Raw genomic sequence first — 43727 nt, 5'->3', positions numbered from 1 at the left:
AGCGAGCATCTGGAGGGGAAATCAACCACAACTCACTACCTGGTAAATAGCAACAAAGTATGTGAAAACAGCCTTATAAAAAAACATCGATCATTTTTGCCTTCCTTAATCAACTAAACCAGCTAATAGGAAGTCAATATCTTTCTCTAAAATAAAAAACAACGTATGGTGAGTTCGCTCAAAGGGGGATCATCACAAACAAAATGTCCATTGACGAAGCAAGACATGGTTATCCCATGATATAATTATCATAGAAAACCGCTTACAGAAATGAAATTAAAAATCAGAAAATTCATTCTCTTGAGGAGACGATGAAAGTTGACAGTGGACAATAAAAATTCAATAAGTAAAGAACAAACTATTTTTAATCATATTGGAAATAAAATCAAAATGGAAGATAGAGAAATTAATATAATTGCTAAATTAGAAGAACCTCTTCTGGTGGTTTTAGGAAATGTATTGAGTGACGAAGAATGTGATGAACTTATTAGACTGTCAAAAGACAAAATGCATCGTTCTAAAATTGGAGTTACACCCGAGGTAAATGAGATAAGAACTAGTAGTAGTATGTTTTTTCAAGAAAATGAAAATGACATCATTTCCAAAATTGAAAAAAGAATATCGTCTATCATGAATATACCCATTGAACATGGGGATGGTATTCAAATTCTTAAATATATTCCAGGTCAAGAGTATAAAGCTCATTTTGATTTTTTTACATCTGCAAGTAAAGCAACAAAAAACAATAGAATCAGCACAATCGTCATGTACCTAAATGATGTAGAGCATGGAGGAGAAACTTTTTTTCCTAAACTGAATTTTTCAGTATCACCTCAAAAAGGAATGGCAGTGTATTTTGAATATTTCTATAACGATCAAAACCTTAACGACCTGACTTTACATGGTGGAGCTCCAGTTATTACTGGAGAAAAATGGGTTGCAACACAATGGATGAGAAGGAAAAAATAGTCTCCAAATGTCAGATGGTTTAAAAATGATAGATGTAATTCACTTCCTGCTCCCACATAACTGTCTCCTTCAAACCTTTATATCTGTATTAATGGATGAAGAATGAAGTTCGAGAAAAAACAGAAAATAGACATCTTTTTTTCTCATCGAGTTCCTTAATGAACTAATACACCTATTAGTTCATAAGGGATTTTCCTGATAAAATATGGCCACAAGGTGAAATCAAATAAATGACCAATAGCCTAATTAAGACTTGCCCATGGACCTTTCAAAACTTCGTCTTACCTCTTCTGCTATTAAATGCTTTAAGGCATTTCAAAGTAAGCTCCCTCCAGTGAAATGTTTGTTTGGCAATCCGGATATCCAAGTTCTTGAATTAGGAATACAGCTTAAGATTTAACTTTTTAGTGTCCAAAATATTGACTCAAATCCAGTTACCCCTTAAAAAAGGTTGATTGATTTAGTGTTAACAATCCAACATTGATCCTCCATGATCGTGTCATTCCGCCGCAGCCGTTAATTATTTTTTCTTATTCGTCAGATCATCGATATTCTTATCCCCTTCATCCTTGATATCGTCATAAACCTGATTTCCACTATTAGTGACTTCGTCATACAAACGCCTCCCGGTATTACGAGCATAATCCCATGCGAAATTCTTACGATCAGTAATCTGTTTCCAGACCTCACCGTGAGGGATAGCATTTCCATATTTAATTTCTAGATACTTAAGGGCTGCTAGCAGATTATAATATTCTTTGTTCACTAGAATTTGCATATCTGTTTCTGTATTATTAATAGCTCCCTGCTTCTGTTCTTTTTGTGTATTTGCCTGTCCTTCTCCTTTTTCTTTCCACATCGTCCACTCGCCTTGTAATTTGGCATACGCATTATTGAGATAATTCTTTAGTGATTCGTCATTATCTACAGAAGTGAACTCTCCACCACCAGATGTAGCAACTTGTCGAAGCAATTTCTGTCCTTCGTTATCCACATTAAAGCCAATAATATTTACAACTGTTTTCACTTTGGATTGGTTGAGTTCTTTGGCAATCTGCACTGGATTACCTCCACATGTTTCAATTCCATCACTAACTACATATACGACCGAATCGGTTGTCTCCGGATTAATATCTTGTTTTACAGATTTCAGAGCATTAGCAATTGGCGTCCATCCGGCTGGTTTTATATCTTGAAGTACCGTTTTTATTTGATTTGTCTGCTCACCTTGACCATGAAAGATTTCTTCTGTACTGTTACAGGATACTTTTTTATCTTTATGACTTCCTGTTCCTTTATGTCCATAAACCCGCAAAGATACCTCTGCATTTTTTGGTAATTTATCTAAGAAGATTTGAATAGCTTCTTTGGCAGAGTCCATTTTTGATTTGCCATTGATCTGCGCTTTCATGCTGCCACTGGCATCAAGTAGGATCGAAATGTGTAACTTCTTACTTGTGGGTAATGTGATTTTACCATTAGGTCGCTCATTATTCACTTTAACTTCTGTTTCAAAATTATTGAAAGTGGTCACATAAGGTCGATAATCTTCAGCTAATAGGAGGAGGAGTTCTTCCTTATATTGATCAGCTGTCAAATCACTTGATAATTGATCCAGAGCTTCCTGAACCTTCTGTTCATCATAGTTAGAACCAGCATAACGTCCTGGAGGTTTCATTAATATTTGTTCATCTGTTAAGGAAGTCTGATGTTTACTTTGATCTGAATCTGATGGGTCCTGAATGTTTGAAATATTCTTTTCCGGTTCATTACTACAACCAGCAAGGAATAAGGCTAACGTTACCAATATTAAGATAGACCTTCGAATCATCAACTCGCCTCCGATTAATAATCTTCTTATATAATCAAATTATTATCTACCAAGCCAAAGTTCATTTGATAACCACGGCTTCTGAGAATATACATGTTAATCAGGCTGATACGAGCAGACTAAATTTGCCGATTTCCATTCGTATTGAAGCTTCAATTCGTTTCCTCTGCGGTTGACGACCATAATGAATGGCTCCGCTTTGGGCTCGTGCAATATAACCCGAATATCGTTTCCTTCTTTCTCGTATTCCCCGAACCATATTTGGGTAAAATTTCCCGTTGTTTCATGAACGGATAAAGGTTCCCTATCGGTAGTAGGATTTTCAAAAAATTTCATCCCGGAAAAGCAAGCTGTCGATTGGGAACCGGCGACAAGTTTCCAGTCCCCCTCTAGTTTCAACTCTGCGGTTTCCGTTTTTTTTGCATCATTGCAACCAACCAGCAAGGAAACGGCAAATAGTACAGCAATCGTTCCTACAACTGTACTTTTCATAAATAGCCCTCCACCCTTCACTGCATATTAATCTCATTGAGCAATGAAGTAATTATTATGAAAACCTCTATATTGGAAATATGGTGCAGTGTATTGTTGGCGTAACTTTTATGAGCGATTATGGTATTGCATAACCCGATATAAACGACCACACCCTCGCGCCGAAACGCGTTGGGGCAACATAAGTTTGTGATATCACAGCTTTCCTATAAATACAACTACGTCTTTACATGCATGGGGTATTTTTCCTTAGGCCCTTCTACTCTTTCAAATAATTTGGCATGCTGTTCCTCTAGGTGTCGATGCGCCCACTCATAATTGAGCAAGTTCGGCAAGAATACTTGGTAAATCTTGCTCTTCATCAAAACCTGACGAAAAAAGATCTACCTAGGATGGCAGTATCCAAAATTCTTTGAAAAAGGATTCCGTAGCAACTGAAAGAAAGAAGGGTTTTTCAAAATCGTTTTGTGGATCAAGGATCATTACACTAATAGCCAACTGTTATTCAACTCCGAAGACCGCACTGAAAGCTACTGTTTTGATTTAACGGTATTGTCTCGATCAATAACGCCTAAAAGTTATTCTTTGATTTCATTATTGAGCCACTGTCTACCTTCTTCTCCTTTAAGAATTATAGGGTGTTCTGGAGTACCTATATTAACACTTTTAATGAAAGCCTCCTCTAGTCCTCGAATCCCCCCTAACTTAGCCCCCTTTAGTAATACCCCTTCAAACGTAGATAATCTTACATCAGCATTCAGTAATGACGCTTCACGAAAATCTGCCTCATCAAAAAGACCACCTACTAAATTTGCGTTTGATAAATCAGCTTTAACAAAAACTGTCTCAATGCATTCACTATCAGCAAATCTTGAGGCTTTAATATTTGCATTTGTAAAATCTGCATATGAAACGTTAGACTTACAAAAATCTGAACCTTCTAAATTAGCGAATTTAAAAGTTGATGAACATAATAAAGATGAAGACATATCTTTAAGATTTAAGTTCATACCATCAAAAAGACAAGCTGTAAGGTATGCTTGATCTAACGGATATTTTGATAAATCTAAATTTCGGAAGTCTATTTCATCTAAGCCGAGTTTTTCACCTTTCTTACCAATGGTCTCTATCCAAAGGCGGTGTGATTCAAGTTGAACAATAATTTCCTCAACATTTAATATTGTCATGCCCTTCATACCCTCCTAAACTATGGATACCAAATAATTCTATCAGCTATTTCTGCTTCTTTTATTGCCTCTTTTAACTGATCAATATGTTCAGGAATTAGTTTTCTCGTATCCACTATTACATTGTAGTTTTTATCAAGTTCCTTATTGATCCCTTTCATTCCATTATTTACTGTAAAGGCTCCCTTTTTCGGTGATGTATGCCCATTTGGATAAGATTGAAAGCTTTTAACATCCCATTTTACACCATTAGTTGTGTCAATAAATTCTGCTCCACCATCAGCCTGAGGATCTCGAATTATTCTACCTAGTTTGCCCTGTTTCTCCAATTCCAAGCCTATCTCTCTTTCTTTCACACCCTGATCTCTAATTTTACCTCCATGTGAAGGATCACCTGCTAAATCATCCAATTCCTTTTGATTTCTACCACCAGTATACTCCGTTCCCTCATCAGCTTTATCCTTATTCGGCGTATCGTCATCCGGCTTCTTGGGATCGTCCGTATGCTTGCCAGGGCTTTCGCCGTCACTTTTCGGAGGTTTCGGTTTAATCGGAACGTCGACATCCGGCTTCTGGGACCCAAGCTTATCCAAAAGCTTGCGCACATAGCGGTGCCCTTTCTTCCCAACCCATCTTAGTGCACTGCCGAACGGGATTCGGCTTAGTACAATGCCGAGCGCGACGGAAAACGCATTTTCGGGAGTCAGCAACTTCTTCGGATCGCGGATATAACCGGCAGTCTCATGTCCGCTCCCGGCGATTCCCGCCCCCGTCATCGCGATGCCAAAAGCCGGCCAGAATCCGACGAACAGCAATGACAAGGCAAGGGCACCAAGCACTATCACCCCTTGTTCATACCAATCCAACCCATCCCACCAATTTTGCAGCGAATCGAACATGCAGGCGAAACATGCCGTTTCCCCACCGCCCGCATGAGCCCCGATGCCTGCGAACAGACCGGCCACAAGCAGAATCATCGCGAGTCCGGTTAGCGCCTGGTAAAGAGCCTTTACCCGAGCCTGGACAGGCTCCTGTCTACCGGCGGCTTCTTCATTTCCATAAAGTAAATGATATCCAAGCTCCCTGCGCTCCCGGTAAAAGCCTAGCCAATATATGAATTTCCCCCGGTCCAGACAAAAAGAGCGGATCATATTCCACAGCTCGGTAAACGGATTAAGAAGCGGCTCGTTCGGCAGCAACGGAAGGCAGTTCCGTATTTTGTTCAGTGACCAGTAATCGGCAATGAGCGATGCGGCCAGCATCAGCAGGAAGGCCGGCTGAGTTTTATAACCGCTGCCGGTCCACTCATGAAGCCGGAACACCCAACCCGGCAGCTTGTGTTGGCCGTTATAAGCCGCGTGATCCAAGATGGACCACAGCAAAAGGATTGCCGGGAACAGAAAAACCCATTTCGTCAGTCTTGTTCGAAGCCGATAAGCAATTCCGCACGCAAGTGTGATCATGGCTGTATGTACGGGATGACCGACGGTCATTAGCGTCGGGAACAGACTTTCTTCGAAACGCCCGGGAAACAGTGAGAATATATCCCAATGGATCGTTTCGCCGCCCAGCATTGTAAAGCTATAGCCAAACTTTTTCTCAAGAATGCCGGAACTTAGCCACCTTCGGGAAAGCTCCTCCATCAGTTGGAAGCCGACACCGGTTGCCGCCCCGATGAGCGTGAAATCGCTTAAACTCAAGGCGGAAGCTCGACGTGAGAAAAACAGAAATATACCTAGAGGAAGGAGCTTCCACAATTCTTCGAAAATTGGCGTGATAACGGCAATGGACCAAGTGTCGGAAGTTTTTCCGCCGAAAAACGCATGGAGAGCATTGACCGTAAGCGTCGTGAACGGTACGACAAGGAAAACACCTAACAGAACGAACAGAACAACTTGCTTCCACGGCATCGTTTTGCTTCGGCACAGAAACCAAAATTGCAGCAGCACATAAAACGACCACAAATATTGAATCATCATGGTACGCGATTCTTTAACGAAAAACAAGCTCAACACAAACGCAAGCAAAGACAGCCAGGAAAAAATCGCATACGCCGTTTTAATAAACGGATATTTCGCAATCCATGATTGGCAAGTTCGATAGATGGCCTCAAGGAAATCCCGAATTTCGGTTCGAATGGACCAGAGCGTATTCACTACGGTCGCCTCCTTTGTAAGCCTACCTCGTGCGAACGGGACGTCTCCCTTGACGACGGTCCGGCCATGAGTAAATAAATGAATACATGAAAACGATGGTCACCGATCGATCGGAGGTTTATAGAGTAATACCCGCAACAAGTACTTACCTATTTATCGCGGGATACTAGTAATATAGACGTTTTTTGCAAAATATGGAAAATGTGTTGGTCGCAAATCTGGGTATTTTTGCACGAAGCCCAGAAAAGGTAAAATCGCTGCTATTGAAAGAAGAAAAATGCCGATTGCCGCATTAAGGAGAAAGCATCCTTCAAATCGCCTTCAAAATAATGGGGCCGCGAAAATAAATAAAAATAACGTGCCCGTTGCAAGTATAAATCCAATCAGACTTGTAATCACAAGCCATCTTTCCCTTCAAATAATTTGGTAGATGGTCGTACAACATCATTTCAATCAGGTTGCATAGGATTTGACATGAAAAATCTCCTTCTTTCCTCACCTCTTATTTATTTGATTAACCTATATTTTTATATTCGAAATTACTAAAAAGATACCTCTAAATTGAGTTTTATTAACAAACCTGTTCTTTATCTTAATAAAATGTTTTAAAAGCATCTAAATTTGCACATACATTTATTCAACTAAATGAATCGTCCACACTTATCTGGACAGAAGTTTTAAGGACAGATACACTTAACTCACTACGATAAGGGTGTACTCAAAATGACCAAGCGAAAACGCCGTACGTTCACTACTGAATTTAAACAACAGATCATTGAACACTACCAAAAACGGAACAAAGATAAATACTCGGTATCAGCAATGTGTGGCGTCCTGGAGCTTTCACGTAGCACCTAATACTAGGAAGCAAATGCCATTTTAGAAATTTTTGATAAAAACCGTAAGGCGTACGGAACACGTAAGATTAAGGTTGAATAAAAGAAAAGGCATTACGGTCTCCAGAAGGCGAATTGGCCGTATCATGAAAGAACAGGGGCTTATTTTTCTCTTTTATAGTTGCTCAGTCTAAACCGCAAAAGACCTCATGCAACGAATCAGGCCAGGCTAACGAATTAAATCGGGAATTTCTACAAGAAGAAGGGAAAAAATAGTGGTCAGTGATTTAACATATGTCAAAGTCAAAAATAACTGGCATTACATGATAAACAAAAAAGGGTCCGCATTTCTCTACATAATGAATGCTGACCCTAGTTTTTTAAGAAGATCCTCTGAATGGGAGTCCTTCTTTAAAGCATTTTATTGAAACTTCTCATAAAGTCTTTCATAACGGTGGATAATTTCCCTTTCGCTTCCTTCATCGAGCTTCCTTTAACACCGAAATAAAATTTAATTTTAGGTTCTGTTCCGGAAGGTCGTAAACATACCCATGTGCCATCTTCAAGAAAATATTTTAATACGTTCGATTTTGGGAGCTTGATGGCCTCTTCCCTATTTGATGCAAACATGTATTTTTTCCTGCTGAGATAATCCTCTTGAACCACTACTTGAAGACCACAGATTTGATCTGGTGGATTTTCACGGAATTCATTGAGAATCGCTTCAATTTGTCTGGCACCTTCAATTCCTTTTAAAGTCAACGATTGCAAATCTTCCAGGTAATATCCATATCTATCGAAAACATCCAGTAAACCTTCGTACATCGTTTTGCCTTGCTTTTTATAATAGGCACAAACTTCCACTGCCAGAATAGTAGCCTGTATGGCATCCTTATCTCGAGCAAAATCTTTGATTAGATATCCATAGCTTTCTTCATAGCCAAACAGGAAAGAGTGTTCCCCACTTGTGTGGTATTCATTGATTTTTTCAGCAATGAATTTAAATCCAGTTAAAACATCTACGGCTTTTAAACCATTTTGTTCAGAAATCGCCCTTCCTATTTCTGAAGTCACGATGGTCTTTAATACGACTCCATTTTCAGGAAGAGTCCCTTTCTTTTGTTTTTGTGAAATTAAATAATCCAAAAAGAGAGCGCCTGTTTGGTTGCCTGTTAATACGACATAATCTCCAGCATTATTTTTTACGCTAATTCCGATTCTATCCGCATCCGGATCGGTGGCAATCAATAAATCAGCGTCGACGCGGTTTCCAAGCGCAATGGCCAATTCAAAAGCAGCATGCTCCTCTGGATTAGGCACTTTAACAGTAGGAAAGTTAGCATCGGGCATTTCCTGTTCTTTAACAATATGGACATTTCGATATCCTAGATCATGCAAAGCACGTTTTACTGATTTATTCGCTGTACCATGAAGCGGTGTAAAAACGAGCTTTACATCGATTTCATCTGCTAACTTTGGATTTTCCGGAATAGTGAGCAAATGCTCATTATAAGCAATATCCAGCTCCTCCCCGATGATTTGAATGAGTCCTTTGTCCTTTAGGATTTCTTCTTCCTCAACTACAATGGAAAGCTCACTTTCAATCGCGTTCACGAAATTAATGACTTGATCCGCCGCTTCAGGAGGTAGCTGTGCCCCGTCTGATCCGTACACTTTATACCCATTATATTCAGGCGGATTATGGCTTGCTGTAATGACGATACCGGCAAATGCACCCAGCTTACGTACGGAAAAAGAGAGCTGTGGGGTAGGCCGCAATTCATCAAATAAATAAGCTTTAATTCCCTTTGTTGCCAAAGTCCTGGCTGCTTCCAATGCAAATTCGGGAGACTTATGTCTTGAATCGTAAGCAATTACGACTCCTCCGGATTTTGCCTCGTTTCCAAACAATTGAATATACTCAGCAAGTCCTACAGTCGCTTTTCGCACGGTATAAATGTTCATCCTATTAGTACCTGGACCAATTTCCCCTCGCATACCACCGGTTCCGAATTCCAAATTTTTATAAAAGGCGTCTTCAATTACTATTTCATCATCCTTCATTTCTTCAAGCAATAAACGCATTTCATGGTTTAAATTGGGGTAACTTGTCCAAACGGCATACAAATTCTTCCATTTCATTAAAATACAGCTCCTTCCAACTTTGCTTTTTGGGGAATTTCTTTACTCTTTGATCTTAGTACACATTGTAGGCGATCAATTGAGTATGAAATCTAAAAGCCGTCACGAACAAGTTTGTGTATTAGTGGCACGTGGCCGAACGAAAAATATTTTTGTTGGGTTGCTTGGTTGTGGTCGTATTACGAAAAAGCAATTAGATAAAGTGATTGGTGATAAATTAAACCCTTCAACAGTGTTATGAACAGATGCTTGGCGGGCATTCAAAACTTATGCGAGTGATAAAGGGTTTACGCACTATCGTTTTAAAACAGGTGCAGAACGAGCAAAAGGCATTTCATATCCAAAACGTAAATAACTATCACCAACGCTTAAAACAATGGATAATGCGATTCAAGGGTGTTGCAACAAAATATTTGCAACACTATTTGGGTTGGTTTAATTTCTTGGATACACTTGCTTTTGATACAGATGAACGTAGTATTCGCACGTTTGCGGTGGAAAGTTACTTACACCCAATAAACGAAACAAACGCAACGATTCCATTAAGAAAAATGATAGCATAACAATGCTTTCGCAAATATTTGTAGAGTATTAGCTATAATGAAATAAATAAGCTGTCTTAGCTAAGAAAAGGGAAGGTGTTTTTGAAAAGTTGACTATTTTCAGGAGGAATTGATTTATGGATTTTTTATAAGCATTATAAAGATGATAAAGAAGGTTTTCAACGTTATTGAAACTTGACCTATGCCGAATTATTTTTTCTCAAGGCCTGACGCCATTACCTCATCTTTTGTTATCATTATCATGTTGAGTGTTTGAAATTTTTTAAACTTACTGACTGAAGCAGAGATTCCATCATGATTTTTATCTACTAAAATCCCACTCAGGAAAAATTCACTGCTTCTTTTTTCCTTATTTAATGTACTTTTTGTACCAATTTACAAAATGAGTTAAACCTTCTTCTATCGTTGTTGAAGGACAGAACCCCACATCAGCATGCAAATCGGCAATATCTGCATATGTCTCCTTAACATCTCCCGGTTGCATCGGTAAGAATTCTATTTTTGCCTTTTTTTCAATTAGTTTCTCTAATGTGATAATGAAATCCATTAATTTTATGGGCTTATTGTTACCGATATTATAAATTTTGTATGGTGCATAGCTTGAACTTGGATCGGGGTGAGCTCGATCCCATCCAGTATTATAAACCGGTGGTTTATTAAGTAATCGGATTATTCCTTCAACAATATCATCAATATAAGTAAAGTCTCTTCTCATATCTCCATTATTAAAAACCTTTATTGTTTTCTCTTCAATAATATTTTTAGTAAAAGAGTAATAAGCCATATCAGGTCTCCCCCATGGACCATACACCGTAAAGAAACGGAGTCCTGTGGTTGGAATATTATATAAATGACTATAAGTATGAGCCATTAATTCATTAGACTTTTTAGTGGCAGCATATAAACTTACTGGATGATCTACTGGGTCTTTGGTTGAGAAGGGGATATTTGTATTTGCTCCATATACAGAACTGGAAGATGCATAAATTAAGTGCTTTACATTATTTTGTCGACAGACCTCTAAGATATTTACAAATCCAACCAGGTTGGAATTAACATAAGAATCCGGGTTCTCTATGCTATAACGTACTCCAGCCTGAGCGGCTAAGTTAATGACTATATCAATGGTTCTGTCTTTAAATAATTGATTTAATTTTTCTTTATTAGACAAATCCAATTTGTGGAATTCAAAATCAGGGTTTTCTTTTAATATCTTGAGTCGATTATTTTTTAAAATAACATCATAATAATCATTAATATTGTCTACTCCTATAACATTGATATCTAGGGTTAACAAACGTTTTGTTAAATGGAAACCAATGAATCCTGCAGCCCCTGTTACTAAAATGTTCATAACATTAATTCCAATCCTTTCTATATACAATAGGATTTTGACAACTTTCCGGAACACTGTGTAAGCATTATTTATATATTTAAACTTTTGACCCTTTAGAGCAACAGAACAAAGTTCATTATGACGGATATAAAGAGGAAGCAAACTCAACATCTTCATTGTGAAGAGACTTAGTTTTATTCGTAATTCACGATTGACATGATATCCTCTTTCGCTTTAAGTCTTATGAGTTTTTCACTCTTATACCCGCTATGATTAAGCATTTACGATTGAAGTTTAAGTGAAAACGATTTTGGAAACCGTTGAAAGCAAAATCACCATAGGTTTTGATATGCTCCTTTTTTGTGATATAAAACCTCAACAAAATAGGCGAAATACCTTTTTACCTTTTTTCGTTAAGTTCCAGTTACATAACTATGACTATACAAGAGTATTATCATTTTCAGTTAATGGGATTGGCGTTTTTGTCCATTCAGCATACGTACCAGGATCTATCGCCTTCACTTGTTCCAAAAAAGAATCTAAAAAATTTCTTTCACGCAGGTCTTTAAATAACTCGAGAGGCCTTTTTTGTTCACGTGAAAAAGAGTACACATGGTCGACTAATTTAAAACCATTCTTGGTTATGATAATATGCCGTAATGGGGCATCAATTTGTTTGAAACCTGATTTTTCCATTGTTTTTAATATATAGAGTAATCGTCTTGTTATGTCCTCAGAAAGTACAGATTGTTTTTTAAGAAACGTATTTAAATCTGGTCCTACTAGATATTCCATTAAAATATAATTTGGTCCTGTTTCAAAGACTTTCGGGATAAAAGGCAAGTCTTGACTTGATAAAAGAACCATTTTTTCCTGTTTTGCATGTTCAGTTTTCCCGTAAAGTTTAACGCATCTGTCTTCAGACACTCGATAAACAGCACCTTGATGCCCTTTTCCAATGAGTGTTTGTGTTATAGCGCTATCCACTTTTACTTCATTACCTGACCCTCCAGAGAGGACGGGAATGTTTCTAAAGTCCAAACTATTTTGATTGAAGTAATCCTCCCACTCATTGTAGGTGTCCGGTTCAAGCTTTTTCACTTGGGCTAAGAACGATTCCTTTAAAAGGATCATTTTTAAATCTCTTAATAATTTTAATGGTACAGGGTGCATCCTTTTAAAGGAGTTTGTATGGTCAATCACCTTAAGTTCCTCGTCACCAACGACAAAAATATGACGTAGGGGGGCATCTATCATGGTGAATTTTGCTTGTTTTAATTCTTTTAATATATAGAGAAGTTTCTTTACTATAGAATCAGGGATATACGTGCATTTTCTCAGATATTCTTTTAAGGTTGGCGCATTAAAATATTCCATGACTATATAGTTTGGTCCTGTTTCATACACCAATGGCATAAAGGGTAGATGTTTTCCAGCTTTAAGAGCTTCTTCCTCCATTTCCGCTTGTACTGGGTCTGAATAGATTTTTACACATTTATCTTCTGAAAGTTTAAATACTGCTCCTTGAACCCCCATTCCTATCAGCGAATAGGTAGTGGGATTGTGAATTTCCAAAGATTTTTCACCTTTGGTTACAGTAATGGTTTTAAAATCCTCCATGATTTCCTCCTAACTGCTCTAAGGGCTTTTTTAATTTTTTCGGCTTTTTGAGCCTTTTTTTCTTTTTTACGAGATTCTATTTTTTCATCTTTAGCCTTCTCTTTAATTTTAGCTTTTTTGTCATTTTTATTAGATGCTACAAGTACATCTATGACTTTATCTTTAGTCTGCTGTTGTAGCTGCTGTAGCTGTTGTAGCTGCTGTAGCTGCTGTAGCTGTTGTAGCTGTTGTAGCTGTTGTAGCTGTTGCATATAAATAAGGGCATTTCTGGCTAAATCGACTTTTTTTCTAGGCGCAATTGTTTCGCCATCATACTTGCCATGCTGTTGAGGCTGTGGAGTCTCCTTAAGGATTTTTTTAACTATTTGGCGAGGTGTTACTGAATATTGTTTACCTACTTTATAAGGGGCTACAAGTTCATCATAAAATTCAGCTTGTTGTTGAAGCTGATGGACGAGGTTAAAGTTTTGTTCGACTTTTTGACGAGCCGATACTGTATATGTTTCCCATATCTCTCTGTTAGTTAGCATGAATTCAAGAGCATCTGCCAGTTCATCTACATTGTTTTCTTGTACTAAAACCCCCTCTTTGTTATGAGTGATTAATTCAGGGATGCCGGCATGATTGGTCGAAATCACTGGTACCCCAATCGCCATAGCTTCTTTTAATGTATTAGGTATACCTTCTACATCTCCATTGGCAGCTTCTAAGCTCGCGGCGCAGAATATATCCGCATTGGTCATTTGTTCTCGTACTTGATCTTTAGGGAGATGATTCAATAAACGAAAAGAGTCACCTAAATTAAGTTGATTTGCCAATGAAATGAGATATTCTTCAAGCTCCCCCTTTCCGATAATAGACAGGGTTGCATTTGGAAATTTATCTCTGATTTTTTGAAAAGCTTGCATTAAGATGTGATGTCCTTTTTTTTCCACCAACCTACCGATGGATAAAATGTTTTGAGAGCCCCCTTTATGTGGGGTACGGTAATTGAATTCGTTAAGGTCTACGCCCCCATAGAGCACTCTGATTTTTTCTGAAGGACAACCCCAAGCAATCAACCTATCCGCCAAGTACTGACAAACTGGAAAAAAACGCTCACCTCGATCAAATAGCTTTTTCATGTTATCTAGATAGCCAATGGGCTGATTAGCTAGGGTTGCATCCCTGCCTCTTATACTTGTTACCAACGGGAGGTTTGTTTCCTCTTTAAAAGGAAGTAATAACATCCCTAATTGACCATGGTGAGCATGTAAGAGGGAGATATTATTTCTTTTCATATATTCTTTCGGTGAGAAAATTTCATTGAGATAATGAACTTTCTCATTCAAAAGGGAAAGATCTATCATATCCTTTGGTTGTCGTACCATATGGATATAATCATAATCAGGAACTTCTCTAATCTGTGATATATATTGGGTCGGGTCGACTCTTAAATTCAAATGCATAACTGTGTGCAAATAAATGATCTCCTTTCATGCATAGTAAGCAAATTTTCCTGGACCTTTTCAAGTATATTATGCAGGACTCTTTAGGTACGCATGGACTAATAACATACAGTAAGGCTAAATGGCATAGAGTATGCGTTTGCCTAATACAAAGGGTGGATTGAAATAAATGCCATGACTCAAGATTATTTGCAAACAATGGGTCGATGAAGATATTTCTTCCATTTAAAGAAATATAAAAAAGCACCCAAGAACTATCAAAGGTGCTGTATTTCCAGTTTGAACTTAATATATGCCTTTAAAGAATCATGTTCGGGTTAATGAAGTGTTAGAAAATGTTTTCGCTTTATGTCATACCAATAACAATTGCTGGTCTTCCTATTGGGTAATATTCAATTTTCTTGCACGCTCTGATTCGGTCTTCTTCAAGACAATTTCTGCCATCAAAAATAATCGGTTGTCTCATTGTATTCATCAATGTCTCCAGGTCTAATTGTCTAAACTCATTCCATTCGGTAACAATAAATACAGCATCCGCATCCAATGTCGCTTCGCGGACTGAGCTGGCAAATCTAATTGTATCCCCTAATATCTTCTTCGCATTATCTATTGCCACCGGATCATAAGCTACCACTTCTGCTCCAAGTTTGGTTAATGAACGCGCAATTTTGATTGATGGCGCTTCCCTCATATCGTCTGTCTCTGGCTTGAAAGCAAGACCAAGCATTGCAACCTTTTTCCCTTTTAAATCCCCCAAGCGATTTATCGCTTTCGTTACAAGGATTTCCTGCTGAAAATCATTAATCGCTACTGTTTCTTTTAACAGGGAAAAATGTACTCCATTTAACTTGGCAGTATGAAGCAACGCTTTAACATCCTTTGGAAAACAAGATCCACCATAACCAATACCGGGCTGTAAAAAAGCTTCTCCAATCCTTTTATCTTTTCCCATTCCCTTTGCTACATCTTTAACATCTGCACCTACTGCTCCGCATAAATTGGCAACTTCATTGATAAAGCTAATCTTAGTCGCCAAAAAGGCATTTGAAGCATACTTTATCATTTCCGCACTTCTAATACTTGTTAGTATAAATGGTACATTTAACGGACGATACATTTCTTGGACTTTCTTAGCCGCCTCATCATTTTCAGAACCGATGATGATTCTATCTGCTTTCATCGTATCCATAACGGCTGATCCTTGTCTTAAAAATTCAGGATTAGAAACCATATTAAAGGTGACCTTTTCGTTACAAAGTTCTTCCATAATTTTTTTAATAAAATCATTCGTACCAACTGGCACAGTACTCTTTATAACAACTACTGAACTCTGCACTAGGTTCGCAGCAATATCCTTCGCGGCTTGCACAATATACGATAAATCTGCTCCCCCATCCTCCATTTGCGGTGTACCTACTGCAATGATAATAATCTCGGCACCATTTAGCGCCTCTCGATGAGATGTTGTAAACAGCAGTCTGCCCGCTGCGGCATTTTGAGCAAGCAAATTCTCCAGACCCGGTTCATATATTGGAGAAACCCCTTGACGTAAACTTTTAATTTTCTGTTCATCTGTATCGATACAAATGACACTATGCCCTATTTCGGACAAACAAACACCAGTGGACAGCCCGACATAACCTGTACCCAAAACGGCTATTTTCATATTATTCAAGCTCTCTCTTTTTAATCTGAAGGTTTTCTTTCTTAATTACATCCCTTAAATAGGAAAGTACTTCATCTCTTATATCATCCCTGCGTAAAGCAAAGTCGATTGTTGCTTTAATGAATCCAACTTTATCACCAATATCATATCGGTCTCCCTCAAAGTTATATGCTAATACGGCCTGCTGCTTATTTAGCTCATTTATGGCATCAGTAAGTTGTAATTCATTAACATGTCCAACCGGAATCTTTGATAGTGTTTCAAAAATCTCAGGTCTAAAAACATAACGCCCCATTATCGCATATCTGGAAGGAGCCTCTTCCCTTTTCGGTTTTTCCACCAAAGAATCGATATGAAAAAGGTTAGGCTCAATCATTGTACCTTTTGGCTTAATAATTCCATATTTAATGACATCCTTTTCCGGTACATTCTGAACAGCTACGACGGAACTGTTGCAATACTCAAAAACACTGATGATTTGTTGCAAACAGGGTGTTTTAGACATAACGATGTCATCCCCTAACAAAACAGCAAAAGGTTCATTTCCAATGAAGTTTTTAGCACAGAGAATTGCATGTCCTAGCCCCATCGGTTCCTTTTGGCGGACATAATAGATATTTGCCAAACTAGATATTTTCTGAACTTCCTCTAAAATATCTAGCTGATTTTTTCTTAAAAGTGCATCTTCCAACTCATAGGATTTATCAAAATGATCCTCTATTGATCTTTTTCCTCTACCGATTATGATAATAATTTCCTCTATACCCGAAGCTACTGCTTCTTCAACAATATATTGAATCGTTGGTTTATCAACAATCGGCAGCATTTCCTTAGCCTGAGCTTTTGTTGCAGGCAAAAATCGGGTCCCAAGGCCTGCGGCCGGAATAATGGCCTTTCGGATTTTCATAAGCTGCCTCCCTTTGTCATTCATTAATCCTTTATATGCAATAGGACAACTTCCGGTCTAGTTAGAAGCCCAATTAGTCCTTTTTTATTTAACGGGGACCAGTAGGCTATACATCCCAAACTGGCTGTGGCCGAGCGTCGCAACCTGTCGGTTAGTGCCAAATTAAAAACTCCATTACACTTTTTATGCAATGGAGTTACCATGGTTTTAGAGTAATGGTCGATATAATAAACCACTGTGTGAGCTTTTTCTCGGCTTTGTAGCCAAACGATTTCCTTTTTTCTTTCTTTGAAAAACTCCAGCTGTCAGAAATGAGAGCAACAATTTCTTTGATTAATATAATGGGTATCGCAAGTCCCGTTTTTAGTGAATAATTTATAAGCGGTTTTTAACTTTCCTTTCCCCTTTTAGTTTTCAAATAAAAAAGAAGGGGCTTTCTTGAACTATCCCCCTGATAACAGACACACATAAAAAAGTGTCCCTTTTCCGGGGTCTTTTAAGTTTCAATAGATGTACTGAGTATGGACGGAGGGTTTCTATGAGTAAGAATATATATACTGAATTTCAGATTAAAAAACTTGAAAAGAATCCAAATATCATAAGTACTTCCGAGCGACAATTTCCTATAGTCCGGAATTTAAAACAAAAGCTGTTAAGGAATATAAAAAGGGGAAATTCCCCTCTCAAATTTTCATATAACATGGATTTAATCTCGAAATAATTGGTAAGGAACAAACCTAAGTTGTCTACAGCGCTGGCGTGATACCTTTGAAAGGTTTGGTGAGGAAGGCTTCCTTATGGAACGCCGTGGAAAAGGAAGTACAGGACGCCCTTATTCCAAGCCACAGTCTGTAGAGGATCAACTTAGGAAGATGTGGCTACAAAAGAAATAGTTACATATCATTTATCCACGCCATTACGTTTATGAAACTTTAAACAAGCTAAGGCAGGCTGTGAATCACGAGTTTGATCGGAATGCAATCCTGCATTATGACCAAGGCTTCCATTACACCCTATCCGCTATTTCAAAACAAAGTGAAGGAACTTGGGCTAACCCAATCCATGTCCCCCAAGGGAAACTGTTGGGATAATGCGCCAATGGAAAGTTTCTTTGGCAACTTTAAGGATTTGGCAGAATATAAAATTTGTAGTAATTTAACGGATAAGAAGGAAGAAGTTGATCGAGTTATTGAAGATTATAATAATCATCGTTATCAATGGGGGCTAAAGAAAATGGCCCCGGTACAATACCGGGACCACATATTAGCCGCTTAGGCGCTTTATTATACTGTCCGTAAAATGGGGCACAGTTCATCTCAGCCTTTTCTTCTTTATTCAGTTTCATCTTAATTTGTATTACTACTACTGCTAATTGCTATTAACATTGCAATCTGCGCCTTTTTATCTAAATCTAAATCAAGTGTATGATTATGCTAAAAGCCAATTTTAATTGGAGGGGTTGTGGTTGTGAAATCTTCGTTATTTCATATAAGATTTTATTTGAAGTTTGATCTTGTTGTTTAATTAACTGATTCTGAAGTTGAATCTGAAGTTCCTTCTGTTGTTATTCTTGGAGTTGGAGTTGGGCTTGAATATTTTCTAGTGGTTGTGAAATCTTCGTCATTTCGTGTAAGATTTTATTTAAAGTCTCATCTAGTTGTTTAATTAATTGATTCTGAAGCTGAACCTGAAATTCCTTTATAAGTAAAGAACAAACTATTTTTAATCATATTGGAAATAAAATCAAAACGGAAGACCGAGAAATTAATGTAATTGCTAGATTAGTTGAAGCACTAATTGTAATATTAGGGAATGTTTTGAGTCACGAAGAATTTGACGGGCTTATTAAATTGTCAAAAGACAGAATGAATCGTTCCAAAATTGGAGTTAAGCACGAAGTAAATGAGATAAGAACGGGCAGTAGTATGTTTTTTGAAGAAAATGAATATGACATCATTACCAAAATTGAAAAACGGATTTCAACAATCATGAATCTACCCCTGAACATGGAGATGGTATTCAAATTTTAAATATACTCCTGGGCAAGTATATAAGCTCATTTTGATTTTTTTACATCTTCAAGTATAGAAAAAAAATAATAGAATCAGGACAATCATCATGTACTTAAATGATGTAGAGCATGGGGGAGAAACTTTTTTTCCTAAACTGAATTTTTCAGTATCACCTCAAAAAAGAATGGCAGTGTATTTTGAATATTTCTATAACGATCAAAACCTTAACGACCTGACTTTACATGGTGGAGCTCCAGTTATTACTGGAGAAAAATGGGTTGCAACACAATGGATGAGAAGGAAAAAATAGTCTCCAAATGTCAGATGGTTTAAAAATGATAGATGTAATTCACTTCCTGCTCCCACATAACTGTCTCCTTCAAACCTTTATATCTGTTTTAATAGATGAAGAATGAAGTTCGAGAAAAAACAGAAAATAGACATCCTTTTTTCTCATCGAGTTCCTTAATGAACTCCCTCAGTTTAATAGATAATGCTCACGAATACTCGCTTATTCGCAGGATTTCATACCACATGGTATAGGTTGCTTTAGATGAACGAAAGAGATAGGACCGTTTTGATAAGATGAGGACAGATTGAAATAGGGGATCCATTAAAAATCCCATATTATTACATATGCTGCACGCATTTTCCACGCTGCCCTTGGAGGCTTTCCCTCCCATGTCTCAACGGGTCATAATCCTATGCCCTTTCATTCCTTCGTCATACCTATCCAAGGGGTGGAGGCCGGTTTTGCTAACGGAACGGGTCATTGCCCTTTTGTTCATTACATCCAGTACTTCGTGCTTTCTTTGAAATCCTACGAATAAGCCAACTTTCGTTAATAACAATGTGAATGTAAATTTACGCTGCTAGTTGTTCAAGAGGGAAGACCATTTCCGGTTTATAGGCAGAGCCATTACGAGCAATCCCTACTAGAACACGGGCAAGTTTTCCACATAGTTTCATGATGGATTTCATTTTCTTAATCTTCTTTACTTTAACATTGTTCGAGTGTAGGGCTTTAAACTCAGGGTTATTCATCACCAGACTCATGGTCGCAAGGAAAAGGTAACGCCGCAGGCGTGATCTTCCACGTTTGGAAAGAACAATTTGGCCTTTCCACTTCCCAGAGCTTGCTTCAGCTAGATGCAATCCTGCATGACGAAGGAGCGCATTCCCGTGAGCGAACCCACTTAGATCTCCAGCTTCTCCTAAGATGCCCGCTAGTGAAATCTCGCTGATTCCTTTAATGGCAAGTAATTGCTTAACGAATGGAATCTGTTCCAAGACGTTTGTGACTTCTTGCGTCACTCTTTCGAGTTGGGATGAAGCGAGATCATATTCCTCTAATAACTGTCCCAAGTGAAGTTTATACGCATCAAGGGCTTGTTTCGTACCAATTGAACGCTTGGCCAACGCAAGCAGGGAATGGGCTTTTTTATGCCCGGAATGTCGCTTCATACATGATTTCCACCCGGTTACGATATCTTGAGGCTGTAAGGAACATAATTCAGCTGGGGTAGGAAAGAGGCGTAGGGTTGCGATTGCCCCTTTACATGATACGTCTTTAAACACTTCCCGGAGCTCGGGAAAGACAACATCCACCCAGCGATTAATTTGGTTGATGGAGCTAACAAGACGCTTAACGATCACATCTCGGTTAGCCATAAGGACACGAAGTTTTTCAAATGATTCTGAAGTGGAACGAACGAAGGCATAGTAGCCATTCTTCACCATATCAGCGATGACAAGGGCATCTTTTTTATCACTTTTGGATTGCGTATTATCACGATTTTCTTTGTTTCTTTTGACATGGTGAGGATTGACCGTGACAACATCAATGTTTTGTTTGACTAGCCACTTTGAAAGGTTTATCCAATAATGACCGGTAGGTTCCATTCCGACTATCGTGGTGTCTAAGTTTTTCAAGTGTTTTAGTTCCTTGATCCAGTTTAGTAAGCTAGTAAAACCCTCTTCGTTATTTTGAAAAGACAAAGGTTTTCCGACCACAATGCCCCGATAGTTTACTGCACGGGCCACGTGTACGTGTTGGGCAATATCCACACCAACAACTAGATGTTGATCCGTAATTCTCTCAATTAGTTGATTTTGTTTGTTTTGCATTTTAAAATTCATAGTAGGGCTTCCTCCTTAAGATTTTGAGTTAGATTGGTCTCTATACTCGTATCTTACTGAGGGGCTCTATTTTTTTCAAACCTGATATTTAACGATCTACAGGAATGCTAATACACCTATTAGTTCATTAAGGATTTTCCTGATAAAATATGGCCACAAGGTGAAATCAAATAAATGACCAATAGCCTAATTAAGACTTGTCCATGGACCTTTCAAAACTTCGTCTTACTCTTCTGCTATTAAATGCTTTAAGGCATTTCAAAGTAAGCTCCATCCAGTGTAATGTTTGTTTGGCAATCCGGATATCCAAGTTCTTATTAGCTTAACTTTGCATTTCTTTTCACCATGCAGTTATGTTATGTATTTGCACACCACTTACCCAACAGGCAGTATGTAAAGGTGGAAAAGCATGAGGAACATCCGCTAGAGTTTCCACGCCCTTATACCCCAAACGTCCAAACTCAATTTATTCGTTCAAAAAGATTTTACTCAACTGTTAAGGCAATGCCCGAAACAATCTACTCATGAGTATTCTACAAAGTTCCGCGAAGAACCAGCAGTATAGAAAACTCAATATAAATATTATTGCAATAACCTTTGGATCCATAGTTTGATCAACAGTGGGGCCTAGCACTGGAAAACGAAATACATACAGAATCACCATGATACCCGTAAGTAGACATATTGCTGAAAAGGAAACAACCACAATTCTCCTCTTCAACTGTAAAAAGGCCACACCCATCGCAAGGCCTAATAAACCTGTTGTAAAGGGAAAGATAATTAGTTCACTCGGCTGAATAATAAATAAAAGGAAAATCGTAAGGGTATAAGAGAGGATTCCCTGGCGGATAGAAAAACAAGTAGCTAAAAAAATTGGTAATGTCGCCAGAAAACTAATTAGAAAGCCTATACCAGGCATAAAGCCCCCTGCTGATTGAAGCATAGTGGAAAATGTACTCAATAAGGCTGTAATAACTAACTTGGTTGCAAGGGTCATTTTTCTCACAGGAACATAGTTTGCAGCTGTCCCTATCATCGATTGATACCAATAACGAACAAACCGATTGATTAAACCCCCCCCCCAAAAAACAACCAATTTGTCACTTTCTATACTATTCATTACCTTTCGCTTTATGCTATATTTCCTGTTAGTAATCAATTGGAATGAGGATTGCCCCTCCATGGTTATTTAAAAAATTAAAGTATTTGCAAACGTCTACAACTCCAATTAAATTAACGGTTACGGATCGATGGGAAATGCTAATTGCAGATGCTAAAATTTCTTCTGGAAATGGTAAAGTATTTAGGCTTACTCCAAGCGGAACAAGAGTAATAGCTGAGGGTTCCCCCCACTTGCCAGTTTTTCACTTTTTTCACAAAGGTAATATCTATGTTGCACACCAGGGATTAATTATTATTGTAAGACCAGATGGTTCCAAGAAGGATATTAGTTCAGGATTTACCTAGATTGGAGATCATCAAAAAGCGGTGTTATCTTGGTCCCGATAAAAAAATTTATTTTTGGCAAGGAACAGCTACAAATTCCCGTGTTTCAAATGAGCAAGTTTGGACAGGCACATTCTCTCCCTTTTGTGTTCCTTCCTATTTTTCATTTTGGGGAACAATGAATTCCTTAAGTTGATGGGCATGGGTGTGCAAGGTATTTTTGAACAAACTTTATTACTAAACTACAATTAGCTCTATTTTGAAATTTTCTACTTTGTCTTTATTGTCACAAATACAGTTAATATATGATAAATACTCCAGCCGTCGATAGTTTTAATAAATCATGGAACAATTTCAAAAACAGTACCTTTGTTAAAATCAGTCGCTTTCATAGAGCCATAAACCCCTAAATATAGTCTGGTTTGATCCAGATTCGTTCCCAAACTAACATAATAAGCTGATTGCGTCCCAAAGTTATAATCAGTTTCAACAACACTAAAATCGTTTAGTTTACAATCTGAACTTACCCTGGTATAAGCTAAAACCCCTCTAACCGGAGGTCGAGATTCTTCCTTCCGGGCAAGATCGGTAAACACAACGCTTCCCGTTAAATTTGGGATTCTATTCCCCATATAGGCTTGCACTCCTGTAAGTGCAGTTCCTGCAAACTTATCGGGTCGAGGATCTTTATGAAAATAACTAGTTAAAGGCTGTAGACGCCTCACAGAAGTTTTTACTGTGTCATTGTAATAAGCAATCGTTTTCTCATTCAAAGTCGGATTTTCAGAACAGCCCTTTATAAACGAAGTAGGAAAAGCACCTTCCCACCCTCGCCAACCAAAGTTAATAAATCCATCTTGGTCAGGTTTAATTCTCATTAAAGAAGCTTGAATAAGCTGAGTAACCGGTATTGGTTTATAATTAACGAATGAAAAAATTGACTCTACCAAATCCTGTCCGACATTCCCCACATATTTGATATACTGATTATAAAACTTTTGAAATGAAATGCCTGTTATATTGCGAACCCCTTTTGCGATTACCGTAAGCGTTTCCTGAATAGGTGAGGGAAGTTCATTAAAACGTGTGACTACGGGTGGATCATCGATAAATGTATTCTTAACTACATCAATTTCAATTATTTTACCAGCTATCTCCATATCATCTTGACTTAAATTAAATGGATCATAGCCTGCTCCACCATCTCCAGTTGTTAAAATAAGTTTTCCGGTTTCAGGTGAAAAGTTTAAGCTATTGACACCATTATGATTAAAAAATGGTCTTCTTATGTTAAGTAATGTCCGTCGTTTTTGAGGTTGACCATTCGATTGTAAAATCCATTCTTCAACTGTATCAATATGATCATATTGAGTTTCTCTATTTATCCATTTTAGGTTTAAAGTACTGGGATCACACGGGTTAGGCATAAAATGTTCAGTAAGGGCCCCTGGACCTTGTGTTCCAGCTACTGAATAATGAAGATAAAACAAACCATTATAATAAAATTCCGGATGAAACGCTAGCCCTATTAATCCCCGTTCATCATATCCTCTACCTGAAACACCTTGTTCAGAACTACCTAATTTTAAGATTCGCGAGCGAATATCTAAAAAAATCCTAATAACTCCGTTTCCTATGTAAAAGATCTCTCCTACCTGAGTTGCAATAAATAATCTTTCAATTGAGTCACCCGGAAGAATAGTTGTTTTCAAAACGGTGGGTAAATTTATCTTACTTACAATGGGTCGTAAGCTAACCTTTTCTTTTATCAACTAACTTTACACCCCTTTTTATTGTTTTCTATTATAAGAATATGATTAGGGATGCTCTATTAGTATCAAATTAGGGCCAAGGAATTGGGGAAATTCCCTTTTAATAATGGTCGTTTTTGGTATGTTCTATGCGGATATTAAAATTGATAAAAAAAATTTCAAATTGTTTATATTACTAAACGCAGTCATAGATGTTGTTTTTTGCATTTATATTGACTGGTGTTATTAAAAGGGATTTACATTAGTTCGATTAAATAAGTTTCAATTTTCCGCTTATTTCTTTCTATAAGGAGTTTTTTACTTTATGGATTTCAACGCACTTCTGGAAGTGAAAGGGAATTAACTTAAAAATATTGTGAATTAATCAAAGTAACAGGGGCTTGAGATCTTCCATAATCGGAGGCTTTAATTGAATAAGAATCACAAAAATTATTAAACTTTTTTATAAAAGGATGATTCAATTGAATATAAAAAAGCGTGTTTCGATTAATTTCAAAACACACTTTTTCCATGTACTGTGGATTTGAGTCAATATTTTGGACACAAAAAGTTAAACCTTAAGCTGTATTTCTAATTTTATCTTCAATGGCTTTTATATCCTAAGCTGCTGTGAATTCTTTTTCGGTTATACCAACCTTCAATAAATTGGAACATCACTAATTTAGCTGTTTGATAGTCGAGATATCGCACGTGATTGACTTTGTTTCCATTTGAAAGGATTCAATACAGGCATTATCATACGGACAGCCTTGTTGACTAAAGGATTGCTTAATAAGGTGGTTTTGGAAAAGATGAATTTAAACTCACTGCTTGTATATTGTAAGCCAAGGTCCGTATGAAGGGAACTAGCCACCAAGGGCTTTTGTGAAAAATGAGCGTTATCAAAAGATTTTAAGACCAATTCTGTCATCATAGAACTTGAAAAGAAATACCCTACTACTACTTTCTTTGAATGAAGATCCAATACAGAAGTGGATAAGAACGATATTTTTTCTTCGTGATAGAACGAATACTCGCCTTGCTCATTAAGCGTTGAACACGTTTTAGAGAAAATCCTTTGGTTGATAAGATTTGATGTATCTGTCAAGACCATGGAACCTCTAAAATAAATACACTATAGAACAAGGATTCTTTATTAAATTCGAATTCAAACTCTTATTAGTTTTTACTTTACAGTCCTTACCTTATTCAGCATTCTTTCTTGAATTTAAACCCTAAATCATTTACCTTTGTTGCTATTTCTAAAACTATCGAAATCAGTCTTAATGTAATGAAAGACCTTTGCGTTGCCGTTATGGTCTGGATGAGTTATTTTTAATAACCCTTTATATTCGGCTAACAATTCTTTATAACTTGCCATTCTTGAAAGCCCTAATTTTTCACTATAATCATTTGATTGGGCAGTGGAGCCGTAATTGTAATCATCTCCTATGTTGGCTTTTACTTTTATCAATTCATTACGTAATTCAATATTTTCTTTTAATAAATCCTTTGTTTCATTTTGCAATTCACTTTTTTCATTCTTTAGAATGACTACTTCCTTTTTATACATATCCCTTTGCTGAATTAATATTTTTTTTGCAGTCTCATTAAGTTCCTCAATGCCTTCTATTTGCTTATCTTGGGCTTGTATTTTTAATTTTAATCGGTGTATGATTTCGTCCTTATTTTGATCTAATATATCATTTATTGCCAGCCTTGAGGATTTGTCATCGATTATGTATCCAGTGTTACTCTTTCCGTTTCCCCCGTATTTAACCTTACCTTCTCGTAACCAACGTCGAACAATTTGAATACTACTGCTTTCTGTTATTCCTGCATCCTTTAACAGGTCGAAAGCTTGGTCTGTATCATCCAGAATATATCCAGTTTTTCTTTTCCCGTTTCCTCCCTCGTATTTAATCTTTCCTTCACGCAGCCATCGTCGAACAGTTTGAATATTACTACTTTCTGTAACACCTGCATCCTTTAACAGGTCGAAAGCTTGATCTGTGTTCACAAAGTTCCCCCTTTTCATCTTATTACGCCAAGCAATGTTAAATTGAGTGATATTACCCTATTAATTGAAAAAAATGAATCATTTTAACTCTGGTAAATAGCAGGCTATGGATGATGTGGCATTTTGGCGGGAAATTAATAGATATAAATATAATAAAAAGGAACGATTCAAACCGACTTCAATTGAAGTGTATATATTTTCTAAATGATCAATGATATGAGTGAGTTATTCAAGACTGCTTTTTCTCGATTTTAATGCCCCTATTTAAGGTATCATGCTCATTAGGAAGAAATTATCTACTTTATTTCTATAGCACTGCCTTTATCATCTGTAATTTGTTACATCCTATTTGGCTTGTATGTATGCTAATGTTTTAAATAATAGCATAGCTAATTCCAATACAAATAACAAACAGTTAAAGAATAGATGACAGATATCACAGAAGGATAACGAAAAGGTATCAAAATTTAAGATGGCAAAGAAAAATTAATGATATCTTCCTTCCTTTCCAAGACATGACACAAATGGTGGTCTTCGGTTATTAGGCAGCCTTATATTAGTTGAGTACAAACATTATTAATCAGATTAACAACGGCTCCATTCAAGGGAAACATACAGGGATAGTGTGAAGAGTGTGTACTGTGAGGGGCATTTTGATTTAATAAAACTCCCCTTAATTATTGTTGTGAATCCTCGTAATACTTGTGGGACTCCATTGTGTGATGCTTCATTAAGAAGGGAGCTTTTAATATGCATCTAAAGTTTCAGCCATGCGGTAAGGGATATTCCATATTAAAAACCCCAATCTCTCAGTGATAACAATGAGAAATTGGGATTTAATTTTTCAACTATTGTGCCTTCTGTTGAAACTAAGATTCAAAAAAAGCTACTATAGCTTGGGGATATTTTTTTCATAGAGGAAATTCATTGATGAGCCTCTGTGTAAATTTGAAAGGTAATACCGAATTTGTCCAATACTATCCCATAAGCAGGGCTAAAAAATGCTTCCTGGAGCGGCATTTTCACTTGTCCGTCTTGCGACAAGGACTCAAAAATTCGCTTTGATTCTTCGATATCGTTAGTTGAAATACAAATCGTAACTTGATCTCCAGTTTGACTGGTTTGACCCGGAAACATATCTGAAAACATGAGGTCCGTTTCTCCAACCTTTAACATTGCGTGTGACACAAGTTCCTTTGCTTCTTCTGGTAAAGGGAATTCCGGGTTTTCTGGCATTTCTCCAAAAGTTTGATTAAAAAGGACTTTCGCATCCAATGCTTTTTCGTAAAATTGGATCGCTTCCTTCGCATTTCCGTTCATCATTAAATAGGGGGACAATCTCATGGTCATAGTTAAATAGCTCCTTTTGTTCTAATTTTTTTACACGGCATGAGTAACTTCCAAGCTTCCTTTTGAAATTATAGTGGCAATAACCACTATACCATTATTACCCATGAATATTTTTTATAACACGGAACATACGTTCGTCAATAAAAATCACTCAAAACCAATTGGTTGTCCTATCTCGGTGTATGTATGCTTCAACAATTGTTGGTTTTCATTTTGATCATTTAATAATTCTCTAATACTTGATTCAACAGCAGCTGGAAGTTCCACAAGAGCTCTCAGGCTAGTAGGTTCCTCGTCCATCTGTATATCTATGAAAGGTTCAAGAACCATTTGCATTCCTTTAACAATCAAATTAGGAAGAACATATATTCATTATCCCCTGAATCAATAAACAAGTGTAATTAAGGAGGAGTCTTCGTATTTTTATCCTTCTGTACGGAACGTTTGTCACCTTTTTAATGAGTATAGCTTTATAAAAATAATGGTATTTCTTAATGTGAATAGATTAGGGGGGCTTATATGAAGTATTTGTTAGTAGGTTATCGATTTTATTCAATGGGATGTAGCGCTTTATCAATTTCTTTGGATCTTAAAGGGAATTCTCGTCAAAACTACCACGTTCATTGGCATTCCAGTATATACTATGCCTTTTTTACTGCATAATCCAAGGTATCCTCCACAATTGAAGACTGGTCTTTAAACTCCAAAGGTGATTGTTTGACCTTTTAGTAATGGATTAGCAAGGGTGTGTTTTGACAATTCGTTTATAGTAAATTACTTATATCTGAAATGCTTGATTTTACATCAGTTTCAGAGCATGGAGCACTTCACACAAGAAATAGAAGATTATATCGGGATTTCTAAGAAACATCAACGAATCAAGGTGAAATGAAAAAGGCATGACCCAAGTAAATTATCGGATTCATGCCCTCAAGCTACGCTCCTTGACTAAGTTTTTTGAATTCGTTCAGTAGAAAAGTTTTTTTTGACTTTAATACATTCGTTTCAATTTGGTAACCTTCCTTATTAACTCGCTATTTTTTCTGAATTTTTCGTTTTTTTGGGATTTGGCAGCTTAGAGTCTATAGATAGGAATCGGCTTCCATTTAATACTAGGTGAAGTGCAATAATCATAAGAACCAGGTCCAGTTCGAAACCTGTACCTTCTCCATTCCCCATAAAACCTGCTGGAAATTTCACATAAACAATTGCACCAGCCATAATGAATATAAGGAGAGCAGAAATTATTCTTGTTCCAAGACCTAAAATTAAAGCTAATCCTCCAACCAATTCAATTGTACCAACAACATAGGCCAAAAACCCTGGAATGCCCATACTTTGAAACCATCCTGAAGTGTTATCCAATCCACCTTGGAACTTTGACAAACCATGTAACAAAAATGTAATTCCCAACATTACTCTTAATAAAAAGGTACCGATTTCTTGTTTATTCATGACACATCTCCTTTTATTTAGTTTACACTACAAAGTGTAGTGTAAACTTGCAAAAAAATCAAGTGAAAGTCATCCGACAATCACTATAGTCATTCCCAATAATATCACCAAAACATATATAGAAACAAAAATCGTGGTACTATCAGCCCTCAAAGGAATTGTTTTATGAGGATCAACTAATTGCTGAAGTCTATAGTTTACCGATTCATTTGAGAAGTGGACGATGACAGGAGTTGATTTATCAGAGCAAAAATGTTTAATTAACTTCAACAAAGCAGCGCTTATGCCTAAATCAGTGCCCATTTTATTAATCGCATATTCATCGGCTAATAATTCACTTATTATTTTGTAATTTTTATAACACCATTTTGTCAGTGGAACAAACCATAATGAATGCGAGATCAACTGTAAAATAAAGATTACCAGTGGATCATATCTTTTTTGGTGAAATGCTTCATGCTCCACTACCGCTTCCAGCTCGTCAAGCTCCAATAATTGAATTAAACCAGTGCTTAAAACAATGAAAGGTCGCCTGAAACCAAGCGTAAACGCAAGTGGTTGATCAGCATTAACAACTAAGATATCTTTGCTGACCTGTTTGAATGTTTCATTTATTGCCCTTGTCTTTTCAACGTTTTTGTAGGTAAAAAGCTTTTGTTTAAACTTTCTGGATAGAAGATATTGCTCTGCAATTTTGAAAAGGGTGCTCAATATACTATAGGATATTACTATATTGAGCAGTGTGATGACTACAAAGTAGTAAACTGAACCTTCCTTGAATAGACTAAAGCAAAATTTAAAAAAGTTGGCTTTAATATTTACTCCAAAAAAGATATGTACCAAAAACGCTCCCATTTGGCTCCATACTACACAAGCAATTAAAAGACTCAGGCTTATCACAAAATAAGACTTTTTCTTCCACATTATAATTTATCCTTTTTTAACGATTGAATTTTTTGTTCCAATTTTTCAATTAAACCTTGGTCAGCGTCTTTCATGGCATCAAGCATATGGCTAATGACTGCCCCGCCAAACTCATCCAGCAAATTCTCAGTCAGTTTCTTTGACTGCTCTTCTAAAAACTCGGCTTTAGACTGCACGGGGCGAAATAATGAAAGCCTTCCTTCGGACCTCTTTTCAAGAATGCCCTTTTCAACTAAACGGTTCATGACTGTCATTACAGTATTAAAGTTGATAGGCTTGTCAAGCTCCAAGGATTGCTGGACAGCTTTAATACTCTGTTCATTTTTATCCCATAAATATTCCATGATATTAGCTTCCAAGGGACCAAAGAAACGATTCAGTCCAACTTCATCATATTTAAAATTTTTAATATTCATTTTTATCACTCCCACTACGAATTGTAGTGGAAAACTTTGTTGGAATCAAGTTTCAACCGGAAGATTAGAAATGAAGTAGTATCATGAATTTCTCTATTGATTGACTTTAATTACCTTTCCAGACCCCTTTATCCTGGACTTTCCAATTTATCCAGGTTCTCACTGTTATACTCCACTTCCTTTTTTCAGCTACAAATGTTCATCCGCTGTCAGATGCATCCAAAACGGCTTTAATATTATAAAAAAACGAGCCTATTGGAGGCTCATTTCATGAATTTATGATTAACTCCTTGTTGAAAGTCTCTCTATTTCATCAGAATTATAAAGATGAAATCCCCTTGTCGTCGTTTGGGCTGCAGCATACATTGCAGCAGCTACTTTGTTTGCTTCTATGGCACGATATGGGCGTAAAGGGCCCATAAAGAGAAATTTAGCAAATGGGCTTAGCATACTAGAAATCTTTTCACCTGCCCTAAATTCCTTTCGTTCTCCAAGAAGTAAGGAAGGACGGAAAATATGTACAGAATTCAAATCTAGGTGTTGTAGTGTTCCTTCCACATCGCCCTTAACACGGCTGTAAAAAAACTTTGATTTGGAATCGGCTCCCATGGCTGTTATGACGAGTAATTTTTCAACATTGGATGTTTTCGCCATTTTAGCTGCTTCGATTACATAATCATAATCAACTTTACGAAAAGCTTCCCTGGATTTAGCCTTCTTGATCGTTGTACCTAAACAAATGAAAACATCGGTGACGTTGAACAAATCGGCATACCTGGATAAATTTTCGAAATCCACAATATGCCCTGTGCACTGCGGCTCTGTGAATTCCGTTTCCCTTCTTGTCATAAAATGGATTTCCTTATAGATTTTGCTGCTGCTTATCTCTTTAACCAATTGGGTACCGACCACACCTGTAGCCCCTAAAATCAATGCCGTCTTTTTAGTCATGATTTCCTTCTTTCCTTCATTAGCTCCTGAATATCAACCATACCCATTTTTAACCCCAACCAATATAGGACTAAGATAAATGATTCACTTGATTGAAATCATCAATAATCCAAGAATCGGCATCAAATCTAATCGTACTCAAACATGCATTGAACAACCGCATTTCTTTCGAAACGATTGACTCGTTTGACATCAATCGTAAAATGAAATGAATGACAGCGCCATGTGCAACAAGTATCACTTTCTTGTCAGGATACTCCTTTTGAATTTCCTGGAGCCCATTCATCAGCCTGTTTCGTAAAGAATCCTGATTTTCCTGACCGGGATATAACTTATCCGTGAATGCTGCTTTCCTTTCAGCTGCTGTCATTCCTTCAGCGACGCCAAAATTCTTTTCAATGAATGCTATTTTTTCAATTACCGGAACTTCGATATAATTTGAAATGATTTCAGCCGTTTCCCTTGCCCTTTTTAGTGGGCTTGATATGATTACATCCCAATCCTCTTCAGACAAAAATTCACCACATTGCCGTGCCTGTATCTTTCCTAGTTCATTTAAAGGGATATCAGTCTGCCCCTGCAGTTTCCCTAGTGCATTCCAATCTGTTTGACCATGCCGCACTAAACAAATAGTAGTAATTGTCCTCAAACCCCTCTATGCAGAATCTTATTTTTTCACTTCTTCAATGATGGAGTGTCCTTCACTATGCTCGAGATCTGACCATTTCCATTTTTCATGCAAACGTATCCTTCCATCAGGCAGCATTTCAGGGGTGGAAAGACAGCTTCCTCCTCTTATTTCACCTTTTTCATTGATATGATTATACCTGAATTCAAGAGATCCATCCATATGGACAAGCCCTATTAACGTACCTTTAACAATCTCTCCACCATGATAACTTGCTGAAAGAATAGAACCTTCTTGTGAATAGTGAAAGGAAGTATTTCCTGATACTTCCCCATTTTCAGAGTTGACTTTTGCTCTGAATATCCGTCCATCATAATTAATCATATTCATTCCCCCTTATGAATCAATAAGGATAATGATACCAAATTAATAAAAAAAAGAGTATTGAAAAACCTTATAAATACTTAATTCGTTCACAATGGAAATTCCATAAAAAATACTTAATATTTCCCATTGAATTCTTCTATTATTGTGTGGTTAGATTATGGAAGATGTTACATATAGTATGAACATTCCCGAGGATAAAACATCTAAATTTAACTAGAAGATATTGGTGAGGTGCTCAATTGAAAGAAATACTTCTGATTCTGCTATTGCAACTTATTTATGTTCCGATATACACGCTGCGAACCATTTTCTTAGTAAAAAATATTACCATACTTGCCTCGATACTGGGTATCGCAGAAATGTTAGTATACGTTTTTGGTTTATCCCTTGTATTTGGCGGTGACCAAAGCATACTCGCCATGGTTGTCTATGCAGTCGGTTTTGGAATCGGAATAATTTTTGGTACGAAAATTGAGCAAAAACTCGCCATCGGTTTTATTAATGTAACCGTTAATACCCAAACCAAAAATGAACAGTTAGTTGATACCCTAAGGAACAACGGATTTGGTGTCACTCTTTATACGGGCGAGGGCAGGGATAGCAACCGCTATCGGATGGAAATCTTGACAAAACGAAACCGGGAACAAGAATTAATAGCAACCGTTGAAAAGTTTGAACCTAAGGCTTTCATCATTTCATATGAACCACGCTATTTTAAAGGTGGATTTTTACTGGACCGGTTGAAAAATAAAGCAAGCTGAACGAAATGCAAACGCCCATCTTTATAAAGATGGGCGTTTGCATTATTTGTTTTTGATTTTCTAATCTTGACTGCCCTGGTAACCGGTTGTTTTTTATCCACTTTAAGTATTTTTTCAATGCTTCATCATCTTTTAGCAATACAACGTTTTATATAGTCGTACAAGGCGTGCGTGAATCTGTTTATGACATGATTTACAGAGATAAGCAATTGGTAAATGGCTGCCGCTTAACTCCCTAGGAGATGGTCAGTTCAATCTCAACACTGCCACAAAGCCCACAAGTCCCTTTCATCTCATCACCCGGCAGTTAAGGCTTTACGGATTTCCCTTCTTCAACAATATGAAACATCAAATGGGCAAGATGATGGATTGGTCCATACTCTTCGTTGTCCTCATCATCTTCTGCATCTTCCACTTCATCCATGCCTTGCAAATAAAGTGCCATGAATTCATAAAAGTCATTTTTAGAAAAGGAATAACAATCACTTGGATCCTGGTTATCTTCTTCATACTGCAAAACAAGATGAGATAAATCACCCTCATCATCTTCTGCATCAAAAAAAACGAAATACCCGATATTTGTATCCAGTTCAAATAATCTGCGAAAACCGCGTGATGTTGTTTTTTCAAACTCAGCCGCCGTCAGTTTTTGCACTTGCATGCTATCTACATTATCTTCTTGATGAAAGCCCACGATAAATGTGTTCATAATCCTAACCTCCTGTTAAATATGGATAACCAATAGTATCCCCATTTAAACGAAATTATTCGATTAGAGGTTCGTTTCCAAGACGACCGGGCAATGATCACTCCCCATAACATCGCAGTGAATGTTAGCCTCCATTAAAGAATCCGCCATCCGTTTAGAAACAATGAAATAATCGATTCTCCAGCCAATATTCCGCTCTCTTACTTTACTCATATATGACCACCAAGTATAGGCACCTTCCTGGTTCGGATAAAAATGGCGGAATGTATCGATAAACCCTGCATCAAGTAATTCAGTCATCTTGCCACGTTCTTCATTAGTGAAACCCGAATTCCCAATATTAGGTTTTGGGTTTTTCAAGTCGATTTCCTGATGTGCGACATTCAGGTCACCACAAAAGATTACCGGTTTCATCAAATCCAGTTTTTTAAGATAATCAATCATCCCATCTTCCCATTCGAGACGGTAATCAAGCCTAGATAAATCCCTTTTGGCATTGGGTGTATAAACATTCACCATATAGAATTTCTCGAATTCCAGTGTTATGATCCTGCCTTCCGGCTCCTCGTCCAGCTCCCCTACACCATATTTCACGGAAAGTGGTTTTTCCTTCGTGAAAATGGCTGTTCCGGAATATCCTTTTTTCAGTGCATAATTCCAATATTGATGGTACCCTTCCAACTCAAGTGAAATCTGCCCTTCTTGTAGCTTAGTTTCTTGAAGACAAAAAATATCTGCATCCACATCTTTAAAGTAATCTAAAAATCCTTTTTTAACACAAGCCCTAATACCATTCACATTCCAGGAAACCAATTTCATATTCTCTTTAATTCTCCTTATGGCCAACTAATTTCATTACATTTCAACTATACTATTTATCTTCATTTTTTCCCATTAGAGTACATTCGAAAACAATCTGGCAAATGATTCTTTTGAACGTTCCAAGAAGCCACGATCGTTATACCTGATTGAATCTAGTTTGTCACTATCTTTCATATCTTCTTTGTAATGAGTGACAAGATCATCAATGGTACGGCTGCCCATAAGAAAGACATTGACTTCGAAATTCAGATGAAAACTCCTCATATCCATATTTGCGGTCCCTATAGAGGCCATATCACCATCTACGATAATAAGTTTTTGATGTAAAAAGCCCTTTTTATACGAGTATACCTCTACACCGAATTGAAGCAGCTCCCCGAAATAGGAGCGACTGCCATATTGGGTTAAAAACCCATCATTTACTGCCGGAACCATAAGCCTAACTTGTAACCCCTTAATGGCTGCATGTTTAATTGCTGCTTTAATGGCTTGATTAGGTACGAAGTATGGGCTTGCAATCCAGATTGATTCAGTGGCGCTAGTAATAAGCGAATAGTAAAAATCACTCATTATTCCCTGTTGTGTATCAGGTCCGCTTGCTACAACCTGGACAGCTCCATCACCATGTTCAACTTTATTTTTGAATGCTGGACGTTCTTGCAATACATCTTCCCCACTAACATATTCCCAATCCAAAAGGAAAACGGTATGAAGCATATATACCGCTTCCCCTTTCAGGACCATGTGTGTATCTCTCCAAAAACCAATGTTTTTATTTCGCCCTAAATATTCCTCACCTACGTTTAAACCGCCTACAAAACCAATTTCACCATCAATGATGATGATTTTGCGGTGATTCCTAAAATTGAACTTTTGATTGAAAAAACCATGTTTCAATGGCGAAAATGGATAAGCTTTTATCCCTGCATTTTTCATCCGCTTAACTTCATTATTTGAAAGGCTTAAACTACCCGCCGCATCAAAAATGAATAAAACTTCAACACCAACTTTTGCTTTTTCAATAAGGATATCTATAATTTCGGTACCAAGCCTGTCTGAACGAAAAATATAATATTCAATATGAATGAATTTTTCAGCCTTTTTTAATTGTTTAATGATTTCCGTAAACGTTTCGTTTCCATTTTTCAAAACTTCCGTTTGCGAAGATGTACTTATAGTTGTCTCAGAAGCATTTTTGGCAAAAGCTGCGAATGATTGCTGATGATCATTCAAGAACGAAAGATCTGGCGGTGATACATGAGTGACAAGACTCTTCCATTCTTCCCGATCTCTTTTCCTTTTACTTCGAAACAAATACCCCTTTAAATAGAGCTGACCTGAAAATAGATAAAATACATATCCAAATACTGGGAAAAACAAAAGTACATACATCCATAAAAGGGTCTCGTGAGCAAATCTATTTTCCAGCATGAGTGAAAACATGGTAACAACCATGACAAAAATATATAATCCAATAAAAAATAGCTTCACGTTGAAGCTAACATGAGTGAAAAGGATCATATAAACTGCGGCAATTAAAATAAATAAAAATACAAATTCCATTCTTCTTCTTCTCATCTTTTCATTCTCCTACACAACAATATTTTATATATATCAAACATATACCCATATTTGATGGTAAAAGAAACAAAACACTTACGAAGACTTATTTTCGCAAGTGTTTTATGTATTACCTATCCAATTATCACTTCATGACAGGGATGAGACTTTCATACAGCTCAATATACTTTATGGAAGATGATGTCCAACTGAAGTCTAACTTCATTGCACTTTCGACCATCTTCCTCCATCTTTTTGGCTGGAATTTGTAAAGCCCAACTGATTGTTCAATTGTATGAAGCATATCGTGTGCATTATAATTCGTAAAACTGAAACCATTCCCCTCACCAGTAAATTGATTATATGGAATGACTGTATCACGAAGTCCGCCTGTCTCCCTCACTAACGGCAGAGTACCATAACGAAGCGCCAATAGTTGACCAATTCCACATGGTTCGAATTGGGACGGCATTAGGAATAAATCAGAACCTGCATATATGCGTCTTGCTAAACCCTCATCAAAATATGTATTTACTGAAACCTGATTTGGATATTGGTCAGCTAAATGGCGAAATGCAGATTCATATTGCTCATCACCCGTACCTAAAAGAATGAATTGAATTCCTTGGTTCATCATTTCATGAAAAACACGGAGGATAAGATCCATTCCTTTTTGATCAACAAGCCTGGTCACCATTGATATGACCGGGACACCATCATTGACTGGAAGATCCAACGATTTCTGTAACTCACGTTTATTCTCCATCTTACCCTCATAGGAATCGAATGGAACAGGAAGATGTTCATCTTCCGCAGGATTATATTCGTCATAATCCACTCCATTGATAATCCCTTTAAGGTCACCATTTCTTTTCCTTAAAAACCCATCCAGGTTTTCCCCAAAATAGGGACTCTGAATTTCTTCGGAATAACTTGGACTTACAGTTGTGACTATGTTGGAGAAAGCTAAGCCAGCTTTCAAATAACTGACATTTCCATGGAATTCAAGACCATCGATATTAAAATATAATTCACTTAAATCCAGTAATTCTGCTAAAACAGCTTTAGGATAAACTCCTTGATAGCGTAAATTATGTATTGTAAATATCGTTTTAATATCCTGATAGAAAGGATGGTTATGATAATGGGCTTTCAGCAAAGCGCTGACAAGACCCGTTTGCCAATCATGACAGTGTATAACATCCGGCTTTTTTTCTAAATAGGGTAAAACCTCTAATATTGCACGGGAAAAGAAGGCGAACCTTTCGCCATCATCAAAAAAACCATAACTCCCATGCCGTTTAAAATAATATTCATTATCTAAGAAATAATATGTAATTCCATTTGCAACAAGTTTTTCGATACCACAAAATTGCTGGCGCCAACCAACAGGAACTTCAATACTCGTCATATGTTTCATTTCCTGTTTAAATCGGTTAGGCAGATCCCCATATTTAGGAAGGATGACACTTACATGGACTCCCTGTTTTTTTAGCGCTTTAGGGAGCGCACCTATAACGTCTCCGAGCCCTCCCGTTTTTATAAAAGGGGCGCATTCTGAAGCAGCAAATACAACATTCATTGCCGCACCTCCTCTTTTAAATGACTTCCGCTTTTTTTATTACAACTGGCTGTTTTAAACCAATAACTGATTTTTCACTAGTAATTTTCACTTCTTTATCGGTTATGATATTTTCCACGATAGCACCTTCTTCAATCACGCCTTTTTGCATGATGATGCTATTTCTTATAACCGCTCCCTTTTTTACCTTTACTCCACGGAAGAGTATACTGTTTTCTACAGTCCCTTCAATATCACAACCGTTGGCTATCAATGAATTGGTAACCTTCGAAGATCGTGAATATTTGGTCGGTGCCTCATGTTTGATTTTTGTATAAACATCCCAAGTGTCTCCGAAGAAAGAACGGATAACAGAAGGGTTCAGGAAATTCATATTACTGGAATGAAAACTTTCAATGGAATGGATGAATGGCATATCTCCAGTAAAATTGTAGCCTTTGACAGTAAAACGGTGAAGATTGGCTTTCACAGCATCTTTCAAAAAGTCATATTCTCCACTGGCAACACAGCTTTTGATCAAGTTCACCAATAAGGTTTTACTTATAATGAAGGTTTCGAGACAAACATGATCACCAGGTCTAGGGATGGTATAAAAGCTTATGTCCGTGATGTCATCATCAGAATCTACTGAGCAGGTGTGATAGATTGGCTTTTCTATCAATTCCCCTACATAATCCTTATAAACGACCGTGATATCCGCTTTATGTTTTTTATGATAATCAAGCACATCATTGAAATCCAATTTACATACATGGCTTCCAGGGGAAATGATGACAGTATCTGCCGCTGCACGTTCAAAAAAGCTGAGGTGATCATAGAATTGCTTCATATCGCCTGTTACCGTTTCGTCCGGATGGATAGGGGGCAAGATGTATAATCCTCCTGAACGCCGATCTAAGTTCCATTCTTTTCCTGAGCCAAGATGATCCATGACTGAGAGATATTTTTCTTTTGGGAAAACGGCCACCTTTGATACATCCGCATTTATGAAGTTCGACATCGTAAAGTCAATCAAACGGTAGCGTCCACCAAATGGCACTGATGCTACATTACGGTGAGCGGTCAGCTCTTTTAAATGTTGTCTTTCATTGATTAAGTTAATAATACCCAACACATTTTCCATAGGATCTTCCCCTTTTTCTAGTTAAGAGTGATCTTCTTTTTGTTTGGATTGACAATGGTCTGATTTTCGCCAATTAAGGTGATATCGGATGTAACCGATGAATTGCCAACTACTGCACCATCTTCTATAACACAATTGCTGGCTATGATGCTTCTTTCTATATGAACGTTTTCACCAATCGTAACATTAGGCATGATGACTGAATCTTTTATGGTTGACCCATAGCCCACCTGTACATTATATGATAAAACCGAATGTTCAATATTTCCATGTATCATGCACCCTTCATTGATAAGCGACTGACTGACCTCGGCATCTGATGAGATATATTGCGGAGGGTGGTTTGCATTGCGCGCAAAAATTTTCCACTGCTGATCATCCAACTGGAAATTTGGCGTTTCCTCCAATAAATCCATATGGGCCTGCCAAAGGCTTTCGACCGTTCCAACATCTTTCCAATAATCATTAAAACGATACGCATACAGTTTTTTTCGATCTTCTAGCATCTTGGGAATGATGTTGCTACCGAAATCATTAGAAGAGTTTGCATCTTTTTCATCGTTTATTAAATACCGTCTTAGGTTCTTCCAATTGAAAAGGTATACTCCCATTGATGCGAGATTACTTTTTGGATACTTCGGTTTTTCATCGAATTGGGTGACTTTATCATCATCATTGGTATTCATGATCCCAAAACGGCTTGCTTCCTGCCATGGCACTTGAATGACAGCTATGGTTGCCTCTGAATTTTTTTCGATATGATAATCCAGCATCTTACTGTAATCCATCTTATAAATATGATCACCGGAGAGAATCAGTACATGTTCCGGATTATAGTTATCAATGTATTGGATATTTTGATAAACGGCGTTTGCCGTCCCTTTATACCACTCACCGCCTTCTTTCCCTTGATAAGGGGGAAGAACGGAAACTCCGCCGACATCCAGATCCAGATCCCAAGCTTTGCCATTACCCACATAATCATTTAGAATCAATGGCTGGTATTGGGTCAGTACCCCAACCGTATCAATACCAGAATGAGTGCAGTTACTTAATGGAAAATCGATGATCCTATACTTACCGCCAAAGGGAACCGCTGGTTTTGCCAAACCGATTGTCAATTCACCTAACCTTGAACCCTGGCCTCCTGCCAATAACATTGCTATCCATTTTTTCGCTCCCATTATTCGTTCACTCTCCCCCGTCTTTTTTTTGTTTGCTTCATATAAATTGATATGCCTAAAGGAGGTACGGTTATTTCCATGCTGTATGGTTGATTATGACATGATTCTTTTTTGACATTAATGGGTTTTTCATTGATCTGACCGGATCCTCCGAACGCTGCTGAATCACTGCTGAAGACCTCTATATATTTCCCCTGGGAAGGCACACCTATTTGATAATGAGCATGGGCCTGTGCAGAGAAATTACAGACAACAATACAATAATCACCTTTGCGTTTACCTTTTCTCATATAGGTTATGATACTCTGACTACTATTGTTTGGTTCTATCCATTCAAATCCCTCCTGGACATGATCCAATCTCCATAGAGAGGAAGTTTGCCTATAAAATTCCTGAAGGGTACGGAAGTAATATGCCAGCTTTTCGTGAGATTCATATTTCAAAAGCAGCCAATCCAATTGTTCCTCATCTTTCCATTCTATGAACTGGCCAAATTCACCGCCCATAAAGAGAAGTTTCTTTCCAGGATGTGTCATGAAATACCCAAAGAGCAACCGTAAGTTTGCGAATTTCTGCCAATAGTCACCTGGCATCTTATTCAATAAAGACTTCTTGCCATGAACTACTTCATCATGTGAAAAGGGCAAGACAAAATTTTCTGAAAAAGCATAGAACAATGAAAATGTTAAGAGGCTATGGTGATTTGGCCTTTCATTCGTTTCAAGTTTCATGTAACGAAGAATATCGTTAGTCCATCCCATATTCCATTTGTAATTAAAACCCAGGCCTCCGATATCGGTAGGTGATGTTATAAGCGGCCTGTCTGTTGCTTCTTCAGCCATCATTAGTGCATTGGGATATTTTTTGAAAACCACCTCATTAAGTTTTTGCAAAAATTGTATGGCTTCTATATTTTCCTCACCGCCAAACTGGTTTTTCAGCTTAACCGGCAAGGGATTATCATGATTTAAATAAACCATTGACGATACCGCATCGACACGGACCCCATCAATATGGTATATATCCATCCAAAACATCACATTTGATATAAGAAAACTGATTACTTCCGGTTTAGTAAAATCAAAATTGTATGTTCCCCATAACGGACGCTCTGCCCTGGTATGATCAATTGGTTCATAGAGAGGCGTACCATCAAAACGGGAAAGTCCATGTGCATCTTTACAAAAATGGGCGGGAACCCAGTCAAGGATGACGCCAATGCCCTTTTGGTGGCAAAGGTTAATCAAATACTTAAAATCTTCCGGTGAACCGTAACGACTGGTAACGGAATAATAGCCCGTGACCTGGTATCCCCACGATTTATCAAATGGGTGTTCCATTATGGCCATGATTTCAATATGTGTAAAACTATTATCAATCACATAATCAACTAATCTATCAGCCAATTCACGGTACGAATAAAATTCACCATCTTCTGTCTGTTTCCATGTTCCAGGGTGTACTTCATATATGGACATGGGTTTATGATAGATATTTTCCTTTTTCCTATCGGCTATCCATTTCGAATCTTGCCATTCAAAATTATCCAGCCTTTTAATGACCGAGGCTGTTTTTGGTCTGACTTCCGAATAGAAGGCATATGGATCGGCTTTTAGGATACGTTTATTTCCAGGTGTATGTATTTCGTATTTATAAAGTTCCCCTTCTTGAAGTCCTGGTACGAACAACACCCAGACGCCTGAACGCTCGATCCGTTTCATCGCATGATCATTTCCGTCCCAATTATTAAAATTACCGACTACAGAAACTTGCTTGGCATGGGGGGCCCAAACGGCGAAGCGTACTCCTTCATTACCTAATGATGTTACAATGTGTGCCCCAAGCATTTTATAGCTTTCATAAAGGGTGCCTTCATGAAACAAATATAAATCGAAATCGCTTGGATAATTCTCTTGTAGCTGGTCCATAATTGTACTCAATAAAACCCCTCCATCAGTATTAACTCGATAGTATTTTACCCATCGTTCCCCAGTTATTATATATATTCGGTGGAAATGATATTAATCCTTCAAATGGAGGTGAACTTATTATAATTAAATGCCCTTTTTTTGAAAATTAAAACATTTTTATGTAGAAAAAGACCATTTAATGTAAAAATATTGTTATTCCAATAAAAGCCCTCCCCATTTTATAGGAAAGAGCTTTAAGGAATCATGTATGAATGCTTCATGTTACTTGTTCAGTTCGGATCATGTGAGTTTTCTTTAAGAATAAATAGGATAATGAGACTGACCATGCCAGGGGAGTATTCCTGTTTGGAATATTACTGCCTCCAATATATAACTCAGGGACTTCCCAATTTTCTGGAATGATCATTTTCGTTTTATCTGTATATTCCTTTACTTTGTTCATCATGCCAAGTTCAAGGTAGCATAAACCCAGCCACGGAAGACCGAAACACCATTCCGCTTCCTGGCCTTCATTATAATAAAGGTCCTTTTCATATCGTATACAACCATTTGTTCTTTCAAGGCGCCCTGTGACATTCTTCAATATTTTAAGGGCTATTTCACGATCTACCAGTCGATAAGGATAAATTAAGGATAAAAGGGCTAGATCCGTCTCTTTTGAATAACTTTCCCTCGGGAGTAGGAAACGAAGTGTTTCTTCTCCCTTCATTATCAGTTCCTCCTTAACGTTGACCAGCATCTTGACTGAATTCAAACCAGCAACACATGCACCGATGCTTGAAGCATGAATTTCGATATTTTCTTCCCACATCCCGTTATCTTCCGACTGCCAATATTGCAGGCATTCCAAGTAATTGACCAACTTTTGTACGATTAGTAAATCACGTTGATTTCTTATCACCTTTTTTCCATGCCTATATCCTTCTCCGACACCCCATAAAAAGGCACCTATCGCATCATTTTGGGCATGCCCCCACTCATCAGTCAGTTCTTCCAATTCAGTGGAATACCGTGCATGGATATGTTCATAAAGATACTGGGGTTTCTGTTCAGTATGAATATCTATCTTCCACTCATAGGATTGAAATAAGTCGAATAAAGCATGATATGCTTTCTCATAACGATTGGATGGATCATTTATAAATGGCAGTACTGTATAAACGACATCCCTTATCCATACATAATTATAATCATCGGAAACGCTTGCAGTATACGCGCCATTAGGAAGCCGCATACGATCAAGAACCTCTAGGGCACCATTAACATTCATTAATTGAACACCTCCATAGTTATTTACTTATTCCCATTGTTGACAGACTCCCATTTTCTAAACGTTGGATCATTCATTTTGGCTCTTTTCGTAAAGATTGTTGTTTTTAAAACGAAACTATTTAAGGTTGATTGGAGCGGAAGTGCGAGACTC

Annotated in this window: 33 protein-coding genes and 4 pseudogenes; 6 read left to right on the top strand and 31 right to left on the bottom strand. The window is 37.4% G+C overall.

Features of this window, described 5'->3' with window-relative positions; genetic code table 11:
• Positions 1–390: 390 nt before the first annotated feature.
• Positions 391–969 (top strand): 2OG-Fe(II) oxygenase, encoded by a 579-nt coding sequence (locus SB775_RS22420; protein ID WP_375166292.1) that lies wholly within the window; start codon positions 391–393, stop codon positions 967–969.
• Between the two features lie 520 nt (positions 970–1489).
• On the opposite strand, the gene SB775_RS22415 is transcribed toward SB775_RS22420, so the two are convergent.
• The 4 genes from SB775_RS22415 to SB775_RS22400 form a co-directional block, all read right to left on the bottom strand.
• A complete protein-coding gene (locus SB775_RS22415; protein WP_410863400.1) occupies positions 1490–2800 on the bottom strand; it encodes a vWA domain-containing protein in 1311 nt (436 codons plus the stop codon).
• Between the two features lie 96 nt (positions 2801–2896).
• Entirely contained in the window at positions 2897–3292 is a 396-nt protein-coding gene (locus SB775_RS22410) for a hypothetical protein (RefSeq protein ID WP_089364865.1), read from the bottom strand.
• A 578-nt stretch (positions 3293–3870) separates the two neighbouring features.
• Entirely contained in the window at positions 3871–4479 is a 609-nt protein-coding gene (locus SB775_RS22405) for a pentapeptide repeat-containing protein (protein WP_410863398.1), read from the bottom strand.
• A 20-nt stretch (positions 4480–4499) separates the two neighbouring features.
• A complete protein-coding gene (locus SB775_RS22400; RefSeq protein ID WP_410863396.1) occupies positions 4500–6635 on the bottom strand; it encodes a PrsW family glutamic-type intramembrane protease in 2136 nt (711 codons plus the stop codon).
• Positions 6636–7424: 789 nt separating this feature from the next.
• Between SB775_RS22400 and SB775_RS22395 the strand changes: the two are divergent.
• Positions 7425–7797, top strand: a pseudogene (locus SB775_RS22395) (IS3 family transposase); the annotation flags it as partial.
• Between the two features lie 85 nt (positions 7798–7882).
• On the opposite strand, the gene SB775_RS22390 reads toward SB775_RS22395, so the two are convergent.
• A complete protein-coding gene (locus SB775_RS22390; RefSeq protein WP_410863395.1) occupies positions 7883–9613 on the bottom strand; it encodes a phospho-sugar mutase in 1731 nt (576 codons plus the stop codon).
• A gap of 103 nt (positions 9614–9716) precedes the next feature.
• Here SB775_RS22390 and SB775_RS22385 point away from each other — a divergent pair.
• Positions 9717–10176: pseudogene (locus tag SB775_RS22385) on the top strand (IS1595 family transposase); the annotation flags it as partial.
• Between the two features lie 349 nt (positions 10177–10525).
• Here the strand turns inward: SB775_RS22385 and SB775_RS22380 are convergent.
• The 5 genes from SB775_RS22380 to galU all read right to left on the bottom strand — a co-directional run bounded on the left by SB775_RS22380 (position 10526) and on the right by galU (position 17153).
• Positions 10526–11530, bottom strand: coding sequence for an NAD-dependent epimerase (locus SB775_RS22380; RefSeq protein WP_410863394.1), 1005 nt, complete (start codon positions 11528–11530; stop codon positions 10526–10528).
• 420 nt (positions 11531–11950) lie between these two features.
• The gene (locus SB775_RS22375; protein WP_410863393.1) at positions 11951–13132 is read right to left on the bottom strand and encodes a hypothetical protein; all 1182 of its coding nucleotides are present in this window, start codon (positions 13130–13132) and stop codon (positions 11951–11953) included.
• Positions 13105–14592 (bottom strand): glycosyltransferase, encoded by a 1488-nt coding sequence (locus SB775_RS22370; RefSeq protein ID WP_410863391.1) that lies wholly within the window; start codon positions 14590–14592, stop codon positions 13105–13107. The genes SB775_RS22375 and SB775_RS22370 overlap by 28 nt, the downstream gene beginning before the upstream one ends.
• Positions 14593–14926: 334 nt before the next feature.
• Positions 14927–16246, bottom strand: a complete 1320-nt coding sequence (locus SB775_RS22365; RefSeq protein WP_410863389.1) for a UDP-glucose dehydrogenase family protein — start codon at positions 16244–16246, stop codon at positions 14927–14929.
• Between the two features lies 1 nt (position 16247).
• On the bottom strand, positions 16248–17153 hold the full coding sequence (gene galU, locus SB775_RS22360; RefSeq protein WP_410863387.1) for a UTP--glucose-1-phosphate uridylyltransferase GalU: 906 nt from the start codon (positions 17151–17153) through the stop codon (positions 16248–16250).
• Positions 17154–18139: 986 nt separating this feature from the next.
• On the opposite strand from galU, the pseudogene SB775_RS22355 reads away from it, so the two are divergent.
• A pseudogene (locus SB775_RS22355) lies at positions 18140–18428 on the top strand (integrase core domain-containing protein); the annotation flags it as partial.
• 425 nt (positions 18429–18853) lie between these two features.
• Positions 18854–19475: pseudogene (locus tag SB775_RS22350) on the top strand (2OG-Fe(II) oxygenase).
• A gap of 554 nt (positions 19476–20029) precedes the next feature.
• Here SB775_RS22350 and SB775_RS22345 read toward each other — a convergent pair.
• From SB775_RS22345 to SB775_RS22285, 13 genes are all read right to left on the bottom strand, one after another.
• A complete protein-coding gene (locus SB775_RS22345) occupies positions 20030–21304 on the bottom strand; it encodes an IS110 family RNA-guided transposase (protein WP_410863386.1) in 1275 nt (424 codons plus the stop codon).
• A 496-nt stretch (positions 21305–21800) separates the two neighbouring features.
• On the bottom strand, positions 21801–22373 hold the full coding sequence (locus SB775_RS22340) for a hypothetical protein (protein ID WP_410863403.1): 573 nt from the start codon (positions 22371–22373) through the stop codon (positions 21801–21803).
• A gap of 718 nt (positions 22374–23091) precedes the next feature.
• Positions 23092–24522 (bottom strand): PQQ-dependent sugar dehydrogenase, encoded by a 1431-nt coding sequence (locus SB775_RS22335; RefSeq protein WP_410863384.1) that lies wholly within the window; start codon positions 24520–24522, stop codon positions 23092–23094.
• A gap of 661 nt (positions 24523–25183) precedes the next feature.
• The gene (locus tag SB775_RS22330; RefSeq protein ID WP_410863382.1) at positions 25184–25609 is read right to left on the bottom strand and encodes a hypothetical protein; all 426 of its coding nucleotides are present in this window, start codon (positions 25607–25609) and stop codon (positions 25184–25186) included.
• 132 nt (positions 25610–25741) lie between these two features.
• Positions 25742–26521, bottom strand: coding sequence for a hypothetical protein (locus tag SB775_RS22325; RefSeq protein ID WP_410863380.1), 780 nt, complete (start codon positions 26519–26521; stop codon positions 25742–25744).
• A 924-nt stretch (positions 26522–27445) separates the two neighbouring features.
• Complete coding sequence (locus SB775_RS22320; protein ID WP_410863379.1) at positions 27446–27871, bottom strand: VOC family protein; 426 nt, start codon at positions 27869–27871, stop codon at positions 27446–27448.
• Positions 27872–28018: 147 nt separating this feature from the next.
• Positions 28019–28201: a hypothetical protein gene (locus tag SB775_RS22315; RefSeq protein WP_318686677.1), complete on the bottom strand. Its 183-nt coding sequence runs from the start codon at positions 28199–28201 to the stop codon at positions 28019–28021.
• 696 nt (positions 28202–28897) lie between these two features.
• Positions 28898–29326: a DoxX family protein gene (locus SB775_RS22310; RefSeq protein WP_284470644.1), complete on the bottom strand. Its 429-nt coding sequence runs from the start codon at positions 29324–29326 to the stop codon at positions 28898–28900.
• A gap of 69 nt (positions 29327–29395) precedes the next feature.
• Positions 29396–30250: a M56 family metallopeptidase gene (locus SB775_RS22305; RefSeq protein WP_410863377.1), complete on the bottom strand. Its 855-nt coding sequence runs from the start codon at positions 30248–30250 to the stop codon at positions 29396–29398.
• Positions 30250–30666, bottom strand: a complete 417-nt coding sequence (locus SB775_RS22300) for a BlaI/MecI/CopY family transcriptional regulator (protein ID WP_061463356.1) — start codon at positions 30664–30666, stop codon at positions 30250–30252. The genes SB775_RS22305 and SB775_RS22300 overlap by 1 nt, the downstream gene beginning before the upstream one ends.
• Before the next feature lie 282 nt (positions 30667–30948).
• Positions 30949–31617 (bottom strand): NAD(P)H-binding protein, encoded by a 669-nt coding sequence (locus tag SB775_RS22295; protein ID WP_410863374.1) that lies wholly within the window; start codon positions 31615–31617, stop codon positions 30949–30951.
• A 70-nt stretch (positions 31618–31687) separates the two neighbouring features.
• Positions 31688–32257 carry a histidine phosphatase family protein gene (locus SB775_RS22290; protein ID WP_318686694.1) on the bottom strand — a complete coding sequence of 190 codons (570 nt, stop codon included), beginning with the start codon at positions 32255–32257 and terminating at the stop codon, positions 31688–31690.
• Between the two features lie 27 nt (positions 32258–32284).
• The gene (locus SB775_RS22285; protein WP_318686668.1) at positions 32285–32629 is read right to left on the bottom strand and encodes an avidin-fold protein; all 345 of its coding nucleotides are present in this window, start codon (positions 32627–32629) and stop codon (positions 32285–32287) included.
• Positions 32630–32871: 242 nt separating this feature from the next.
• Here SB775_RS22285 and SB775_RS22280 point away from each other — a divergent pair, with 242 nt between their 5' ends.
• The gene (locus SB775_RS22280) at positions 32872–33393 is read left to right on the top strand and encodes a DUF2179 domain-containing protein (RefSeq protein WP_061463358.1); all 522 of its coding nucleotides are present in this window, start codon (positions 32872–32874) and stop codon (positions 33391–33393) included.
• Between the two features lie 307 nt (positions 33394–33700).
• Here SB775_RS22280 and SB775_RS22275 read toward each other — a convergent pair whose 3' ends face one another.
• The 8 genes from SB775_RS22275 to SB775_RS22240 form a co-directional block, all read right to left on the bottom strand.
• Positions 33701–34102 carry a cytosolic protein gene (locus SB775_RS22275; protein WP_284470640.1) on the bottom strand — a complete coding sequence of 134 codons (402 nt, stop codon included), beginning with the start codon at positions 34100–34102 and terminating at the stop codon, positions 33701–33703.
• 63 nt (positions 34103–34165) lie between these two features.
• Positions 34166–34921, bottom strand: a complete 756-nt coding sequence (locus tag SB775_RS22270) for an exodeoxyribonuclease III (RefSeq protein ID WP_410863372.1) — start codon at positions 34919–34921, stop codon at positions 34166–34168.
• 75 nt (positions 34922–34996) lie between these two features.
• On the bottom strand, positions 34997–36502 hold the full coding sequence (cls, locus tag SB775_RS22265; RefSeq protein ID WP_410863370.1) for a cardiolipin synthase: 1506 nt from the start codon (positions 36500–36502) through the stop codon (positions 34997–34999).
• A 127-nt stretch (positions 36503–36629) separates the two neighbouring features.
• Complete coding sequence (glgA, locus tag SB775_RS22260) at positions 36630–38066, bottom strand: glycogen synthase GlgA (RefSeq protein ID WP_410863368.1); 1437 nt, start codon at positions 38064–38066, stop codon at positions 36630–36632.
• Between the two features lie 16 nt (positions 38067–38082).
• A complete protein-coding gene (glgD, locus tag SB775_RS22255) occupies positions 38083–39189 on the bottom strand; it encodes a glucose-1-phosphate adenylyltransferase subunit GlgD (RefSeq protein WP_061463363.1) in 1107 nt (368 codons plus the stop codon).
• Positions 39190–39206: 17 nt separating this feature from the next.
• Positions 39207–40373 carry a glucose-1-phosphate adenylyltransferase gene (locus SB775_RS22250; protein WP_318686662.1) on the bottom strand — a complete coding sequence of 389 codons (1167 nt, stop codon included), beginning with the start codon at positions 40371–40373 and terminating at the stop codon, positions 39207–39209.
• The gene (gene glgB / locus SB775_RS22245) at positions 40373–42301 is read right to left on the bottom strand and encodes a 1,4-alpha-glucan branching protein GlgB (protein WP_410863402.1); all 1929 of its coding nucleotides are present in this window, start codon (positions 42299–42301) and stop codon (positions 40373–40375) included. The genes SB775_RS22250 and glgB overlap by 1 nt, the downstream gene beginning before the upstream one ends.
• A gap of 259 nt (positions 42302–42560) precedes the next feature.
• Complete coding sequence (locus tag SB775_RS22240; RefSeq protein ID WP_410863365.1) at positions 42561–43574, bottom strand: glycoside hydrolase family 15 protein; 1014 nt, start codon at positions 43572–43574, stop codon at positions 42561–42563.
• Positions 43575–43727: the final 153 nt, after the last annotated feature.

It is taken from the genome of Peribacillus sp. SIMBA_075, assembly GCF_046534585.1.
The sequence above is the reverse complement of the archived record's forward strand: the minus strand, read 5'-3'. Positions and strand labels throughout refer to the sequence as shown.

Bases quoted from the DNA above. Each gene is read 5' to 3' on its own strand.
- SB775_RS22420 (WP_375166292.1), top strand. From the start codon at position 391: ATGGAAGATAGAGAAATTAATATAATTGCTAAATTAGAAGAACCTCTT.
- SB775_RS22415 (WP_410863400.1), bottom strand. From the start codon at position 2,800: ATGATTCGAAGGTCTATCTTAATATTGGTAACGTTAGCCTTATTCCTT.
- SB775_RS22410 (WP_089364865.1), bottom strand. From the start codon at position 3,292: ATGAAAAGTACAGTTGTAGGAACGATTGCTGTACTATTTGCCGTTTCC.
- SB775_RS22405 (WP_410863398.1), bottom strand. From the start codon at position 4,479: ATGACAATATTAAATGTTGAGGAAATTATTGTTCAACTTGAATCACAC.
- SB775_RS22390 (WP_410863395.1), bottom strand. From the start codon at position 9,613: ATGAAATGGAAGAATTTGTATGCCGTTTGGACAAGTTACCCCAATTTA.
- SB775_RS22380 (WP_410863394.1), bottom strand. From the start codon at position 11,530: ATGAACATTTTAGTAACAGGGGCTGCAGGATTCATTGGTTTCCATTTA.
- SB775_RS22375 (WP_410863393.1), bottom strand. From the start codon at position 13,132: ATGGAGGATTTTAAAACCATTACTGTAACCAAAGGTGAAAAATCTTTG.
- SB775_RS22365 (WP_410863389.1), bottom strand. From the start codon at position 16,246: ATGAAAATAGCCGTTTTGGGTACAGGTTATGTCGGGCTGTCCACTGGT.
- galU (WP_410863387.1), bottom strand. From the start codon at position 17,153: ATGAAAATCCGAAAGGCCATTATTCCGGCCGCAGGCCTTGGGACCCGA.
- SB775_RS22345 (WP_410863386.1), bottom strand. From the start codon at position 21,304: ATGAATTTTAAAATGCAAAACAAACAAAATCAACTAATTGAGAGAATT.
- SB775_RS22320 (WP_410863379.1), bottom strand. From the start codon at position 27,871: ATGACCATGAGATTGTCCCCCTATTTAATGATGAACGGAAATGCGAAG.
- SB775_RS22315 (WP_318686677.1), bottom strand. From the start codon at position 28,201: ATGGTTCTTGAACCTTTCATAGATATACAGATGGACGAGGAACCTACT.
- SB775_RS22310 (WP_284470644.1), bottom strand. From the start codon at position 29,326: ATGAATAAACAAGAAATCGGTACCTTTTTATTAAGAGTAATGTTGGGA.
- SB775_RS22305 (WP_410863377.1), bottom strand. From the start codon at position 30,250: ATGTGGAAGAAAAAGTCTTATTTTGTGATAAGCCTGAGTCTTTTAATT.
- SB775_RS22300 (WP_061463356.1), bottom strand. From the start codon at position 30,666: ATGAATATTAAAAATTTTAAATATGATGAAGTTGGACTGAATCGTTTC.
- SB775_RS22295 (WP_410863374.1), bottom strand. From the start codon at position 31,617: ATGACTAAAAAGACGGCATTGATTTTAGGGGCTACAGGTGTGGTCGGT.
- SB775_RS22285 (WP_318686668.1), bottom strand. From the start codon at position 32,629: ATGATTAATTATGATGGACGGATATTCAGAGCAAAAGTCAACTCTGAA.
- SB775_RS22275 (WP_284470640.1), bottom strand. From the start codon at position 34,102: ATGAACACATTTATCGTGGGCTTTCATCAAGAAGATAATGTAGATAGC.
- SB775_RS22270 (WP_410863372.1), bottom strand. From the start codon at position 34,921: ATGAAATTGGTTTCCTGGAATGTGAATGGTATTAGGGCTTGTGTTAAA.
- cls (WP_410863370.1), bottom strand. From the start codon at position 36,502: ATGAGAAGAAGAAGAATGGAATTTGTATTTTTATTTATTTTAATTGCC.
- glgA (WP_410863368.1), bottom strand. From the start codon at position 38,066: ATGAATGTTGTATTTGCTGCTTCAGAATGCGCCCCTTTTATAAAAACG.
- glgD (WP_061463363.1), bottom strand. From the start codon at position 39,189: ATGGAAAATGTGTTGGGTATTATTAACTTAATCAATGAAAGACAACAT.
- SB775_RS22250 (WP_318686662.1), bottom strand. From the start codon at position 40,373: ATGGGAGCGAAAAAATGGATAGCAATGTTATTGGCAGGAGGCCAGGGT.
- glgB (WP_410863402.1), bottom strand. From the start codon at position 42,301: ATGGACCAGCTACAAGAGAATTATCCAAGCGATTTCGATTTATATTTG.
- SB775_RS22240 (WP_410863365.1), bottom strand. From the start codon at position 43,574: ATGAATGTTAATGGTGCCCTAGAGGTTCTTGATCGTATGCGGCTTCCT.